The sequence below is a fragment of the Microbacterium azadirachtae genome (genome assembly GCF_000956505.1).
GTDB lineage: Bacteria > Actinomycetota > Actinomycetes > Actinomycetales > Microbacteriaceae > Microbacterium > Microbacterium azadirachtae_A.
Genome location: NZ_JYIX01000020.1, coordinates 1 through 53,064, shown reverse-complemented (window position 1 = coordinate 53,064; position 53,064 = coordinate 1). Strand labels below are relative to the sequence as shown.

Annotated in this window: 45 protein-coding genes and 1 pseudogene; 15 read left to right on the top strand and 31 right to left on the bottom strand. The window is 70.8% G+C overall.

Features of this window, described 5'->3' with window-relative positions; translation table 11 throughout:
• Positions 1-162: 162 nt before the first annotated feature.
• From RS86_RS01665 to RS86_RS01645, 5 genes are all read right to left on the bottom strand, one after another.
• Entirely contained in the window at positions 163-726 is a 564-nt protein-coding gene (locus RS86_RS01665; protein WP_052680005.1) for a PH domain-containing protein, read from the bottom strand.
• Between the two features lie 102 nt (positions 727-828).
• On the bottom strand, positions 829-1,497 hold the full coding sequence (locus RS86_RS01660; RefSeq protein WP_045270469.1) for an O-methyltransferase: 669 nt from the start codon (positions 1,495-1,497) through the stop codon (positions 829-831).
• A gap of 31 nt (positions 1,498-1,528) precedes the next feature.
• Positions 1,529-2,596, bottom strand: a complete 1,068-nt coding sequence (locus RS86_RS01655) for a CPBP family intramembrane glutamic endopeptidase (protein ID WP_082076487.1) — start codon at positions 2,594-2,596, stop codon at positions 1,529-1,531.
• Positions 2,596-3,684, bottom strand: a complete 1,089-nt coding sequence (locus RS86_RS01650; RefSeq protein ID WP_045270468.1) for a DUF1648 domain-containing protein — start codon at positions 3,682-3,684, stop codon at positions 2,596-2,598. The genes RS86_RS01655 and RS86_RS01650 overlap by 1 nt, the downstream gene beginning before the upstream one ends.
• A 14-nt stretch (positions 3,685-3,698) precedes the next feature.
• Positions 3,699-4,046, bottom strand: coding sequence for a GntR family transcriptional regulator (locus tag RS86_RS01645; RefSeq protein WP_045270467.1), 348 nt, complete (start codon positions 4,044-4,046; stop codon positions 3,699-3,701).
• 101 nt (positions 4,047-4,147) lie between these two features.
• On the opposite strand from RS86_RS01645, the gene RS86_RS01640 reads away from it, so the two are divergent.
• On the top strand, positions 4,148-4,618 hold the full coding sequence (locus tag RS86_RS01640; protein ID WP_045270466.1) for a DUF4442 domain-containing protein: 471 nt from the start codon (positions 4,148-4,150) through the stop codon (positions 4,616-4,618).
• Positions 4,619-4,690: 72 nt separating this feature from the next.
• Positions 4,691-5,941, top strand: a complete 1,251-nt coding sequence (locus tag RS86_RS01635) for an APC family permease (RefSeq protein WP_045270465.1) — start codon at positions 4,691-4,693, stop codon at positions 5,939-5,941.
• Here the strand turns inward: RS86_RS01635 and RS86_RS01630 are convergent.
• Complete coding sequence (locus tag RS86_RS01630) at positions 5,895-6,683, bottom strand: helix-turn-helix domain-containing protein (RefSeq protein ID WP_045270464.1); 789 nt, start codon at positions 6,681-6,683, stop codon at positions 5,895-5,897. The genes RS86_RS01635 and RS86_RS01630 overlap by 47 nt on opposite strands.
• A gap of 115 nt (positions 6,684-6,798) precedes the next feature.
• Here RS86_RS01630 and RS86_RS01625 point away from each other — a divergent pair, with 115 nt between their 5' ends.
• Entirely contained in the window at positions 6,799-7,323 is a 525-nt protein-coding gene (locus RS86_RS01625; RefSeq protein WP_045270463.1) for a VOC family protein, read from the top strand.
• On the opposite strand, the gene RS86_RS01620 is transcribed toward RS86_RS01625, so the two are convergent.
• The gene (locus RS86_RS01620) at positions 7,304-8,113 is read right to left on the bottom strand and encodes an SGNH/GDSL hydrolase family protein (protein WP_045270462.1); all 810 of its coding nucleotides are present in this window, start codon (positions 8,111-8,113) and stop codon (positions 7,304-7,306) included. The two genes, RS86_RS01625 and RS86_RS01620, sit on opposite strands and share 20 nt — an antisense overlap.
• 125 nt (positions 8,114-8,238) lie before the next feature.
• Positions 8,239-9,507 (bottom strand): histidine--tRNA ligase, encoded by a 1,269-nt coding sequence (locus tag RS86_RS01615; protein WP_045270461.1) that lies wholly within the window; start codon positions 9,505-9,507, stop codon positions 8,239-8,241.
• Positions 9,508-9,835: 328 nt separating this feature from the next.
• On the opposite strand from RS86_RS01615, the gene RS86_RS01610 reads away from it, so the two are divergent.
• Entirely contained in the window at positions 9,836-10,684 is an 849-nt protein-coding gene (locus RS86_RS01610; protein WP_052680004.1) for a histidine phosphatase family protein, read from the top strand.
• A 45-nt stretch (positions 10,685-10,729) separates the two neighbouring features.
• Here the strand turns inward: RS86_RS01610 and RS86_RS01605 are convergent, their stop codons facing one another.
• Positions 10,730-11,440 carry a MazG family protein gene (locus RS86_RS01605; RefSeq protein ID WP_045270460.1) on the bottom strand — a complete coding sequence of 237 codons (711 nt, stop codon included), beginning with the start codon at positions 11,438-11,440 and terminating at the stop codon, positions 10,730-10,732.
• Complete coding sequence (locus RS86_RS01600) at positions 11,430-12,647, bottom strand: Na+/H+ antiporter NhaA (RefSeq protein ID WP_045270459.1); 1,218 nt, start codon at positions 12,645-12,647, stop codon at positions 11,430-11,432. Before RS86_RS01600 ends, RS86_RS01605 begins: the two co-directional genes overlap by 11 nt.
• Positions 12,648-12,936: 289 nt before the next feature.
• Here RS86_RS01600 and RS86_RS01595 point away from each other — a divergent pair, with 289 nt between their 5' ends.
• Both RS86_RS01595 and gdhA read left to right on the top strand, forming a co-directional pair.
• Complete coding sequence (locus RS86_RS01595) at positions 12,937-15,531, top strand: phosphoenolpyruvate carboxylase (protein ID WP_235281565.1); 2,595 nt, start codon at positions 12,937-12,939, stop codon at positions 15,529-15,531.
• A 144-nt stretch (positions 15,532-15,675) separates the two neighbouring features.
• The gene (gdhA, locus tag RS86_RS01590; RefSeq protein WP_045270457.1) at positions 15,676-17,046 is read left to right on the top strand and encodes an NADP-specific glutamate dehydrogenase; all 1,371 of its coding nucleotides are present in this window, start codon (positions 15,676-15,678) and stop codon (positions 17,044-17,046) included.
• A 68-nt stretch (positions 17,047-17,114) separates the two neighbouring features.
• Here the strand turns inward: gdhA and RS86_RS01585 are convergent, their stop codons facing one another.
• Positions 17,115-18,002, bottom strand: a complete 888-nt coding sequence (locus tag RS86_RS01585; protein ID WP_045270456.1) for a helix-turn-helix transcriptional regulator — start codon at positions 18,000-18,002, stop codon at positions 17,115-17,117.
• Positions 18,003-18,102: 100 nt separating this feature from the next.
• Between RS86_RS01585 and RS86_RS01580 the strand changes: the two genes are divergently transcribed.
• The gene (locus RS86_RS01580) at positions 18,103-18,885 is read left to right on the top strand and encodes an SDR family oxidoreductase (RefSeq protein ID WP_045270455.1); all 783 of its coding nucleotides are present in this window, start codon (positions 18,103-18,105) and stop codon (positions 18,883-18,885) included.
• Between the two features lie 58 nt (positions 18,886-18,943).
• On the opposite strand, the gene RS86_RS01575 is transcribed toward RS86_RS01580, so the two are convergent.
• From RS86_RS01575 to RS86_RS01555, 5 genes are all read right to left on the bottom strand, one after another.
• On the bottom strand, positions 18,944-21,913 hold the full coding sequence (locus RS86_RS01575) for an aminotransferase (RefSeq protein WP_082076483.1): 2,970 nt from the start codon (positions 21,911-21,913) through the stop codon (positions 18,944-18,946).
• A gap of 64 nt (positions 21,914-21,977) precedes the next feature.
• Positions 21,978-22,574: a gamma carbonic anhydrase family protein gene (locus tag RS86_RS01570; RefSeq protein ID WP_045270454.1), complete on the bottom strand. Its 597-nt coding sequence runs from the start codon at positions 22,572-22,574 to the stop codon at positions 21,978-21,980.
• A 59-nt stretch (positions 22,575-22,633) separates the two neighbouring features.
• Positions 22,634-23,194, bottom strand: a complete 561-nt coding sequence (locus RS86_RS01565) for an NUDIX hydrolase (protein WP_045270453.1) — start codon at positions 23,192-23,194, stop codon at positions 22,634-22,636.
• Positions 23,191-26,778, bottom strand: coding sequence for a transcription-repair coupling factor (gene mfd, locus RS86_RS01560; protein ID WP_045270452.1), 3,588 nt, complete (start codon positions 26,776-26,778; stop codon positions 23,191-23,193). Before mfd ends, RS86_RS01565 begins: the two co-directional genes overlap by 4 nt.
• A gap of 89 nt (positions 26,779-26,867) precedes the next feature.
• Positions 26,868-28,400 carry an HNH endonuclease signature motif containing protein gene (locus tag RS86_RS01555; RefSeq protein WP_045270451.1) on the bottom strand — a complete coding sequence of 511 codons (1,533 nt, stop codon included), beginning with the start codon at positions 28,398-28,400 and terminating at the stop codon, positions 26,868-26,870.
• Positions 28,401-28,604: 204 nt separating this feature from the next.
• Here RS86_RS01555 and RS86_RS01550 point away from each other — a divergent pair, with 204 nt between their 5' ends.
• Positions 28,605-29,210: a hypothetical protein gene (locus RS86_RS01550; protein WP_045270450.1), complete on the top strand. Its 606-nt coding sequence runs from the start codon at positions 28,605-28,607 to the stop codon at positions 29,208-29,210.
• A 63-nt stretch (positions 29,211-29,273) separates the two neighbouring features.
• Here RS86_RS01550 and pth read toward each other — a convergent pair whose 3' ends face one another.
• A complete protein-coding gene (gene pth, locus RS86_RS01545; RefSeq protein ID WP_045270449.1) occupies positions 29,274-29,855 on the bottom strand; it encodes an aminoacyl-tRNA hydrolase in 582 nt (193 codons plus the stop codon).
• 104 nt (positions 29,856-29,959) lie between these two features.
• A complete protein-coding gene (locus RS86_RS01540; protein WP_045270448.1) occupies positions 29,960-30,559 on the bottom strand; it encodes a 50S ribosomal protein L25/general stress protein Ctc in 600 nt (199 codons plus the stop codon).
• A gap of 190 nt (positions 30,560-30,749) precedes the next feature.
• Here RS86_RS01540 and RS86_RS21065 point away from each other — a divergent pair, with 190 nt between their 5' ends.
• Positions 30,750-30,875 (top strand): hypothetical protein, encoded by a 126-nt coding sequence (locus RS86_RS21065; protein ID WP_258133241.1) that lies wholly within the window; start codon positions 30,750-30,752, stop codon positions 30,873-30,875.
• An 85-nt stretch (positions 30,876-30,960) separates the two neighbouring features.
• On the opposite strand, the gene RS86_RS01535 is transcribed toward RS86_RS21065, so the two are convergent.
• The 5 genes from RS86_RS01535 to RS86_RS01515 form a co-directional block, all read right to left on the bottom strand.
• Entirely contained in the window at positions 30,961-31,668 is a 708-nt protein-coding gene (locus RS86_RS01535) for an ABC transporter ATP-binding protein (RefSeq protein ID WP_419177690.1), read from the bottom strand.
• Entirely contained in the window at positions 31,661-32,611 is a 951-nt protein-coding gene (locus RS86_RS01530; RefSeq protein WP_082076482.1) for an ABC transporter ATP-binding protein, read from the bottom strand. Before RS86_RS01530 ends, RS86_RS01535 begins: the two co-directional genes overlap by 8 nt.
• Positions 32,608-33,813 (bottom strand): branched-chain amino acid ABC transporter permease, encoded by a 1,206-nt coding sequence (locus RS86_RS01525; RefSeq protein WP_082076481.1) that lies wholly within the window; start codon positions 33,811-33,813, stop codon positions 32,608-32,610. The genes RS86_RS01530 and RS86_RS01525 overlap by 4 nt, the downstream gene beginning before the upstream one ends.
• Entirely contained in the window at positions 33,810-34,826 is a 1,017-nt protein-coding gene (locus tag RS86_RS01520) for a branched-chain amino acid ABC transporter permease (RefSeq protein ID WP_045270446.1), read from the bottom strand. The genes RS86_RS01525 and RS86_RS01520 overlap by 4 nt, the downstream gene beginning before the upstream one ends.
• A gap of 103 nt (positions 34,827-34,929) precedes the next feature.
• Complete coding sequence (locus RS86_RS01515) at positions 34,930-36,150, bottom strand: branched-chain amino acid ABC transporter substrate-binding protein (RefSeq protein ID WP_045270445.1); 1,221 nt, start codon at positions 36,148-36,150, stop codon at positions 34,930-34,932.
• A gap of 383 nt (positions 36,151-36,533) precedes the next feature.
• Here RS86_RS01515 and gndA point away from each other — a divergent pair, with 383 nt between their 5' ends.
• The gene (gene gndA / locus RS86_RS01510; protein WP_152642031.1) at positions 36,534-37,988 is read left to right on the top strand and encodes an NADP-dependent phosphogluconate dehydrogenase; all 1,455 of its coding nucleotides are present in this window, start codon (positions 36,534-36,536) and stop codon (positions 37,986-37,988) included.
• Positions 37,989-38,088: 100 nt separating this feature from the next.
• Here the strand turns inward: gndA and RS86_RS01505 are convergent, their stop codons facing one another.
• Both RS86_RS01505 and RS86_RS01500 read right to left on the bottom strand, forming a co-directional pair.
• Positions 38,089-38,733 (bottom strand): bifunctional 4-hydroxy-2-oxoglutarate aldolase/2-dehydro-3-deoxy-phosphogluconate aldolase, encoded by a 645-nt coding sequence (locus RS86_RS01505; RefSeq protein WP_200892726.1) that lies wholly within the window; start codon positions 38,731-38,733, stop codon positions 38,089-38,091.
• On the bottom strand, positions 38,730-39,650 hold the full coding sequence (locus RS86_RS01500; RefSeq protein ID WP_045270443.1) for an SMP-30/gluconolactonase/LRE family protein: 921 nt from the start codon (positions 39,648-39,650) through the stop codon (positions 38,730-38,732). Before RS86_RS01500 ends, RS86_RS01505 begins: the two co-directional genes overlap by 4 nt.
• 109 nt (positions 39,651-39,759) lie before the next feature.
• On the opposite strand from RS86_RS01500, the gene RS86_RS01495 reads away from it, so the two are divergent.
• Both RS86_RS01495 and RS86_RS01490 read left to right on the top strand, forming a co-directional pair.
• Positions 39,760-40,677: a dihydrodipicolinate synthase family protein gene (locus RS86_RS01495; protein ID WP_045270442.1), complete on the top strand. Its 918-nt coding sequence runs from the start codon at positions 39,760-39,762 to the stop codon at positions 40,675-40,677.
• Positions 40,674-41,390, top strand: a complete 717-nt coding sequence (locus tag RS86_RS01490) for an SDR family NAD(P)-dependent oxidoreductase (RefSeq protein WP_045270441.1) — start codon at positions 40,674-40,676, stop codon at positions 41,388-41,390. The genes RS86_RS01495 and RS86_RS01490 overlap by 4 nt, the downstream gene beginning before the upstream one ends.
• 66 nt (positions 41,391-41,456) lie before the next feature.
• Here RS86_RS01490 and RS86_RS01485 read toward each other — a convergent pair whose 3' ends face one another.
• Genes RS86_RS01485 through RS86_RS01475 form a run of 3 tightly spaced genes read right to left on the bottom strand, consistent with a single transcriptional unit; the run spans position 41,457 to position 44,612 of the window.
• Entirely contained in the window at positions 41,457-42,764 is a 1,308-nt protein-coding gene (locus RS86_RS01485; protein ID WP_045270440.1) for an ABC transporter substrate-binding protein, read from the bottom strand.
• A gap of 55 nt (positions 42,765-42,819) precedes the next feature.
• Complete coding sequence (locus tag RS86_RS01480) at positions 42,820-43,680, bottom strand: carbohydrate ABC transporter permease (RefSeq protein WP_235281562.1); 861 nt, start codon at positions 43,678-43,680, stop codon at positions 42,820-42,822.
• Positions 43,677-44,612 (bottom strand): carbohydrate ABC transporter permease, encoded by a 936-nt coding sequence (locus RS86_RS01475; RefSeq protein WP_045270439.1) that lies wholly within the window; start codon positions 44,610-44,612, stop codon positions 43,677-43,679. Before RS86_RS01475 ends, RS86_RS01480 begins: the two co-directional genes overlap by 4 nt.
• A 215-nt stretch (positions 44,613-44,827) precedes the next feature.
• On the opposite strand from RS86_RS01475, the gene RS86_RS01470 reads away from it, so the two are divergent.
• Positions 44,828-45,631: an IclR family transcriptional regulator gene (locus RS86_RS01470; RefSeq protein WP_045270438.1), complete on the top strand. Its 804-nt coding sequence runs from the start codon at positions 44,828-44,830 to the stop codon at positions 45,629-45,631.
• Positions 45,632-45,724: 93 nt separating this feature from the next.
• Positions 45,725-46,885: a mandelate racemase/muconate lactonizing enzyme family protein gene (locus RS86_RS01465; protein WP_082076479.1), complete on the top strand. Its 1,161-nt coding sequence runs from the start codon at positions 45,725-45,727 to the stop codon at positions 46,883-46,885.
• A 59-nt stretch (positions 46,886-46,944) separates the two neighbouring features.
• Here RS86_RS01465 and RS86_RS01460 read toward each other — a convergent pair whose 3' ends face one another.
• The gene (locus RS86_RS01460; RefSeq protein WP_045270437.1) at positions 46,945-50,895 is read right to left on the bottom strand and encodes a hypothetical protein; all 3,951 of its coding nucleotides are present in this window, start codon (positions 50,893-50,895) and stop codon (positions 46,945-46,947) included.
• A 173-nt stretch (positions 50,896-51,068) separates the two neighbouring features.
• Here RS86_RS01460 and RS86_RS01455 point away from each other — a divergent pair, with 173 nt between their 5' ends.
• A complete protein-coding gene (locus RS86_RS01455; RefSeq protein WP_045270436.1) occupies positions 51,069-52,058 on the top strand; it encodes an acetylxylan esterase in 990 nt (329 codons plus the stop codon).
• Positions 52,059-52,136: 78 nt separating this feature from the next.
• Here the strand turns inward: RS86_RS01455 and RS86_RS01450 are convergent, their stop codons facing one another.
• Together RS86_RS01450 and RS86_RS01445 are read right to left on the bottom strand one after the other, a co-directional pair.
• Positions 52,137-52,832 carry an ABC transporter ATP-binding protein gene (locus RS86_RS01450; RefSeq protein WP_152642029.1) on the bottom strand — a complete coding sequence of 232 codons (696 nt, stop codon included), beginning with the start codon at positions 52,830-52,832 and terminating at the stop codon, positions 52,137-52,139.
• A gap of 30 nt (positions 52,833-52,862) precedes the next feature.
• Positions 52,863-53,064: pseudogene (locus RS86_RS01445) on the bottom strand (ABC transporter permease); the annotation flags it as partial.

Genomic DNA, 53,064 nt, shown 5'->3' with positions numbered 1-53,064 from the left:
GTCCCCACCAGCGGAGGCTATGGGGTCCGCTGGTGGGGACGACTCGAAGGTAGTGCGAGCGCAGGAGGGGGCGCGGGCACGAGGGCGGGCGATCTCGGCCCGGGGCGGGGCAGCCGCGCGGCCAGGCTCGGCCCCGACGCGAGGCGAGGCGAGGCGAGAAAGTCAGGCGGTGTAGGGGTTCTGGGCGGCCTGGGCGTCGCGGTGGGCGAGGATCTGCCCCACCTCGACCTGGTCCGCAAGGGTCTCCTGCACGAGGGCGACGTTCGGCACGTCGCGGATCCGCAGCGGCGCATCCACGCCGTTGGACAGCAGGACCGTTCCGGCGCCGACGAGGCGCTGCAGGGGACCGCGGCGCACCGAGATCGTGTAGCCGCGGGCGTGCGACATCTCGATGCTGTTGCGGGATCCGACGCCGTCGCGCACGATCACCCGGCGCGTCGTGATCGTGACGCGCCGCGACAGCCACACGATGAACGGCACCACGACGAGCAGCAGCACCAGCGCACCCGCCGCTGCCCACAGCATCCAGTCCTTGGCCCAGCCCGCGAGGGGGGCCGGGAGGTTGCTCGTGAGGTATCCGGTCGCGCCAGCCACGACGATGAGCACGAGCGCAGACCAGAATAGATGCCGCGCGTGGGGGTGGAACCGGGCGATGAGGCGCTCCTCCGCGGGCACGCCGGGCGGCGGCGTCATCGGCCGCCCGCCCAGACCCACTGGTTGCGTCACGCGTCCATTGTGACCCGTGCCGCCGGGATCCGCACGGCCCGGCGCGGGTGTGTCCGGATGCGGATCCGCGCGGACCCGCCGATCCCGCTCACGCGGGACGCGTCACACCACCACGGCGATCGCGACGCCGTCCCAGCCCTTCACGCCGACCGTCTGCAGCGCGGTCGCATCGAAGCGGGGATCGCGGCCGAGCATCTCCAGCGCCTCGCGCGTGCCGACCACCATGGAGTCGGCCGAGGCAGGATCGACGATGTCGCCGTCGCGGCCGATGTTGTCCAGCACGATCACGGATCCGGGACGTCCGAGCCGCGCGGCCCAGTCCAGGTAGATCGTGTTCGACTCCTTGTCGGCGTCGATGAAGATCAGATCGAACGGCGCGTCGTCCTCGAGCGCCGGCAGCACCTCCGCCGCGCGCCCCAGGCGGATCTCGACCCGCTCCCCCACGCCCGCGGCGTCGATGCTCGCGCGGGCGACCGCGGCATTGTCCGGTTCCGCCTCGATCGTCACGACGCGGCCGCCGTCGCCCACCGCCCGCGCCATCCAGATCGTGGAATAGCCGCCGAGCGTGCCGATCTCGAGCACCCGGCGCGCCCCCGCGATCCGGGCCAGCAGGTTCAGCAGCTTGCCGCTGACCGGCGCGACCTCGATCGCGGGCATCCCCGCCGCCTGCTGCGCGGCCAGAGCGGCCTCGAGCGCAGGGTCGTGTCCGACGAGGGTCTCGGACAGATAGTCGTCTGCGGCGCGCCAGTTCGCCAGGTTCGGTTGGGCCATGCGCCCAGCTTCGCCGCTCGCGCGGCAGCGATCAAGACCGCTCCGGCTCCGATCCGGGCGGCGCGGACGGCCCAGCCGCCGAACCAGCCCCCGAACCCGGGTCCTGCGGATTCTCGAGCGCCGGCTCGGGGAAAGGCGCAGGGAGCGTCCGCGGCCGGTCCGCGGCGAGCGCCGGCTGCCGCCGGAACTGCCCGGTGACGATCAGGACGAGGATCAGCACCGCGCCGACGATCCAGCCCGCCACGCCCAGAGGCAGGATGAGGGCCGGATCCGCCCTGGTGCCCGCGGCGAAGAACCACACGTACATCCCCGCCGAGGCGTTGAGCGCGCCGTGCGCGAAGACCGCGGGCCACATCGAGCCCGAGCGCAGCCGGAGCCAGCCGAGCAGCACGCCCCACACCACGCATCCCCCGGTCATGAGCAGCACTCCGGTGACGTCCGTACGCCCGAAGTTGTAGCCGAGAAGGATGATCGGCGCGTGCCACAGGCCCCAGACCACCCCGCTGATCAGCAGGGACGCCCAAGTGCCGTAGCGACGCAGCGCCGGCACGAGGAAGCCGCGCCAGCCGAGCTCCTCGCCGAACGCCGCGATCGCGTTGACCGTGGCGGCGGCGACGGGGATGCTCGCCGCCTGCGCCGCGATCAGCACGCCCGTCGGCGGAAGCGGCGTTCCTGCCGGGACCTTCGCCGCGATCAGTTCGGTGAACCCGGAGAATCCGGCGAGGTCGACCGTGAGCCAGCCGCACAGCGCCGCGACCGCGGTCGAGGCCAGCACGAGCAGCGGAGGAACCAGCAACCCGATCACGATCAGCCACAGGACGCGCTTCACGGGGCGCAGGGGCCACAGGCCCAGGAACCGCAGCCGCTGCCCCTTCGGGATCGGCCGGAGCACGAGCAGCACGAGCACGACGGCCACGGCCGGCATGTACATCATCACCGTCATGAGCGGCAGCGCATACGGCTCCCGCAGCCCGTCGCCGAGCCACAGCGGCAGAGCCACCAGCCACGCCAGCCCGCAGGCCAGCACGACGTAGGCGACGATCGCGCCGAGACCGATACTCCGATCACCGTCCGCTCGTGCCGTCTCCTGCGCGCTCATCATCGTGTGCTCCCGTCGTCGGGCGTGCCGCCATCGGTTCCTGCGACCCCCGGCGCCCCGGCGCGGTCGAGATACGCCTGCAGCACGCCGGCGCCGATCGCCGCGCCGTCGACCGTGACGACCAGAGGACGCTTGTCGCGGCGCTCGACCTCGATCGCGGGCCCGCGGCGGAGCACGATTCCGGTTCGGCCGTCGAGGCCTAGTCGCCAGCCGAAACCGCCGAACTCGCCGAACGGGTTGCACTCCACCGCGCGCACCGAGACGACCTCGTCGAGGGGCACGTGCACGCGGGGGAAGCCGATCTGCGATCGCACCGAGAGTCCGTCGGGACCGACACGCACCCGGAACGATGCGGAGGACGCGAACGCGCCGCCGATGAGCACAAGGGTGAGCACCGGCACCCACATCCGATCAGTGAACCGGATCGCCATGAACGCGGTGATGCCGACCACGACCACCACGAGCAGGGAGATGAGGATCATGGCGCGACGGGACAGCGATGCCGTCGCCAGCCAGACCACCCGTTCGCCGTTCGTGATCGCGGCGACATGGGCAGGCTGCAGCGGCGCGGCCGGAGCAGGACGGATGTGCGGCTGCAGCAGCCATCCGATCCCGATCAGCACGACGAAGGCGCCGAACCCCAGCAGCATGAGACCGCCGAGATCCTCCGCCTGCTTCGCGTCGGCGATCCCGCGCTGCGTGCCGACGGCGCCCAGGTTGATCACGGCGCTGAGCCCGGAGATCCCCAGCGCCATGCCGACGATGAGCCTCGCACCGCCACCCCAGTGGTCGCGCACCCCGACGACCGTCGTGATCGTGAGCACCGCGGGCAGCACGAAGCCGAGCAGGATCGACAGCCAGACGAACGTGACCGGCGGTCCGAAGCCGTCGACGCCCGAGGGGCCCCAGTGCGTGGCGGCGGGCGAGGGCACTTCAGGCAGCCAGGCGAGGACCAGTGCGAGCACGATAGCGGAGAGCACCAGCGGCACCACGGCGCCGAGGGTCAGAGCGATCAGCCGCGCCCGGCGGAGATCACGGGCCGGGATCGCGGTCACGTCGTGGGCGGCGGGAGTGGAACGGGCGTTCATGATGGGGATCCTCCTCATTCCTGGGCGGCGATCAACGCGGCGAGCGTTGCGGGGCTGACACCGAGTGCGGTGCCCCGACGGACGAGCGCTCCGATGTCCTCTGCGAGGTCGGCCAGCGGCGCGGCGGAGGCCGAGAGCACGGCGCCGCGCCCACGGCGCAGGTCCACGAGCCCCTCGTCGCGCAGCTCCTGATACGCGCGCAGCACGGTGTGCACGTTCACGTCGATGGCGTCGGACAGCTCGCGGGCGGCGGGGAGCCGGTCGCCGGGACGCAGGCGCCCTGCGAGCACCTCCGCGCGCACCGAGGCCGCGATCTGCGCGAACAGCGGCTGAGCGCTGTCGGCGTCGATACGGATCAGCATCCCGCTCACCTCCTATCTAGTTATTCTAGGTCAACTAGATCAATTGTGGAAGGGATCCAGTCGATTCATCTCGGAGGGCGCGCACCGGGGAGACTGGCCGCATGCGCATCACTCCCCGCCGGCTGGCCGTCGGCATGAGCCTGTGGATCCCGAACCTGTTCAGCGGCATCAGAGTGCGCGGGTTCAGCGCCGACTGGACGCAGGCCGCGGTCGAGCTGCACGTGAACGTCTTCACGCGCAACTACGTGAAGACGGCGTTCGGCGGATCCATGCAGGCGATGACGGATCCGTACTTCTTCATGCTGGTCATGCATCAACTGGGGCGCGACTACGTGGTGTGGGACACCCGCGGCGAGATCGAGTTCCTCAAGCCGGGCCGCGGGGTGCTCACCGCGCGCTTCCACGTGCCGGCGGAGCGGGTCGCCGACATCCGGGAGCGCGCCGTCGGCGGCGCGAAGGTGCTCGAATGGTTCGAGACGGAGATCACCGACGGTGCCGGCGAGGTCGTCGCGCGCGTGCGCCGCGAGGTGTACGTACGGGAGAAGAAGCGCGTCACGACGGCGAAGGCCTGACGCCGCGCGGCGGCTCGCGATTCGCCGCGGCCGCGGGACGCGCGAGGCCCTGCGGTCAGGGATGATGGAGGCATGCCTCTTGCGCGCCGCCTGACGCTCGGCGACGCCGTTGCGATCGGCCTCGGGTCCATGATCGGCGCGGGGGTCTTCACCGTCTGGGGCCCCGCCGTGGGCGCCGCCGGATCCGGTCTCCTGATCGCGCTGGTACTGGCGGGCTTCGTGGCGTTCTGCAACGCCACCTCGTCCGCGCAGCTCGCGGCCGCGCATCCGGTCTCCGGTGGCACATATGCGTACGGACGCGCCGAGCTCGGGCCCTGGTGGGGCTTCACCGCCGGCTGGAGCTTCGTGATCGGCAAGCTCGCGAGCTGCGCCGCCATGGCGATGACCGTCGCGGCGTACGTCGCCCCGGCGGGATGGCAGAAGCCCCTCGCGATCGCCGCGGTCGCCGCCCTCACCGCCGTCACCTGCGCCGGGGTGACCCGTACCGCGCGCGTCACCCAGGTGCTCGTCGGCGTGACGCTGCTGGGGCTGGTCGTGGTGCTCGCGGCGGCAGGTGCCGCCCTGCCGCAGGCCGCGCCCGCACCGATCCCGTCCGGATCCCTGTACGGGGTGCTCCAGGCCGCAGGACTGCTGTTCTTCGCCTTCGCGGGCTATGCGCGGATCGCGACCATGGGCGAGGAGGTGCGGGATCCGTCGCGCATCATCCCGCGGGCGATCGGCATCGCGCTCGGCGCCGCGCTCGTGGTCTACCTGCTCGTCGGCGGCGCCGTCGTGCTGACGCTCGGCGGCGCGGCGGAAGGCTCGTCCGCTCCCCTCGCCGATGTCGTCTCGGCCGCCGGCTGGACGGCCGCCGGGCCTGCGGTGCGGGTCGCCGCGGCGACGGCCGCGACCGGGGCGCTGCTCGCCCTGCTGTCCGGGATCGGGCGCACCTCCCTCGCGATGGCTCGGGAACGCGACCTCCCGGAGATCCTCGCCGTCGTGGATCCGCGGCACCGGGTGCCTCGGCGCGCGCAGCTGGCCGCGGGCGCCGTCGTCGTGGCCGTCGTGCTCGTCGCAGACCTGCGGGGCGCGATCGGGTTCTCCTCGTTCGGCGTCCTGCTGTACTACTTCGTGGCGAACGCCTCCGCGCTCCGGCAGGGCGGTGCCGCCCGCCGGTATCCGAGACCGCTGCAGGTGCTCGGCGCCCTCGGCTGCGTCGTCCTGGCCGCAACGCTGCCGCTGCCCTCGGTGCTGATCGGAGCGGCCGTGGTGCTCGTCGGCGTCGGCCTCCGCGCGATCAGGCTCCGCCGGGACCGGCGTGGGCACGATACGCCGACGCCGTGAAGCCGAGCACCGCGCGGAAATCGTTCGCGAGGTGCGACTGATCCGCATAGCCGAGATCGGCGGCGACGGTCGCCAGATCCGTGCCGGGATCGGAGCGGATCCGCTCCGCCGCCTCCTGCAGGCGCCGCCGGCGGATCATGGCGGCGGGAGAGAGTCCCACGTGGCGGTGCGCCATGCGCTGCAGAGTGCGCACCGAGACGGCCAGCCGCGCCGCCGCCTGCTCGGGCGTGCGGACGTCGGGATCCGACATGAGCAGCTCCGCCATCGCGTTCGCGTGCCGCGCCGGGGCCGTGACCTCGCCGACGCGCTCGCGCAACCAGTCGCACAGCGCCGCGACGGCCCGTTCCCGATGCCCGTCGCCCGAGGACATGGCGTGCGCGACCGCCTCGGGCAGTCCTGCTGCAGGGTACGCCTCCACGCGGTCGAGCAGGGCGGACGGCGCCTCGGTCAGCGCGGCCACGGCGGCCGGTCGCAGCAGTGCGCCGACGGCCCACCCCCTGCCCGTCAGCTCCCGCGCGCTGACGCGCGTCGTCGCGCCCGACAGCACGGCGCCCCCTTCCTCGACGACGAGGTTCAGCGCGGGGAACGACACCAGGTCCTGCCGCGACGAGCGGCCCGGTTCGATGTCCCACTCCGGGATCCAGCACCACTCCACGAGCTCGGCGGCATCGACGGGCGGCGGGAGCCGGTGGAACTGCGGCAGGCGCGCCGGATACAGCACACCGCGCGTCGGATCGACCATTCCTCGAGCCTAGAAGCCTCCGCCGACATCGGCCCGGCGCCGGGCGGCCGTCCTCGTCTCAACCTGGCGCGAATCTCCAAGAACCGCCTCCCTCTCGGCGCCTAGCCTCGGGGTCATGAGCGAAGACACCTCCACCACAGCAACCACCGGCGTCACCGGCGCGTACACGACGAACGGCCGCCCGAACTCGGCGACGTCCCTCACCCCGTTCCTGGCCGTTGCGGACTCCCGGTCCGCGATCGAGTTCTACCGCGAGATCTTCGGCGCCCGCGTCGTGGAGATCACCGAGTTCGGCGGCGTGGTCGCGCACGCCGACCTCGACTTCGGTCTCGGCGTGCTGCAGCTGGGCGACCCGAACCCCGAGTACGGGCTGATCGCCGCGCCCGGCGGCGACGCCGACTGCTATTCGATGGGCCTCTACGTGCCCGACGTCGACACGGTCGTCGAGCGCGCCGTCGCCGCGGGCGCCACGATCCGCGAAGCGCCGTCGACCTTCGTCTCGGGCGACCGCTATGCGAGCATCCGGGATCCGTTCGGCGTGCGCTGGTCGATCATGACGCGGGTCGAGGACCTCTCGGAGTCGGAGAGCACCGCCCGCATCGCCGAATGGGCCGCGTCGTTCACCGCATCAGAGAGCTGAGCGCTCCTCCGGCCGCACTCACCGAGGACTCCTCGGCCGCCGCCGTCACCGCGGGCAGCAGCGCCTCCGCGGTGCGCCGGTAGCCGAGGGCGCTCGGGTGGAACCGGTCGAGGCTGAACATCTCCTCCGGCTCGTCGAAGAACATCGGCCCCACCGCGCGGCGCAGGTCGACCGCGGTGGCTCCGTGCTCGATCGCGGCCTGTGCCTGCGCCGCTGCCAGCCGCCGCGACATCCGCGAGGCGATCGACCGCAGCGGTTGCGGAACGGCTCGCAGCGCCCCGAGGTCGGGGCAGGTGCCGACCACGACGCCGGCGCCGAGCGCGTGCAGCCAGCCGATCGCGTCCTCGAGGTGCTGCACCGACAACGAGACGGGGATCCGGTGGGTCACGTCGTTGCCGCCGACGACGATCACCGCGACGTGCGGCAGGTAGTCCGTCTCGAGCGACGCGAGCTGGGCGTCCAGATCCGGCGACTCGGATCCGACGATCGCGACCGTCCGCAGTCGCACCGGTCGCCGCGTGCGCCGGGCGACGCCCTTCGCGAGTCGTCCGCCCAGCGTGTCCTTGCGCCGCTCCGCGCCGAGACCGGCCGCGAGCGAGTCTCCGAGCAGGAGCAGTTCGATCGGCTCGCCCGACAGGCGCCGCCGCCACACGCGGTCGGCGTCGATCGCATCCTCCCCCAGCGGCTTGCCGATGCGGCGCCGGGCGATGCGCGCCTGGCGCCGCAGCGCCAGTGGCACGGCGACGGCGGATCCGGCGATCGCGAGCCCGGCGGCTCCGAGAAGCCCCACCGGGACGCCTCGGGTTCCGGCCCGACGGCGATCAGCAGCGTCCATACGCCGATCAGACCGCATCGACATGAACAGCGCGTGACCGGCCGTGGACGATCCGGCGCGCCCGGGAGGGCTCGCCGCTCTCAGGAGAGGGGCTTGACCTCGAGCGCGTCGGAGGCGTCGCCCGCGCGCACGCCCGCGAACGCCGTGTAGCCATCGGCCGCGGCGCGCTCGAGCAGCGCCTTGAGGTTCTTGGTGCGCCGCTCCAAGCGAACCCTGGCGCCGCCGGCGATGAGCGCCGCCTTGTGCGCGACGAGCTCCGAGACGGGCACGTCGCCGTCGTGCACGAGCACCACGGACTGGCCCGCCGCGTCATCGGCCGACTCGAGCAGATCCACGATCCGCTCGAAGCCGATCGAGAAGCCGACCGCCGGCACCTGCTGCCCGAGGAAGCGCCCGATCATGCCGTCGTAGCGTCCGCCGCCGCCCAGCGAGTACGACACCGAGGGGTGCGCGAGCTCCATGATCGTGCCCGTGTAGTAGCCCATGCCGCGCACGAGGAACGGGTCGAACTGCAGCGGGATCGGATCGATGCCCTCGGCGGCGGGACGGGCGGCCGCGACGGCCTCGCCGAGGCCGACCAGGTGCGCGACGAGGTCTTCCGGAGCGTTCTCCGGAAGCGCTTTGCGGATCTGCCGCTCGCCGTAGGGGTTGTACTCGAGGGTCTGCGGACGGCGCAGGAAGGCCGCGAACGCGTCGACCGCGGAGGCCGAGGCCCCGCGCTCGCGCAGCTCGGCGACGATGCCGTCCGCACCGATCTTGTCGAGCTTGTCGATCGTGATGAGCACCCCAGGACGCTCGTCCTCGGCGAAGCCGAACGAGTCGAGCATCCAGTCCAGGGCACGGCGGTCGTTCACCCGCACCATGCCGCCGGTGAGCCCGAGCGCATCGATCGTGTCGAGCGAGGCGACGATGAGCTCGGCCTCGGCGCGCGCCGAGTCGTCGCCGATGATGTCGATGTCGCACTGCACGAACTGGCGGTAGCGACCCTTCTGCGGCCGCTCGGCGCGCCAGACCGGCCCGATCTGGATCGAGCGGAACACCCCGGGCAGCTGTCCGCGGTTGGTCGCGTAGAAGCGCGCGAGCGGGACGGTCAGGTCGTAGCGCAGGCCCAGGTCGCTGAGCGCGGCGGGATCCTCCGCGGCCGCGCGGATGCCGTCCGCGTCGAGCCCCCGGCGCAGGATGTTGAAGGACAGCTTCTCGTTGTCGCCGCCGATCCCCGCGTGCAGGCGGTCGTACTCCTCGACCACGGGCGTCTCGATCTCGTCGAAGCCGTGCGCGCGGTAGCGCTCGCGGATGACGGAGAGCACACGCTCACGACGCGTCTTGTCGGCGGGGAGGAAGTCGCGCATCCCGCGCGGAGGATTGACCGTTGCCACGGATCCATTCTTCCAGGTCCGTCAGGTGGGCTCGGATCCCTCCGCCGCGCGGACCTCGTCCTCGACCGGCAACGCCCGCTTCCATCGGTTCCCGCGGAACGGCGGTCATCGTCACGTGGTTTTGTTTAGATCTATACCTGTTTACTCATAAACCAAAGGCTGATAGCTTCGGGACGCGGAATCTGGGGCCTTCGTTCCGCGCCTCCGGAAGCCGATGACGACTTCCGGAGGAAGAACTGCAGAAATCCGGCATCCGCATCCACGCGGCTGATCGATCACCCCTCTCACCAAGGAGACAATGATGTCCCTCTCGAATCCGCGCCGTGCGCGGGCCCACCGCCTCATCCGTTCCGCGCTGGCCGCGGGCGTCGCGACGGCAACGGCGATCTCGTTGGTCGCGTGCGCGCCATCGGCGACGCAGACCACACCGCCCGCGACCAAGAAGTCGGACGGCGTCGTGCAGATCTACCTGACCCGCCACGGGAAGACGATGCTCAATCTCACCGAACGCGTGCAGGGGTGGATCGACTCCCCCTTGATCTCCGCGGGCGAGCAGACCGCGACGGACCTCGGCGAAGGGCTCGCCGCCAAGGACGTCTCGTTCGCCTCGGCGTACTCGGGAGACATGCTGCGTCACTACGCCACGGCCACAGGAGCGCTGGCGGGGATGAAGTCGGATCTGACACCTGTGCGGATGCCCGGGCTCCGCGAGATGGCCTTCGGCTCATGGGAAGGGGAATTGGGCACCGTGCTGTGGCAGAACGTGGCTGAGCGCTCTGGTTTCGCGGACGAGGCTGCCCTCAAGGCATCGCCCGACTACGACTTCCTGAAGTCCCTGGACACGATCGCGACCATGAACGCGAAGCCCGAGCTGACCGCCGAGACCTGCGATCAGGTCGCCGAGCGCATGTTCGGCGCGTTGACCGAGATCGCCGAGAAGCAGAGCGCCGATGGCGGCGGCAACGTCCTCGTCGTGTCGAGCGGGATCTCGATCATGTGCGGGCTGTCCACGCTGACCGACGATCTGCCCGCCTTCATCGGCGGCATCAAGAACGGTTCGGTCAGTCAGCTCGAGTATCGCAAGGGGACCTGGACGGTGAAGAGCGTCAACGACCTCAGCTACGTCGAGACCGGCGCAGCGATCGGCTGACGAGACCAGGGGGCGGTGCGTGCGGATCCGCCGTGCCGCCCCCACTCACTCAGCGGTACGCACTTCGTCCTCGAGGAGCCTGATGCGCTCGCGCAGCGCGCGTTCGGCATCCCAGCCGTGAGTGCGAGCCGTGACGACGAGGGCGAGCAACTGATCGCCGAGCTCCGCCTCGGTGAGCGGGACGGACTCCGCGACGGGCGCCGGAGTGGGACCGACGATCGCCGGCAGCGCCTCCTCGCCGGCCTCGACGGCGGGATCCTCCGAGACCTCGACGCCCGCCTTCGCAGCGCGGCCCAGGATCTTCTGTGCGCGGGCGAGCGCGGGCATGCCCGGCGGGATGCCGTCCAGCACACTGCGGCGCTCGTGCTTCTCCGCCGCCTTCGCGGCGTTCCAGTGCACCAGCACCTCCTCCGGCGTGCGGGCGATCGCGTCGCCGAACACGTGCGGGTGGCGCCGGGTCATCTTCTCGGTCAGGGTACGGGCGACGTCGTCGATGTCGAACGGATCCTCCGGATCCTGCGCCGCGATCGCCGCATGGAACAGCACCTGCCAGAGCAGGTCGCCGAGCTCCTCGCGCAGTTCCGCACGGTCGTCGCGCTCGACGGCGTCGATGAGCTCGGCCGACTCCTCGACGAGGTACGGCACGAGCTCGCGGTGGGTCATCGCCTGCGACCACACGCACCGCTCCCGCACCTGCCGCATGACCTCCGCGGCCGCCCGGAGCGGGTCCGTCTCGGGATCCTGCTCAGCGTTCATGCCCGTACGTCTCCTCTTCGTCCGACTCGTCGGCCGGCTCGTCGTCCTCCGCATCGCCGAGGGCGCGATGCACCTTCGCCCGCCAGGAGACCAGCGCGGCCGCCACGATCAGCGCGATCACCGATCCGACCAGCACGGCGAGGATCGCCTGGTCCCGCACCGCGGCATCCCCGGCGAACGCCAGGTTCGCGAGCAGCAGCGAGACCGTGAATCCGATGCCGCCCAGGGCGCCGGCCGCGAGCACGTCGGGGAAGCGGATCGCCGGCGGCGCCCCCCGTGGGCGGATCATCTGCGCGAGGGCGCCGAACGCGCCGATGCCGACCAGCTTGCCGACTGGCAGCGCCACGAGGATCGCGAAGAACGCCGGCGACAGTTCCTCGAGCGGCACCTGCGGGATGACCACGAACGCCGCCACGAAGGCGAACAGGGGCAGCACCAGGCCGTTGACCCAGGGCTCCAGCGCGTGACGGGTCGGATCCGCCGCCCGCGGCGCCATCACCAGGCCCAGCATGACGCCCGCGATCGTGGCGTGCACGCCCGAGGCGGCGAACAGCCCCCAGGCGACGAGGCCGACGATCACCATCAGCACGGCGATGACCGGGGTCGCGCGCCCCCGCAGCTGCCGGCTCAGCACGGCGAAGACGATGACCGCGAGCACGCCCAGTCCGAGCAGCAGCAGGTTCAGTCCATGCGCGAACAGCACGGCGATGAACACGATCCCGACGATGTCGTCGAGGATCGCGAGCGCCAGCAGGAACGCGCGGACCGCGGAGGGCAGACCGCGCCCGAACACCGCGAGCACGCCGAGTGCGAAGGCGATGTCGGTCGCGGTCGGGATCGGCCAGCCGATCGAACTCGCATCGGAGCCGGCGATCCAGAGGTACAGGGCGATCGGCACGAGGATGCCGCCCGCGGCGGCGATCGCGGGCTGGATCGCCACGCGCACGCTGTTCAGCTCGCCGCGGGTGAGCTCGTACTGGAGTTCGAGCGCCACGACGAAGAAGAAGATCGCGAGCACCCCGTCCGAGACCCAGTGGGAGACCGAGAGGTCGAGGGCCGTGCCGGGAACCCCGAGATGCGCGCCGAGGAGGCCCGCGATCGCGTCGTGCGTGGGAAGGTTCGCGAGGAGCAGCCCCAGCCCCGCCGTCGCCAGCAGCAGGATCGCGGGGAACTGCGGTGATCTCAGAAGGCGACTCGTGCGGCTCATCCCCTCCACCGTATCGCGCCCCCTCACAAGCGCCCCCTACTTCCGCGAGACTCCAACTCCGCGACGAGACTGCGCGCCAGGACCGCAGTCTCGTCGCGGAGTTGGAGTCTCGCGGTCATGGGGCGAGGCGAGGACGAGGCGAGACGGACGGACGGACGGAGCGGGGCGTCACGCGGTCGTCGGGTGGGCCGGGTCGGTTTACGCTCGAACCGTGACCCCCGACACAACCCATACCGAAGCCATCCGCATCGTCGGCCGGTTCGAGGCAGGGCGCGAGCTGCCCGAGGCGATGCGCGCCGACGTGCGCATGCTCGGCGCGCTGCTCGGCCAGGTGCTGCGCGAATCCGGCGGCGACGACCTGTTCGACGACGTCGAGCGCCTGCGCCAGGCCACGATCGAGGCCTACACCGACGAGTCCGCCGAGGCCTTCGATCGCGCGACCCGCATCGCCGAGGAGTTCTCGGTGCAGCGCGCAGACGAGGTGGCCAAGGCCTTCACCGCCTACTTCCACCTCGTGAACCTCGCCGAGGAGCATCAGCGCGTGCGCGTTCTCCGCGAGCGCGGCGACGACCCCACCTCCACCGACACGGTCGCCGGAGCCTTCGCGCAGCTGAGCGCCGAGGTCGGCGAGGAGGAGGCCCGCCGCCGGCTGGGCGCTCTGCGGTTCCACCCGGTGTTCACGGCGCACCCCACCGAGGCGCGACGCCGCGCGGTGTCCTCGAGCATCCGGCGCCTCGCCGAGCTGCTGAGCGCGCACGACGCCGCGGCCGAGGGCGCCCCCGAGGCCCACCGCGCCCGCCGGCGCATGCTGGAAGAGGTCGACACCCTCTGGCGCACCGCTCCGCTGCGCGCGCAGAAGCCGGCTCCGACCGACGAGGTGCGCACCGTCATGAGCGTCTTCGACGAGACGCTGTTCACGACCGTGCCGCACGTGTACCGCCGCATCGACGACGTGCTGCGCGGCGAGGACTCCGGATCCTCCGCCCCCATCGTGCCCGCCTTCGTGCGCGTCGGCACCTGGGTCGGCGGCGACCGCGACGGCAACCCGTTCGTGACCGCCGCGGTGACCCGCGAAGCCGCGGCGATCGCGGCCGACCACGTCCTGCGCGGACTCGAGCGGGCGCTGGAGCGGATCGGACGCACCCTCACCCTCGACGCCGAGGGCACGCCGCCCTCGGCCGAGGCGACCGCGCTGTGGGAAGAGCTGCAGGCCGCCCACCCCGACGTCGCCCACGAGGTCGCCACCCGCTCCCCCTCGGAGCCGCACCGGCGGATCCTGCTGCTGCTCGCCCACCGGGTCGGGGTCACCCGTCGCGGCGACGACGGCGGCTACACGGATCCCGAGCAGCTGCTCGGGGACCTCCGCACCGTGCAGTCGTCGCTCGAGGCCGCCGGGGCGCACCGGCACGCGTTCGGCGGCGTGCAGCACCTCATCTGGCAGGTGCAGACCTACGGCTTCCACCTCGCCGAGCTCGAGGTGCGCCAGCACTCGCAGGTGCACGCCCGCGCGCTGGCGGAGCTGGACGCGGCCGAGAGCGGATCCGGATCCCTCAGCGCCGAGACCGAGGAAGTGCTCGCGGTCTTCCGCGCCGTCCGGGAGATCCAGCGCACCTACGGCCCGCGCGCGGCGGGGCGCTACGTCGTCTCGTTCACGCAGTCCGCCCAGGACCTCGCGAACGTGCACCGGCTCGCGCAGTACGCGTGCGCCGACGACGGGCCCGTGCTCGACGTGGTGCCGCTGTTCGAGACGTTCGCCGATCTGCAGGCGGCGGCGGGGATCCTCGCCGAGATCGTCACGCACCCGGCCTTCGCAGCACGCCTCGCCGCGACCGGCCGGCGCCTCGAGGTCATGCTCGGCTACTCGGACTCCTCGAAGGACGTCGGCCCCGTCGCCGCGAACCTCGCCCTGTACGAGGCGCAGGCCGAGATCGCCGCCTGGGCGCAGCGCGAGGGCATCGAGCTCACCCTGTTCCACGGCCGCGGCGGCGCCCTCGGGCGCGGCGGCGGACCTGCGAACTCGGCGATCCTCGCCCAGCCGCCGCACTCCGTGGACGGCCGGTTCAAGCTCACCGAGCAGGGCGAGGTCATCTTCGCGCGCTACGGCGAGCCCGCGATCGCGATGCGGCACATCGACCAGGTGACGGCGGCGACCCTGCTCGCCTCCTCCCCCGGGGTCGAGCAGCGCAACAGCGCCGCCGCGGCGCGGTTCGCCGAGGTCGCCTCGACCATGGATCGCGCCTCCCGCGATCGCTTCTTCTCGCTCGTGAAGGCGGACGGCTTCGCGCCCTGGTTCGCCACCGTCACGCCCATGGAGGAGGTCGGTCTGCTGGCCCTCGGCTCGCGACCCGCCCGCCGCGGGCTCTCGGTCGAGTCCCTCGAGGACCTCAGAGCGATCCCGTGGGTGTTCGCGTGGACGCAGGCCAGGATCAACCTCGCCGGCTGGTTCGGTCTCGGCACGGCGCTCGAAGCCGTCGGCGACGAGGAGCTGCTGCGCACCGCGTACCGGGAATGGCCGCTGCTGCGCACGATGGTCGACAACGTGGCGATGAGCCTCGCGAAGACGGATCCGCGCATCGCACGGCGCTACCTCGGCCTCGGCGACCGCGACGACCTCGCCGGGCTCGTGCTCGAGGAGATGGACCTCACCCGCTCCTGGGTGATCCGCCTCACCGGAGGCGAGCGGCTGCTGGAGAACAAGCCGATCCTGCAGCGCGCGGTCGCGATGCGGAGCCCCTACGTGGATGCGCTCTCGCTGCTCCAGCTGCGGGCTCTGCGCGGCCTCCGCGACGCCGACGAGTCCGCTCCGGCGCCGGATCCCGAGCTGCAGCGCCTGCTGCTGCTCTCCGTCAGCGGGGTGGCCGCCGGCCTGCAGAACACGGGCTGACCTGCCCTTCTCGCTGCCACCGTCGCACAGCGCGGGGCGCGCCGTGGTGCGGGTTAGAGTGAGAACTCCGCCGCATCCGGCTCGTCGCGCCCGACACGATCGACAGCGCTCGCCCTTGTCTCTTCGTCAGAAAGCATCCCCCGCGTGACTGAAACCACCCTTGTCGACTTCCATCCGCTCTCCGCTCTCGCCCAGCCCGTCTTCGACGGCGTCCGGGCGCTGAACCCGAATGAGCCCGAGTTCCACCAGGCCGTGCACGAGGTGCTGCACTCGATCGGCCCGGTGCTCGAGCGCCACCCCGAGTTCGTCGACGCGGGAGTGCTGGAGCGCCTCGTCGAGCCGGAGCGCCAGGTGATCTTCCGGGTGCCGTGGGTCGCCGACAACGGCAAGCTGCAGGTCAACCGCGGCTACCGCGTGCAGTACTCCTCGGTGCTCGGTCCGTACAAGGGCGGCCTGCGCTTCCACCCGTCGGTGAACATCTCGATCATCAAGTTCCTCGGCTTCGAGCAGATCTTCAAGAACGCGCTCACCGGCCAGGGCATCGGAGGCGGCAAGGGCGGCTCGAACTTCGACCCGCACGGTCGCAGCGATGCCGAGATCATGCGGTTCTGTCAGTCCTTCATGAACGAGCTGTACCGCCACCTCGGCGAGCACACCGACGTCCCCGCGGGAGACATCGGCGTGGGCGGCCGCGAGATCGGCTACCTGTTCGGGCAGTACCGCAAGATCACCAACAGGCACGAGTCCGGTATGTTCACGGGCAAGGGCATCGGCTGGGGCGGGGCCCAGGTGCGCACAGAGGCCACCGGCTACGGCGCGGTCTTCTTCGCGCAGGAGATGCTGGCCGTGCACGGCGACTCCCTGGACGGAAAGCGCGTGGGGGTCTCCGGATCCGGCAACGTCGCGATCTATGCGATCCAGAAGGCCGCGCAGCTGGGCGCCGTGGCCGTGACCGCCTCCGATTCCTCCGGGTACGTCGTCGACGACGCCGGCATCGACGTGGATCTGCTGCGCCAGATCAAGGAGGTCGAGCGCGGCCGCATCGTCGAGTACGCGAAGCGCCGGCCGAGCGCCCGCTTCGTCGAGGGCGGATCCGTCTGGGAGGTGCCCGTGGACATCGCGGTCCCCTCCGCCACGCAGAACGAGCTGGACGGCGCGAGCGCCGAGGCTCTGATCGCGAACGGCGTGCGCGCCGTCTCCGAGGGCGCCAACATGCCGAGCACCCCCGAGGCCGTCGTGGCGTTCCAGAACGCGGGCGTGCTGTTCGCGCCGGGCAAGGCCGCGAACGCCGGCGGCGTGGCGACCTCCGCGCTGGAGATGAGCCAGAACGCGGCGCGGCAGCGCTGGGGCTTCGACGACAGCGAGCAGAAGCTGCGCGACATCATGGCCGACATCCACCACGCCGCGTTCGACGCCGCGGAGCGCTACGGCGTCCCGGGCGACTACGTCGCGGGCGCGAACATCGCCGGCTTCGAGCGCGTGGCCCACGCGATGCTCGCGCAGGGCGTGATCTGAGGCGCACCGCCGCAACAGGAAGCGCCGGTCCCGCCTCGTGCGGGCCGGCGCTTCGCATTTCGGTGCGGTCAGCGCTCGGCCGCAGAGGCGCGGTCAGCACCCAGAGTGCGCGACGAGCGATCGACGGCGCCCGCGGCCGCACCGCTCGCGGCCCAGGATCCCAGCGTGCGCAACGCATCGGCGGTCTTCTCGTCCGCGGCCGTGTAGGTCACGAGCATGAGCGCCGGCTCGTCGGGAAGGGCGAGCGTCTCGTAATCGAGCGAGAGCCGCCCGATCTCGGGGTGATCGACGAGCTTGTGGCCGTGGGTCTTCACGACGACCTCCTGCCGCGCCCACGCGCGCACGAACTCGTCGCTGCCGATGGTGAGCTCGCCGATCAGCGAGGCGATCTCCGGGGCGTCCGGGAGCAGCGCCGCCATCCGACGCAGATGGGCCGCGGTCTCGCGGGCGACCTTCTCCCATTCGGGGTAGTAGGCGGATGAAGTCGGATCCAGGAACACATGACGGGCCATGTTGCGCGGCCCGTCGGGGAGCGCGATGAGGGCGTCGCCGAGCAGGTTCACGGCGAGCACGTCCATGGCCGGCCCCAGCACGAACGCGGGGACCTGAGGCATCGCGTCCAGCAGCGCCCTCACACCGGGACGAGCACCGGGGGTGGCGGACGGCCGGGGCGCCCGGAGCGGGGCCGCGGGCCGGGCGAGCACGCGGAGGTGGTCGCGCTCGACGTCGTCCAGGCTCAGCACCCGGGAGATCGCGTCGAGCACCTGGTCCGACGCAGCCCGCGCCCTCCCCTGCTCCAGACGCACGTAGTAGTCGGGGCTGATGCCCGCCAGCAGCGCGACCTCTTCGCGTCGGAGGCCCGGCACGCGTCGCCCGCCGCCTGCGGGCAGACCGCGTTCCTCGGGTGCGACCCGTTCGCGCTTCGCGCGGAGGAACTCGCCGATCTCCGATGTCATCGTCTCAGTATCGCCGCTGCGCCCCGCACGAGGGTGGTCCTGGCAGACCCAGGTTCATCGGGACGTTCCCGCCGAGGAGTCCTCCTCGGAGGCTGGTGCCATGAACACTTCTTCTTCCACTCCCTCCCTTCCCCTGTCCGGACGCATCGCTCTCGTCACGGGAGCCGGCAGCGGCATGGGTGCGGCGATCGCCGCGCATCTCGCCGCACTCGGCGCCTCAGTCGCAGCGCTCGGCCGCCGGGAGGACCGCCTCACGGCCCTTGCGGCCTCCGCCGCCGGATCCGATGCCGCAGGGCGGATCCTGGCCGTTCCCGCGGACATCACCTCCGAGTCCGAGATCGACGCCGCCGTCGCGCGGATCCACCGCGAGTTCGGCGTGGTCGACATCCTCGTCAACTCCGCCGGCGTGATGCTGCCCAATCCGCTCGCCGACGGCCGCGCCGACGAGTGGGGCCGCATGATCGACACGAACCTCACCGGGCTGCTCCGCATCACGCGCGCGGTGCTGCCCGACCTGCTGCAAGGCGCCGGTGGCGGGCCGCGGGACATCGTCAACATCTCGTCGATCGCCGCGCACGTGACCTTCCCGGACTATGCGGTCTATGCCGCGACGAAGGCGGCGGTGACCACGCTGTCGGCCATGCAGCGCACCGAGGTCGCGCGCCTCGGCGTGCGCGTCACGAACATCGAACCGGGGCTCACGCAGACGGAGCTCGGCACGCACATCGGCAACGAGCGCCTGAGCGCGGAGCTCACCTCGATGTTCGACGCGATCGAGGCGATCTCGGCGGACGACATCGCGGATCTCGTGGACTTCGTCGTGACCCGTCCGGCGAACGTCAACCTGCGCCAGGTCGTGGTGCTGCCCACCCAGCAGGCGTGACACGCGGTCGGGGCTCGCTGGAGCGAGGTGACCGGACGCCCCCGCGGAGGGGGTCCGGTCACCAGCCCTCGGTGAGCACCCGGTCGACCGCCGCGACGACCAGGTCGGCACTCCGCGCGGTCAAGCACAGCGGGGGCTTGATCTTCAGCACATTGGAGCGTTCCGAGGTGGTCTGCACGATCACGCCCAGCTCGCGGAGCCGTTCGCAGATCGCGGCGGCCTCGGCGGCTGCCGGTTCCATGCTCTCCCGATCCCGGACGAGCTCCACGCCGAGATACAGGCCCTCGCCGTGGACCGGGCCGATCAGCCGATGGCGCTCGGCGAGCGCACGGAAGCCCTCGGCCAGGCGCGCCCCCACGACGCGGGCGTTCTCCTGCAGGCCCTCCTCGGCCATCGCGTCGAGCACCGCGATGCCGACCCGGCAGCTGAGCGGGTTCCCGCCCGCGGACGAGAAGAACTGCCCCTGGGCGGCGAGTGCGTCGGCCACGCGCTTCGACGTGATCACGCCGCCGATCGGGTAGCCGTTGCCCATCGGCTTCGCGATCGTGATGATGTCCGGTGAGACGGCGGACTGCTCGAACCCCCAGAACGAGGATCCCATCCGCCCGAATCCGACCTGCACCTCGTCGGCGATGCAGAGGCCGCCAGCGCCGCGCACGCGCGCGTAGGCTTCCGCCAGGTATCCCTCGGGCAGCATCACGCCGCCGGCGTTGCCGAGCACCGATTCACAGATGAAGCCCGCGACGGGGCGTCCCTCCGCGGCGAGGCGATCGAGATCCGCCCCCAGATCCGCGGCGTACCGCGCTCCCGTCTCCTCGCCGCGGTACGTGCCGCGGAATCTGTTGGGCACATCGGCCACGTGCACCCAGTCCGGGCGCGTGGCCAGGGCATCGGGATTGTCGTAGGCGCTCGTGGTGACCGCATCGCTGGCCATCGTCCAGCCGTGGTAAGCCTCACGGAGCGACACGATGGTCTTGCGCCCGGTGGCCGCCTGCGCGAGCCTGAGCGCGAGATCGACCGCCTCGGATCCGCTGTTCACGAGCAGCACCGTGTCCAGCCGGTCGCCCGGTGCGTCGGAGGGCCTCTCCGGCACCAGCGCGAGGAGCCGCTCGCTGTACTCCGCGAGTTCGCGGTACAGGAATCGGGAGTTCGTGTTCAGGATCCGGATCTGCCGGTTCACCGCGTCGGCGACGCGCGGATGTCCGTGCCCGAGCCCGGTCACGTTGTTCACCATGTCGACGTACGCGCGGCCCGTGGTGTCGACCAGGTGGTGCCGCCAGCCCCGTTCGATCTGCGGAGGGCGCTCGTAGTACCGTTCCTGGGCGCTCGCGAAGATGCGCGCCCGCCGCGCGAGCTCGCCCGCCGCATCATCGGACTGGCTCATCGCAGGCAGGCCCAGGATCGCCGCGGGATCGGTCGAGAGCCGACGCCACGCCGGAACGCGGTCGGGCTCCACGAGGGGCGCATCGTCGGTCCCGCCCACGGGCGCCTCCGCACCCTCTGCGACGACCGTGACGACGAGGGTGCGCGGCCCTGCGGATTCGGGGACCCGTCCGATGCCGTCCCCCTGCGCCACCTCCGCGCCGTCCTCCGACGATGACTGCGCGCCGCGGATCTCGCACCGCCAGCCGTTCGCCGACGTGATGCGCATGACCTCGTCCGCCGACGTGACGATCCTCCCGGAGACGGGGGCCACGAGCGGCAGCGGTGGTCCCGCGGGCAGATGGATAGAGGTGCCGATCGGCCAGGTCGCGGCCGCGTCGGTCGAGTCGAGCATGGTGCGGGTGAGCCGATACACGCCGTAGGGCATGACGGCGGCCGCCGCTCCCTGAGCGAGGGCGCTGCGGATCAGCACACCCTCCGCGTCGGGCGCGAGCCAGGCGCCCGACGCGAGGCCTTCCGACTCCGTCCCGGGATCCAGGACGACGACCTCGCCGGCGAGCTCGGGCAGGAGGGGCGCGAGCGGAGCGGCACCCTGCACCGAAGAGGGCTGGGCCGCCGCGGCAGGGAAGCCCAGCGCCGCGAGCACCTGCTCGACCGCCTCGACGAGCGGCACCGCGGTCGCGGCGTCGAATATCGCCTGCTCCCCCGCGATCCGCTCCCTGGCGTAGGCGTTGTCGCCGTCGATCTCCAGCTGTCGCCAGCCGCTCGCGACGAGCAGCGCGGCGCGCAGCGCGATGAGCGGCCAGACCGCCTTGGCTTCGGCCTCACTCAACCGCGCTTCGGCGTGGAAGGCGGCGATGGTCTCGAGCACCCGCAGCGGACGCTCCGGCTCGTGATGCAGCATCGACGACGCGCACACGGCGAGCTCCGCCACGCGCCAGCCCAGGGCGAGGTCGCCGAGGTCGAGCACCGTGCGAGGGTGCAGCCGAGAGTCGGCGCCGCGCACACCCATGACGTTGTCGTCCGTGAGATCGCCGTGGATCGGCTGCACCGGGAGCTCCGCGGCGACGGACCGCAGGACCTCCTCGGCCGCTGCGATCACGGGCGACACCCGGTCACGCAGCGCCGGGTCCGCGATCGACGGCAGCAGGTTCCTCGCCTCCTCCGCGGCCACCCGCATGTCCCACATCTGCGGACGGTCGAGACCCGGGTGCTCCAGCGCGGCGAGCGCGTTCACCGAGGCGGCGGCGAGGGATCCGAACTCCCGCAGCACGACCGGCGCGAAGTAGCCGGCGTCGACCATCGCCTCGCCTTCGGCGAAGGCGCTGCGCCGCACCGCGAAGCCGCGCCAGCGCTGCGTGAGCGCGCCGTCGCCGCCCGGCAGCGCCGCGGGCACCGGCACGCCGGCGGCGCGGTAGGCGTCGAGCGCGGCGTGCTGGGCGTCCCTCGCGCTGTCGGGGAAGGCCGGATTGTCGATCCGGAGCACGCTGCGGGATCCGTCGGGCTCGGTCAGCAGGAAGTTGCGATCCTGGTTGCTGCCGAGCTCGGATGCCGTGACGACGATGCCCCAGAGCTCGCGCGCGATCGCGATGGCGTCGGAGGCGGTGACGTCGGGGCGCACGAGTCCCCCGGTCTGTTCTTGCACGTCGATTCCTTCGTTCGGAGCGGGAGACGTTCGGAGCGGGCTTCGTTCGGAGAGAGGGATCCGGTCAGAGCGCGTGGTCCTCGAGGTGCCGCGCGAGCGAGCGGGCGTAGCGCTCGGTGAGCTGGACCATGAGGTCGGGCGTCGAGCGGTCGACGCCGAAGACGTAGCCGGGGAAGTCCAGCTCGTGCTGCGCCTCCCAGATCTCCTCATGCCGCTCGGGCGAGAGGATGCGCACCGGGTCGCCGACCGCGACCCACCCGATGGGCACGACGGTCTCGGGCGGCAGGGTCGTGCGCAGATGGACGACGGCGTTGATGCGCACCTCGCTGCGCTCCCCGATCACGGCGCCGTTGAAGATCCTGGTGCCCGTGGCGAGGAAGACCTCCTCCGCGATCGTCGCGCCGGAGATGCTCGCCATCGGCCCGACCAGCACGTGGTCGCCGATGTGCACGGGGTTCGCCGCGGTGGCACGGATGAGGGCGTTCTCCATCACGATCACGTGCTCGCCGAGCGTGATCGGTCCGCCCTCCGCCGTGATCACGGCGCCGTGCAGCACCTGGCAGTTCTCCCCGATCGTGACATCGCCGGAGATCACGGCGGACGGCGCCACGACCGCGGTGTCGTGGATGCGGGGCCGAGCCCCGAGGTGCTCGTAGATCATGTGACGAGCGTAGTCGCCACGGCGGACCGGGCGACTCGGAATCGGCGACGCCGGAGCGCTCAGATCCCGACGGGAGGCAGAAGGCCTTTCGCCGCGGCCATCGTGCGCGCCACGAGCAGCGCGGAATCCAGGATCTCGCCCTCGGCGATGAGGCGGTCGAGCTCGGCGAGCGGCAAGCGCACGCTGCGCACCTGCTCCGCCGGATCATCGGTCGCGGCGTGCCCGCGCCGCACGGCCGTGGCGAGGAACACGTGCGTCTTCCAGACGCTGCGCCCCGGATTCATCGCGAAGACGTGCAGGGGCGTGAGCTCGTCGGCGACGAGTCCGAGCTCCTCCTCGAGCTCGCGCCGGGCGGCATCCGCAGGAGCCTCACCGGGATCCCCTGCGCCACCGGGCAGGTCGAGGATCCAGCGGTCGATCGGGTAGCGGTACTGCCGGGCCAGCACGACATCACCGCCGAGCACCACGAGCGTGGACACCGAGAACGGCGCGCTGCGATCGACCTCGTAGACCGTGCGTGCGCCGCCGGGGAGCTCGACCTCGTCGGCGTCGATCCGCACCCGCCCTCGGTGCACCTCGCGCGTGGACAGCCAGCGCCACCGGGGCTCGTCGGCGCTCATCCTGCGGCGCCCGCCTGTGCGACCGCGGCGACCGGCTCCGCCGGAGCGGGCTCGGGGAACAGCGCCGTCAGCAGCTGGCCCGTCCATTCGACCGGGTCGACCCGATCGGCGCCGGGCATCGGCACGACCAGAGCCTCTCCCCCGCCCACGAGCTTGGCCTGGGGGTACAGGCGCTGCACGCGCACCTTCATCGAGTCCTCGAAACGAGCGGGAGCGACCCGGAGGTTCGATCCCATGGCCACCACGTCCGTGAGGCCCGCCCGCGCGGCGCGGCGCCGCAGCCGGGCGATCGCGACGAGACCCTCGACCTCGGCCGGCGGCGCCCCGTACCGGTCCGCGAGCTCCTCGACGACGTGGCCGATCGCGTCGTCCGCCGCGGTCGCGGTCGCCGCGCTGGAGAGCTTCTGGTACGCCTCGAGCCGCAGTCGCTCGCTGTCAATGTACGAGTCGGGGATCCGCGCGTCCACCGGCAGCTCCAGGCGCAGCTCGGCGCCGGTCTCGGTCTCCTCGCCGCGGAACGTCGCGACGGCCTCGCCGATCATGCGCAGGTACAGGTCGAAGCCGACCCCCGCGATGTGCCCGGCCTGCTCGGCGCCCAGCAGGTTGCCAGCGCCGCGCAGTTCGAGGTCCTTGAGCGCGACCTGCATGCCGGATCCCAGGTCGTTGTTCACCGCGATCGTCTGCAGCCGGTCGGCCGCGGTCTCGCTCAGCGGCTTCATCTCGTCGTAGAGGAAGTACGCATAGGCGCGCTCACGGCCACGGCCCACCCGCCCGCGCAGCTGGTGCAGCTGGCTCAGACCGTAGCGGTCGGCACGGTCGATGATGATCGTGTTGGCGTTCGAGATGTCCAGGCCGGTCTCGATGATGGTCGTGGAGACCAGCACATCGAACTTGCGCTCCCAGAAGTCGTCGACGACCTGCTCCAGCTGATGCTCGCCCATCTGCCCGTGCGCGACGGCGATCCGCGCCTCCGGCACGAGCTCGGCGAGCTCGGACGCTGTGCGCTGGATCGACTGCACGCGGTTGTGCACGTAGAAGATCTGCCCCTCACGGAGGATCTCGCGGCGGATCGCCGCAGCGACCTGCTTGTCGCTCTTCGGCCCGACGAAGGAGAGGATCGGATGCCGGTCCTCCGGCGGGGTCTGCAGGGTCGACATCTCGCGGATCCCGGTGACCGCCATCTCGAGCGTGCGCGGGATCGGGGTGGCGCTCATGGCGAGGATGTCGACGTTGGTCTTCATCTTCTTGAGCGCGTCCTTGTGCTCGACGCCGAAGCGCTGCTCCTCATCGACGATCATGAGGCCGAGGTCCTTGAACATCACCTGATCGGTCAGGATCCGGTGCGTGCCGATCACCATGTCGACGGATCCCTCCAGCAGACCGTCGAGCGTGAGCCGCGCCTCCTTGTCGGTCTGGAAGCGCGACAGCGGGCGCACCTTGACCGGGAATCCCGCGAAGCGCTCGGTGAACGTCTCGAGGTGCTGCTTGACGAGCAGCGTCGTCGGAACGAGCATGGCGACCTGCTTGCCGTCCTGGATCGCCTTGAACGCGGCGCGCACGGCGACCTCGGTCTTGCCGAAGCCGACGTCGCCGGACAGCAGCCGGTCCATCGGGATGGGCCGCTCCATGTCGGCCTTGATCTCGTCGATGGTCTGCAGCTGATCGGGGGTCTCCGCGAACGGGAACGCCTCCTCCAGCTCGCGCTGCCAGGGCGTGTCCTTGCCGAACGCGTAGCCCTTGGCCGCCATCCGCGCCGAGTACAGCTTCACGAGCTCGACCGCGATGTCGCGCACGGCCTTGCGCGCCTTGCCCTTCGCGGCGGCCCAGTCGTTGCCGCCCATCTTGGACAGCGTCGGGGCCTCGCCGCCGACGTACTTCGACAGAAGGTCGAGCTGGTCGGTGGGCACGTAGAGCTTGTCGCCCGGGTAGCCGCGCTTGGTCGGCGCGTACTCGAGCATGAGATAGTCGCGCGTCGTCTTCACGGCGTTGCGCCCGCCCGAGGAGACCTCGCGCTGGGTCATCTCGACGAAGCGCGCGATGCCGTGCGTCTGATGCACCACGAAGTCCCCGGCCTTCAGCTGCATCGGATCCACGACGTTCTTGCGCCGCGAGGCGAGCTTCTTCACGACGCGTGTGTCGCCGCCGATCGTGCGCCCGTAGAACTCGTTCTCGGTCAGGACCGCGATCTTCGCGCTCGCGACCTGGAAGCCCGATTCGATGGCGCCCGTGACGAGCGTCGCGACGCCGGCGTGGGGGATGCCCGGAAGCCCGTCGACCACGCGAGCCGCGACACCGCGGTCGGCGAGCACGTCGCGAGCGCGATCCACGAGGCCGGGTCCCGACGCGACGAGCACGACCCGCCACCCGTCGGCGACGCGGCCGGCGGTGAAGTCGATCGCCCCGTCGACGTTGCCGTGGAACGACGGGATCGGAGCGGCGCTCACGCCGTCGGCGCCCTGGTCGAAGTTCGCGTCGTCGGAGCCGGCGTCGAAGGCGCTCAGCCGCCACCACACGCCGCCGCGGTCGTGGAGGGCCGCCCGCAGCTCTGCGACCGACAGGAAGTCGCCCGTCCGCAGGTCGATCGGCGCCGAGGCGCCGGCAGTCGCCGCACTCCAGGCCGCATCGAGGAATTCCCGGTTCGTCTCGCCGAGGCTCGCCGCGCGTGCGCCGGAGCGCTCCGGGTCCACGAGCGCGACAGCGGCGTTCACGGGGAGGTAGTCCGTCAGCGGTACGACGGGCCCCGCGACAACGGGCAGGAGCGACTCCATGCCCTCGACCGGGATCCCCTCCGCCATCTTCTGCAGCATCCCCGCGATCCCGGGGAAGGCATCGACGAGAGCGCCGGCGCGCTCGCGGACCTCGGCCGTCAGCAGCAGCTCGCGGCTGGCCGGCAGTGAGACCCCGGAGGGCGCGACAGGAAGAGAGCGCTGATCCGCGACGGAGAAGAGCCGGATCTGATCGACCTCATCGCCGAAGAACTCGACCCGGGACGGGTGCTCTGCCGTGGGCGGGAAGACATCGAGGATGCCGCCGCGCACGGCGAACTCACCACGGCGGGAGACCATGTCGACCCGCGAGTACGCGCGTTCGACGAGGGAGGCCGCCACGGTGTCGAGGTCGTACCCGCGACCCCCGACCGTGAGCTCGAGCGGCTCGACGTCTCCGAGCCCGGCGGCGACGGGCTGCAGCGCCGCGCGCACCGAGGCGACGACGACCAGCGGCCGCTCCCCCGACCAGATCCGCATCCGGCGCAGCACCTCGAGGCGCCGCCCGACGGTGTCGGGGCTGGGGCTGAGCCGCTCGTGCGGGAGCGTCTCCCACGCGGGGAAGGACAGGATCTCCGCATCGGGGCGGTAGGAGCCGAGGGCGGCGGCGAGCGACTCGGCGCGCCGTCCGGTCGGAGCGACCACGAGCAGTACCGCGGGCTTCCCCGCCGCGGACCGGCGCTCGAGGAGCCCGGCGAGCATCGGCGCGTCCATGCCGGCACTCGCCAGCAGGTCGGCGTCGGTCTGCGCCCAGCTCAGGGCGTCCCTGAATCCGGACGCCTCCTCTTCCAGAGCGCGGATGATCCCCTGCACAGTCACCGGAAGAGTCTATGCGCCGCCGCCGACACGACGCCCGGGCGGAGTCGAGCCTGCGGGTGTATCAGCAGGTCGCGCGGCCCCTGCGGGTGTCATCCGGGTGGTGCGAGGGCGTGGGTGGGGGTGCGGATGTTTCGGGGCGTGCCGTGGCGGGTGCGGGGCCGGTGCCAGCCACGGTAGGGGTCCCACCAGTGCGGGCCTCGGATCTCAGGGACGCCGTGCCGCATGCGGATCTGCCAACCCGACACATCGAGCGTGCGGTGGTGGTGCCAGCACAGGGCGACACCGTTACTCGTGTGCGTGGGACCCCCGGTGGCGTGCTCCTGGACGTGGTGGATCTCGCACCAGGTCGCGGGCACGTGGCAGCCGGGGATCACGCACTCCCGGTCGCGGAGGGCGATCGCACGACGCTGCACCGCGGTGAAGATCCGCGCGGTCGTGCCGATCGAGACGATCTGGCCCCGCTCGTCGAACAGCACCCGCTGGATCCCACCCGCACACGCCGTATGCCGGGCGACAGAGACCGGGACATCCCAGCCGGTGCCCTCCAGGCGTGCCCGCCCGGTCCCATTGACGTAGTCCTCCGCAGTCACCGAGACGACCAGGGTCGGGGCAGCACCACCGAGCTGGGGCATGCCTGCGGACGCGGCGGCCGCGTGCAGGATCATCGCGAGGTTGTCATGGTTCCGCTGCGCGGGAGTGCGGGCCTCGTCCGGAACGGGAAGCCCGCCTACTGTGTCGGGACCCTCGTCCGGGTCGTCACCAAGCCCGTCTGACACGGTGTCGTCGGCACGGAAGCCGACCGGCCCATGCCCCGATCCCGACGATGGTGCCGCCAGCGACGGCGATCCGGTCGCGGCCGGATTGTTGAGCGCATCGTTCAGGCGCTGCAACTGTGCCGCGACCTCGGGCAGCAGCCCACCCGAGACCGGGTGCACCCCATCCCGGAGCGCACCGACCCGCAACGCCCTGTTCCGCTCCCCCGCCCGATCCTCAGGCTCCGCCCCATCCGGATCCAACCGCAGCATCAACACCCGCGAGAAGTCCGCCAACTCCTCCGTCGACGGACAAGGCCCAGGACGCCCCCGCTCATCCGGCAGATCCTCACCCCGCGCCGTACGCGCGAGCAACCCGTCCACCACCTCCCGCTCCTCGACGCTGATCCGGTTCCCCACCCGCTCCACCGGACCGACCGCCGCCAGCAACCCCGCCACCGACACCACCCCGTCCCGCAACACCTCCGCCATCGCCGGGAACACCGCCGGACCCAACCCCCCACTGGACAGGAACACCTCCCGGTGCGTGAAACCGGCCGCGCGCACGAACCCCCGCGCCGTGCCCACATCGGTCCGCAACGCCCGCCGCAACAACTCCGTCACATCCCGGCACCCCGCCACCGCCGACACCCGCTCCTCCACGACCCGCCGATCCCGATCCGCGACCTGCCCCACCAACCCGGTCAGCACCGCATCCACCCGCCGCCGCACCGACCCGGCCACCACCAACGCCGACACCAACCCCGCCGCGTCCACCCCGTCGAACCCCGCACCCATCTCCACCGACGCGCACAACCCCGCCAACAGGTCATCCACCTGCTGCAGAACCTCCGCCGGACTCGATGTCATACCCCCATCCAACACGGGGCCACCGACATTCGAACCCCCAGATCAACCCATATTTCCGAACTGTGCAGAACTCCCCCGCAACCACCCCTGTGGAGGACGAAACGACGATCGCGTTGCACGCCGCACACCGGCCACCACTGCGCGCACGCCCGCCGCCGCACGCGGCAGCCACCGCACGTCGGCCACCGACCCTAGGATGAACGCGTGACCGATCCGCAGCAGTCCAGCCCCGTTCCGCCGCCCGCCGCGCCGGGATATCCGGCGCCGCCGGTCGCCCCGCCCGCCTACCAGCAGCAGCCGGTCGCGCCCGCGTACCCGCAGCAGCCGGTGGCACCCGTCTATCAGGCGCCGCCCGGAGCCTTCTCCGGACCCGCCGGCGGCTACGCAGACCCGTACGCTCCGGCGGCCCGCCCGGCAGGCGGCTCCGGCCTCGGCCGCGTGGCCCTGCTGCTCGCGCTCCTCGCCACCGTGGTGCTCACGATCGTGGGCGCCGTGCTCGCCTGGCAGGTCGGGCACGGCATCGGCTCCTCGACCGACCTCACGGCCCTCGAGAACAGGGTGTCCTCAGACGACCTCTCCTTCCTCACCCCCGTACGCGATCTCATCCTGTGGGTCGAGATCACGACCTGGACGGCGACCGCGCTGGGGATCTGGGCGCTCGTGCAGGGCATCGTCGCGATCGCCAAGCGGCGCGGACGTGGGCCCGGCATCGCCGCGGTCATCATCGCCGCGCTCGGACCGTTCGTGTACGGCCTCGTGGGCTACATCGTCTTCATCGTCGCGCTCGGCGTCGCGGCGACGCAGCGCTGACGCGCGAAGACATCCGCGTCTGTCCCGTCGGGGACGGAGCGCGACGCCGGAGACGCAGGCGGATCAGCGCGGCGCGTGATGCTTCTGCTGCGCCGCGAGCAGCCCGTCCTCGACCAGCAGCTCCACGGCATCCGCCGCATCGGAGATGAGGATCGGGAGGTTCGGACGCTCCGCCGCGCCGAACGGCGCGAGCACCCAGTCGGCCGGATCCTGTCGCCCCGGAGGCCGGCCGATCCCCACCCGCACCCGCGGGAAGTCGGGCGTCGTCAGCACTCGCGCGACATCGCGGATGCCGTTGTGCCCGCCGTGCCCCCCGCCGACCTTGAGCTTGATCGTGTCGAAGGGGATGTCGAGCTCATCGTGCACGAGCACGATCCGGTCCGGATCCACCGAATAGAACCGGGCGAGCGCGCCGACCGGGGCGCCCGAGACGTTCATGAAGCTGTTCGGCTTGGCGAGCACGAGCTTGTCGCCGCCCGGGCGCACCCATGTCTCCACGACCCTGGCCCCGCTCTTGTGCTCGCGGAAGGTCTCGCCGCGACGGGCCGCGAGCTCGTCGACGACCATCTGCCCGACGTTGTGCCGGGTCGTCGCGTACTTAGGCCCGGGATTGCCGAGCCCGACGACCAGCCATGTCTGCGCCATGGATCCATCCTCCCTGAATTCGCGGGGTGCCAGGAGACCGTCCTGGGACGACGAAGGGGGCGCGATCCGATCGCGCCCCCTTCGCCAGAAGTTCTAACCGCGGATCACTCCGCAGCGGCGCCCTCGGACGGCGCGGCCGCTGCGGCCTCGTCCTCGGACTCGGCGGCTGCCTGCGCCGAGACGGCGACGATGAGCAGCTCGGGATCGGCGGCCAGGGTGACGCCCTTGGGCAGCTTGACGTCGGCGGCGGTGATGTGCGCGCCCTCCTCGAGCCCCTCGACCGAGACCTCGACGTTCTCCGGGATGTGCGTGGCCTCGGCCTCGACGGCGAGGTGGGTGTTCTCCAACTGCACGATGGTGCCTGCGAACGCCTCGCCCACCACGACGACGGGGAGTTCGATCGAGACCTTCTCACCCTTCTTCACGACGAGCAGGTCGATGTGCTCGATGATCTGGTGCACCGGGTCCTTCTGGACGTCCTTGACCAGGGTCAGCTCGGCGCGACCGTCGATGTCGAGCTCGAGCAGCGCGTTGGCACGACGGATCAGCAGGCCGACCTGGTGGCCGGGAAGGGCGACGTGCACCGGGTCGGTGCCGTGGCCGTAGATGACGGCGGGGATCTGGCCGGCGGCGCGCAGACGGCGGGCGAAGCCCTTGCCGAAGCTGGTGCGGAGCTCCGCGACGACCTTGTTGTCTTCAGACATGCTGTTCTCCTTGTTCACGCGCGGCGCAGGGGCTGCGCGGTGGTCTGGGTGCGTCGTCTCGACATGACGGAAGGAGAGCCAGAGCTCGCCGCGTCGATCACGGATGTGCGCGCACGCGCGTCATCCCTCGCCGAGGACCCCACCATGTTACCCGAGTTCGGCGCGCGCCACTGACGATAGGCTGTACGGCATGACCGATGGTGTATTCCTCTCCGAAGCGCTGGCTTGGCTGATCGGCCTGATGGCGGTCGGTGCGACGGTGCTCTGCTTCGGCGCGCTGTTCTCGCTCGGCCGCTCCGGCTACCGCAAGGACTGACGTACCGCACACGAAGAACCGCGCCGCCCCGAGGGACGACGCGGTTCTTCTCGTGTGTGCGGCCTTCGACAGGCGCAGGGATCGCTCACCCCACGCCGAGGTAGGCCTCCTTGACGGCCGGATCGGCAAGCAGCTCCTTGCCGGTTCCGGTGCGCGTGATCGCCCCGGTCTCGAGCACGAACGCGCGATGCGCCCTGGCCAGGGCCTGGTTCGCGTTCTGCTCCACCAGCAGCACGGTCGTACCCTGCGCGTTGATCTCGGTGATGATCTTGAAGATCTGCCGGATGAACTGCGGAGCGAGCCCCATCGACGGCTCGTCCAGCAGCAGCACGCGCGGCTGCGACATCAGCGCGCGGCCGATCGCGAGCATCTGCTGCTCACCGCCGGACATCGTGCCGCCGAGCTGCTTCTTGCGCTCGTCGAGCCGCGGGAACAGCGAGAACACGCGCTCGTAGGACTCCGAGACGCCCGACTTGTTCTTCAGGCCGAACGTGCCCATGTCGAGGTTCTCCAGCACCGTCATGCCGGGGAAGATCCCCCGACCCTCCGGCGACTGCGAGATGCCCTTGACCACCCGCAGGTGCGCCTTCATCTTGGTGATGTCCTGGCCGTCGAACGTGATGGATCCGCTCGACGGCTGGAGCAGCCCGGAGATCGTGCGCATCGTCGTCGTCTTGCCCGCGCCGTTCGCACCGATCAGCGTGACGATCTCGCCCTCGTCGACCGAGAAGGAGATGTCGTGGATCGCCTTGATCCTGCCGTAGTGGACCGCGACGTCCTTGAGCTCAAGCAGCGTCATCTTCGGGCACTCCCAGGTAGGCGGCGATCACGCGCGGATCGTTGCGGATGGTGGCGGGCAGGTCGTCGGCGATCTTGCGGCCGAACTCCAGCACCACGATGCGGTCGGTGACGCCCATCACGAGCTTCATGTCGTGCTCGATGAGCAGCACCGTGTAGCCCTCGTCCCTGATGGACCGGATGAGCGCCATCAGATCCTCCTTCTCGGCCGGGTTGAAGCCGGCGGCCGGCTCGTCCAAGCAGAGCAGCTTCGGATCCGTCGCCAGCGCGCGGGCGATCTCGAGGCGCCGCTGGGATCCGTAGGACAGATCCCTCGAGCGCTTCTGCGCGTGCTGGGCGATGCCGACGAAGTCCAGTAGCGCCATCGCCCTGTCCACAGAGCTCCTCTCCTCGCGGATGTGCCGCGGGGAGCGGATCAGCGCGCCGGGCACCGAGGTGCGGTGCCGGGCGTCGAGGCCCACCACCACGTTCTCGAGTGCCGTCATCTCGCCGAACAACCGGATGTTCTGGAACGTGCGCGCCAGGCCCATCCGCGTGATCTGGTGCTGCTTGCGACCCTTCACCGACGTCCCCTCCAGCAGCACGTCGCCGCTGGTCGGCCGGTACACGCCGGTCATCGCGTTGAAGCACGTCGTCTTGCCGGCGCCGTTCGGACCGATGAGACCGAGGATCTCGCCGCGCCTGATGTCGAAGGAGACGTCGTCGAGCGCGGTGAGGCCGCCGAACTTGATCGTGAGGTTCTTCACCTCGACGAGCTTCTCGCCGACCGCGACCTCGATCTCGCGCTCGGACTCCGCGCCTTCGACGAGCGGCGGGGCCTCGCCCGGCACGATGTCGGGCTCCGCGCCGTCGTCGAGCGTCGGCTCCGCGGCCGACACGGCGTCGGTCACGGGCTCCTCCGGAGTCGCGTCGACCCTGTTGTCGTTCTCGTCGGTCATGACGCTCCTCCCTCCGTGCGCGGCGTGGGTGCTCCCGGCGGTTCCGCGCCTCTCGGCGTCTTCGGTGGCGCGACCCATTCGATCGCCTTGCGCGAATACGCCATGAGCCGCATCTTCGCCGGGATGAGGCCCTGCGAGCGGTAGATCATCAGGATCACCAGGGCGACGCCGAAGATCAGGTACTTGTAGTCGGCGACGGCCGTGAACCGCAGCGGGATGTACGCGACGATCGCGCCACCCAGGATCGCGCCGACCTTGTTGCCCGTGCCGCCGAGGACGACGGCCGCGAGGAACAGGATCGAGGTCTGCACGTCGAACTTCTGGTTGTTCACGAAGCCGACCTGACCGGCGAACAGCGCGCCGGAGAGCCCCCCGACGCTCGCACCGATCGCGAACGCCCACACCTTGTACTTGAACGTCGGGACGCCCATGGTCTCCGCGGCGTCCTCGTCCTCGCGGATCGCGATCCAGGCGCGCCCGACGCGCGAGCGCTCCAGGTTGCCCGCGAGCAGCAGGATGATGATGAGGATCGTCACGGTCAGCCAGTACCACGGGGTGCCGTTCGAGTTCGCGAAGATCGGGATCCCGTTCGGTCCGTCCCCCGGCGGGCGGCCGACGTTCTGGAAGCCGACCTGGCCCTTCATCGCCGGGATGATGGTCGCCAGGATGCGCACGATCTCACCGAAGCCGAGGGTCACGATCGCCAGATAGTCGCCGCGCAGCCGCAGCGTGGGCACGCCCAGCACGACGCCGAAGATCATCGCGATCACCATCGCCAGTGGAAGCGTCCACAGGTAGGGGATCTTCAGGTACGGCGAGTCGGGGCTGGTGAACATCGCCGCCGTGTAGGAGCCCACCGCGAAGAAGGCCACGTACCCGAGGTCGAGCAGGCCGGCGTAGCCGACCACGACGTTCAGGCCCACGGCGACGAGCGCGTACACGGCCATCGCGAACAGGGCGAGGGGCCAGTCGTTGCCTGGCGCCGTGCTGAGCGGGAAGAAGTTCAGATACGGCATCGCATAGGCGATCGCGACGACGATCAGCATCCACCCCCACTGCGCGGGGCGGGACAGCTCGTTCCAGCGCTCGCGAAGTCCGCGGAACGGTCCGCGGCGCAGGGTGGCGATGGACTCGGTCTCGATCGTCTCTCGGGCCGCTTCTGCCGTGGGCAGCGGGCGGGGCCCGTCGGATGAGGTGCTCATGCCCTGCTCCTTCCGAGAGTGGTGCCCAGGATGCCGGTCGGTCGGACCAGCAGCACGAGGACGAGGATCACGAAGGCCACGACGTCGGCCCACTGGGCGTCTCCGAGCAGGATCTGCCCGTAGTTGCCGACGATGCCCAGCAGGATGCCGCCGAGCAGCGCGCCGCGGACGTTGCCGATGCCGCCGAGCACGGCCGCCGCGAACGCCTTGACGCCGAGGATGAACCCGCCGTTGTAGATGACGCCCGAAGGCACCAGCATCACGTAGAACAGCGCGGCGGCTCCGGCCAGCAGACCGCCGATGATGAACGTGATCACGATGGTGCGCTCCTTCGAGACGCCCATCAGGGTCGCGGTGTCTGGATCCTGCGCCACGGCGCGGATCCCGCGTCCGGTGCGGCTGCGCCGGATGAACATGTCCGTGCCGATCATCAGCAGCAAGGCCGAGACGACGATGATGATCTGCTGGTTGGTGATGATCGTGCCGAACACGTCGAACACCGGCGCCGGGATGAACATCGTCACGGCCGGCTGCGCGTTCGCCCCGCCGATGAACGGCAGGAAGATCAGGTACTGGATCGCGAAGGAGACGCCGATCGCGGTGATCAGGAACGCCAGTCTCGGGGCGTTCCGTTTGCGTAGCGGTCTATAGGCGACCCGTTCGACGATGAACGCGGTGCCCGCGGAGAACACCATGCCGACCACGAGCGCGAGCAGCAGATCCATGATGATCGCCAGCGGCCCGATCGTCGGGGCACTGGGGCCGAAGCCGAGCATCGTCAGGGTGATCACGACGCCGTAGGCGCCGACGATGAAGACTTCCGAATGGGCGAAGTTGATCAGGCTCAGGACGCCGTAGACGAGGGTGTAGCCGACGGCGATCAGGCCGTAGACGGCGCCGAAGGTGAGGCCGTCGAAGGTGGCGCTCCAGAAGTTCTGGAGCAGAGAGTTGATATCGAAATTGATCCAGGACGAGTCCATGTGCACCACGGACTGGGCGACGAGATCGAGCATTCAGTTTTCACTTCCACAGAGGGCGCGACGTTGCGCCGGGAAAGAGCAGGGGCAGGGGATCCCGCGGCACGGAGGAAGCCTCCGTGCCGCGGGATCCTTTCGGTCACTGACCGATCGGACCGATGTAGGCGATCTTGCCGCTGTCGACCTTGTAGCCGTACACGGCGGGCGCCTGCAGCTCTCCCGTGGAGTCCCACTTGTAGTGCTTGCTCAGACCGTCCTTGTCGTAGGTCTTGACCCAGTCCTTGAGGTCGGCGCGGCTGACCTTGCCCGCGTCGATGCCGCTCAGCAGCACGGTGGCCGCGTCGTAGCCCTCGATGGAGTACGTGCCGGGCTCCGCGTTGGAGGCCGCCTTGTACTGGCTCTCGAAGTCCTTCAGCAGCTCGCCCGGGATGCAGGGGCAGGTGAAGAAGGCGTTCTTCGACGCGTCGCCGGCCAGCTTGATGAACTGGTCGTCCTTCACACCGTCGGGGCCGACGAAGGCGCCGGTGTAGCCCTTGGCGACCAGCTGCTGGTCGAACGGGGCGGCTTCGGCGTAGTAGCCGGCGTAGTACACCGCGTCGGGCTTCGCGTTCATGATCTTGGAGATCACGGCCGAGAAGTCCTTCTGGCCGGTGGTGACCTTGTCGCTGCCGGTCTTGGCGGAGCCGAGAGCATCGCTGGTCGCGGTGGCCAGGCCGATGCCGTAGTCGGAGTCGTCCTGCACCAGGTAGACCTTCTTGGCCTTCAGCGTGTCGGTCACGAACTTCGCGGCGGCCGGGCCTTGCTGCGAGTCGTTGCCGAGGCCGCGGAAGAACGTCGTCCAGCCGTTCTTGGTCAGGCCGGGGTTCGTGGCGGACGGGGTGATGTGCACCAGGCCCTGCTGCTCGAAGATGTTCCCCGTGGCCTTCGACTCGCCGGAGAACGGCAGGCCGATGACGCCGACGATGTCCGCCTCGCTGACGGCCTGAGTGACCGGGCCGGTCGCCTTGTTCGGGTCGCCCTCGGTGTCGAACTCCTTGAGTCCGACCTGGCAGCCCGGGTTCGCCTTGTTGTGCTGGTCGATCGCGAGCTTCACGCCGTTGACGATGTTGATGCCGAGCTGGGCGTTCGGACCGGTCTCGGCGCCGATGTAGCCGAGGTTGAGGTTCGAGCACGTCGCCTTGCCGTCACCGGCGGGCAGGACCGCGTCCTTCGGCGTGTCGACCGACGACACGGTCGGGACATCGATCTTGCTGCTGCTGCCGGTCGTCGATGACGTGCCCCCGGCCTGATTCGCGCAACCCGCGAGCAGCAGCAGTGCGGCTGCGGCTGCGACCCCCGCGACGACTTTCTTTCGGATCATTTTGTGATTGCCTTCCGACTCGGGTCATCGACCGCCCCTTGCGAACGTCGATGTCTTCAAGGTGTGGCGAGCGTACCTCCATGTACGCGTCCCGCGCACGACATTAGTCCGACGGCGTCCAGTTTTCGCCTGCTAACGCGGAACGGTTGCTCGGATCGTTACATGCCCCCGCGTGCGTCCGTCGCTGGCGCGGACCCGCGACGGTCCCGCGCCGCTTCATCCCGGAACGCGGGACGCCGTCGCCGACGCGCCCGCAGAGGCGACGCGGATCCGATCGAGAGCACCGGCACCGGCGCGCGCGGCAGCCGGACGCACAGCCCTGACCCCTGCCGCAACAGCGATACCCTGAATCCATCCCCCATCGGACACACGAGGAGATCACCGTGCCCACTGCCGCTGCCAACATCGGAGTCGTCGGACTCGCCGTCATGGGTTCGAATCTCGCCCGCAACCTCGCCAGCCGCGAGGGCAACACCGTGGCGATCTTCAACCGCAGCTACGAGAAGACGCAGGGCGTGCTGGACGCGCACCCCGAGGCCGGATTCATCCCCGCCGCGACCTACCAGGAGTTCGCCGACGCGCTGCAGAAGCCGCGCACCGCGATCATCATGGTCAAGGCCGGCGCGGGCACCGACGCCGTGATCGACGAGCTCGTCAAGGTGTTCGAGCCGGGCGACATCATCGTCGACGGCGGCAACGCGTACTTCCCCGACACCATCCGCCGCGAGAAGGCCGTGCGCGCCACCGGGATCAACTTCGTCGGCGCCGGCATCTCCGGCGGCGAGGAGGGCGCGCTCACCGGTCCTTCGATCATGCCGGGCGGATCCGACGAGTCCTGGGTGACGCTGGGCCCGATCCTGCGCTCGATCGCCGCGATCGCCGAGGGCGAGCCGTGCGTGACGCACGTGGGCCACGACGGCGCCGGACACTTCGTGAAGATGGTGCACAACGGCATCGAGTACGCGGACATGCAGCTCATCGCCGAGGCCTACGACCTGATCCGCCGCGGCACGGGCAAGAACCCGGCCGAGATCGCCGAGATCTTCGCCGAGTGGAACAAGGGCGAGCTGGAGTCGTACCTCATCGAGATCACCGCCGAGGTGCTCCGTCAGGTCGACGCCTCCACCGGCGCGCCGCTCGTGGACGTCATCCTCGACCAGGCCGGCGCCAAGGGCACCGGCGCGTGGACCGTGCAGACCGCGCTCTCCCTCGGCGTCCCCGTCTCCGGCATCGCCGAGGCCACCTTCGCCCGCTCGCTGAGCTCGCACCCCGAGCAGCGCGTCGTCGCCGGCGCGCTCCCCGGTCCTGGCGAGGAGTTCACCGTCCCGGCCGACCAGGTCGACGCGTTCATCGAGGACGTGCGCCTGGCGCTGTATGCGTCGAAGATCGTCGCGTACTCGCAGGGCTTCGACGAGATCCGTGCCGGCGCCGCGGAGTACGGCTGGAACATCGAACTCGGCGCGATCTCGAAGATCTGGCGCGGCGGCTGCATCATCCGCGCGCAGTTCCTGAACCGCATCGCCGACGCCTACGCCGAGACCCCTGACCTGCCGGTCCTGATGGCCGCGTCGTACTTCGCCGAGGCGATCGGCCGCGCCCAGGCCGCGTGGCGCCGCGTCGTCGTGGCCGCCGCGCAGGCCGGGATCCCCGCCCCCGCGTTCTCCTCGTCGCTGTCCTACTACGACGGGATCCGCGCCGACCGCCTCCCCGCCGCGCTCGTGCAGGGCCAGCGCGACTTCTTCGGCGCGCACACCTACAAGCGCATCGACAAGCCCGGCACCTTCCACACCCAGTGGTCCGGCGATCGCACCGAGATCGAGGCCGTCGACACGCACTGACGCAGCCCCGCCGACGAGTCGTCCCCGTCAGCGCACCCTATGGAGTGCGCTGACGGGGACGACTCGTCGGTGGAGGGGCTTGCGTCGGGGGCGGGTGCCCTCAGGGGCGCGCTACGGCCCGACGGAAGGCCGCGGCGCGCGAGGCGAGGGCCGCGAGGTCTCCGGAGGGCGTCGCCGCATCGCCGAGGAGCGGCCCTCCGACGCCGACCGCGAACGCGCCGGCCTCGAGGTACTCCCCCACCGACCCGACGGACACGCCGCCGACCGGGATGATCCGCGCGTGCGGCAGGGGCTCCCTGACGGCACGGATGAATCCGGGGCCGAGACCGGATGCAGGGAACAGCTTCACGGCCGCGGCGCCGAGGTCCAGACCGCGCTGGATCTCCGTGGGCGAGTAGACGCCGGGAAGCACGCCGATGCCCTCCCTGACCGCGTACCCGACGGACTGGCTGAGCGTCGGCGTCACCATGAACTGCGCACCGGCCGATACGGCCCTGTCGACATCCGCCGGGGTGAGGGCCGTGCCGGCGCCGATCATCGCGCCGGCCGGAGCATCCTGGACGACCTGCGCGATCGCCTCCTCCGCCCCGTCCAGGGTGAGCGCGATCTCCAGCGTCAGGACGCCGGCGTCCAGCAGCGTCCGCGCCGCCGCGACCGTGGCATCGACGTCGCTGCCGCGGAGGATCGCGATGAGCCTGCTCTCGCCGAGCCGCTCCTGCAGGCGGCCGTTGTCCACGACGCTCACGAGTCGCTCCCACCGGCCGACGCGTCGCGGTGACCGCCGAGGGGCATCGCGCCGCCCCACGGCAGCGCGGGCGCACCGCCGACCTCGACCCGCACGCCCAGGATCGCACCGTCCGCCGCGGAGGGGCGCGGCAGCCCGATGCTCGCGGTCGTGATCACCAGCAGGTCGTCGACGAGGGCGACCGCGGTCGGCCTCGTCGCGGGGAGCGCGATCGTCTCATCGAGCGTCCCGTCCGGCGAGTAGCGGCGCACCTCCCCCGCATCCCACACCGCGACCCAGAGCATCCCCTCCCTGTCGATCGTCATGCCGTCGGGGTTCCCTCCGCCGACGGCGCACACCGTGCGGCGACGAGACAGAGTGCCGTCCGGCGCCACGTCGAACGCCTCGATGCTGCGGTGCGGCAGCGTGTCGATGTAGTACATCGTGGATCCGGTGCCGTCGAAGACGAGGCCGTTGGATACCGTGACCCCGCCGAGGCGTTCGACCGCGACCCCGTGCTCGTCGATGCTCCAGAGGGAGCTGTGCGGATCCCGCGGCATCGACTGGCTGCCCACCCAGAAGCGCCCGGAGGGATCGCAGGCCCCGTCGTTCATGTAGTCCTCCGGTGCGGCGAGATCCACGACGACGGACGTGATGCCGCCCTCATCCGCCACGTGGACCACCCCGCGCTCCGTCGCGACGATCCATCCCGCCCCCGCCTCGATGAGGGGCGCCGGCGCGCCGATCTTCGCCCCGACGAGCACGGATCCGCCCTGCAGCAGTCGTCCGCCCTCGATGCGCCCCCGGTGAAAGCGCCCTGTCGCCATGTCGATCCAAGCCAGACCGCCGTCCCTGCCGTCCCAGCGCGGCGACTCGGCCTGTACGTATCGTTCGTCGGAGATGATCTCGACGGTTCGGGAGCGGGGTGAACGCGACATCCTTGCCCTCTTTCACTGGTAGGCGATAACCGTTATGTGGCAGACTATCTCACAATATGCATACCTCTTGCGCGAATAGCGATCCGATGATGAAGCGGGGAACCTGCCGATGACTTCCACCCTCCACGGCTTGATGCCGATCCTGGCCACGCCGTTCGATGAGGCGGGCGCGCTCGATCGCGCCGGCCTCCGGCGACTGGTCGACTTCGAACTCGCCTCCGGCGTCGACGGCGTGGCCGTGTTCGGGATGGCGAGCGAGGGCTTCGCGCTGACGACGGAGGAGCGACGCGCGATCCTCGACGATGTCGTCTCGGTCGTCGGCGGACGCGTCCCCGTCATCGCCGGCGTCAACGGCACCTCGACCGCGACGTCGATCGAGCAGGCCCTCCTCGCGGAGGAGGGCGGCGCCGACGCGCTCATGGTGCTTCCGCCGTTCATGGTGAAGCCGGCCGCGGCCACGCTCGTCGACTTCTACGGAGAGGTCGCGGGATCCACCTCCTTGTCCGTCATGGTGCAGGACGCCCCCGGTGTCACCGGCGTCGCCATGACGCCGGGACTCATCGCCGAGCTCGCCCGTCTCGACGGCGTCGACTCCGTCAAGGTCGAGGCGCCGCCCACCGCCCCCAAGGTCGGGGCCGTCGTCGATGCGCTCGGCGGGACGGACTTCGCCGTGCTCGGCGGCCAGAACGCCCAGTTCTGCCTGGAGGAGTACGCGCGCGGCGCCGTCGGCACGATGCCGGCCTGCGAGTTCCCCGACCTGCTCGGCCCCGTGCTGGCCGACTTCGTCGCGGGGCGCGTCGAAGAGGCGCGCGCGGGCTTCCGTCGTATGCTCCCTCTCGTGCTGATCGGACTGCAGGGCGGCATCGCGTGGGCGGTGCACAAGGAGGTGCTGGTGGCGCGCGGGATCATCGAGCACGCCACCGTGCGCTACCCGGCGGCCCGCCTCGACGCCGGCAGCCGTGCCGCCGTGCACCTCGTCCTCGAGGAGCTCGCCCTTCCTCCGCTGCCGACCGCGGTGCGCGTGTGAGCAGTCGTGTGCTGCTGATCGGCGGCGGATCCGACATCGGCATCGCGATCGCGCGCGCGTTCGCGGAGCGCGGCGACGCCGTCGTCGGCGTGGGACTGGAGCCGACCGTCGATCCGGCCTTCGCACGCTTCCTCGTCGCCGACTGCAGCCGCCCGGAAGGCGCGGAAACGGCTGTCTCCGACGCGGCGGCCGCTCTCGGAGGAATCGACGTGGTCGTTCTCGCGGCGGCGCGGATGCCGATCGGCCGTGCGGAGGCGACGAGCGACGAGGACTGGCGCGGGGCGCTCGGGGCGACCCTCGACTCGGCGTTCTTCGTCGCCCGCGCGGCGCTGCCGCTGCTCGCGCCGGGCTCGTCGATCGTGGCGGTCACCTCGGTCAATGCCACGCTCGCGGCTCCTTCCCTGCCCGCGTACGCCGCGGCCAAGGCCGGCGTCGAGGCGCTCATGCGGCAGCTCGCGCTGGACTACGGGCCCCGCGGGATCCGCGTCAACTCGGTGCAGCCGGGGAGCATCTCCGCCGCCGACACCGGCGAGACCGAAGGCTACCCGCTGGGCCGGATCGGGCGCCCGGAGGAGGTCGCATCGGTCGTCGCCTTCCTCGCGTCGGAGGGCGCGTCGTTCATCACCGGAGCGACGATCCCGGTCGACGGGGGGCTCTCCATGTCCTCCCCGGCCTCGTGGCTGAAGCCGGTGCTGCGTGACCGCTGGCTCTGACCACCGTTCCGAACGAACACGAATGCCGCGCCGGAGATCCTCCGGCGCGGCATTCGTGTTCGAGGCTCAGGAGTTGGAGTCGAGCAGCCCCTGCACTTCCTTCTTCAGGGCGTTGAGACCGGCCTGGACATCCACCTGGCCGGCGAGGATGGTCGCGACACCGCCGCCGATCGCGGCGTCGATCTGCGCCGTCACCGCGACGCGATCCCAGGCCGCGGCCCGCGCGTGCTCCGACACCTGGGTGCGGAACGTCCCCTGGAACTTGTCCGCCGCGAGCGCGGGGATCTTGTCCGCGACGCTCTTCGCCGCGGGCGCCACGGCGGACCGCTCGTACAGCGCCGTCGCCGCCGCGACATCGGTCGCCGCGTACTTGATGAACTCGCGGCTCGTGACCTCGCCCTCACCGGCCGTCGCGAACAGGCCGCTGCCCCAGGCGCGGTTGTACGACTTCTTGCCGTCGACCGTGGGGCGCGAGATCGCGCTGACGTTGTCGACGATGTTCTGCGCCGCGCCGTTCTTCTTGAGGAAGGTCGGGACGAGCGGCGCATCGTCGTAGAGCGCCGCCCGCCCGCTCGCGAACAGGATCCGGGCGTCGCTGCGGGCGACGTTGGTCTGCGTGAGTCCCGCATCCATGAGGGACTTGTACCAGGTGATGGCCTTGACGCTCGCCGCGTCGCCGATCGTGCACTTCAGATCATCCGTGACGACCTCGCTCCCGAAGCCCCACATCCAGTGCACGGCGTCCTTCAGGTCAGGGTTCTTCGTCACGGCCGCGTACGGGATCAGCGAGGAGTCCTGCGCCTTGATCTTCTCGAGCGCCGTCGCGAACTGCTCGACGGTCATGCCGGACTTGATCCCGACGCTCTTGGCGATCTCGCCGTTCGTGGCGATGCCGATGCCCGAAGCGGTCAGCGGCAGCACGAGCAGCTTGCCGTCCTTGGTGTAGGAGTCGAGGACGCCCTGGGGGATCCCGAGGCCCTTGGCCAGCTCGGTCAGATCGGCGAGCAGGTCCATGGGAGTGAGCACCTGCCACCCGCCCGACTGGCCGACGCCGAGGAGCTTGCCGGAGCGGCCCGTGAGCGCGAGCTGGGTGGCGGCCTGGTCGTACGGGTAGATCACCGGCGCGACGGTCACCCCTGCGTCCTTGGAGAACCCGTCGATGATCCCCTGCCAGGCCGGCTTCAGCGCTTCCTCGCCCAGCGAGTTGCCGTAGAAGTTGATGGTCTTGGCCTTGGTCGCGGCATTCGCCGTGGCGCCGGGGGGCGTCGCGGCCGGGGTCGCGCAGCCGGCGAGCGCGAGGACGCCGAAAGCGGCCAGGGCGGTGCCGCCGCCGAGGAAGGCGCGACGACTCAACTGCGAGTTCGGGATGTTCATGGGCACAGCTCCTTCAGGGACAGATCGGGAATCAGGGTGTTTCGGGGACAAGCGGCTAGCCCTTCACCGCTCCGGCGGCCAGGCCGGAGACGAAGTAGCGCTGGAGGACGACGAAGATGATGACGAGTGGGAGCGAGGTGATCAGGGAGGCCGCCATGAGCGCCGGCCAGTCCGCTGTGCCCTCGTGGATGAACGCCTGCGTGAGGCCGGCCGGCAGCGTCTGCTTGTCGGGACCTGCGAGCGTGAGCGCGAAGAGGAGGTCGCTCCACCCGCGCATGAAGGCGAACATCGCGGCGGTGATGAGCCCTGGCACGACCAGCGGGAAGACGATCCGGAACACGGTGGCGGTCCGGGAGAGCCCGTCGACCTTCGCGGCCTCGAGGATGTCGTCCGGAAGGCCGTCCATGATCCCCTTGAGCAGGAAGACGGTGAGCGGCAGCGTGAAGGTCGTGAACGAGAGGATCAGGGCCGCATACGTGTACAGCAGGCCGGCGGAGCTCAGCATCAGATACAGCGAGATGAGCAGCAGCGCACCGGGGATCAGCTGACCGATGAGGAACATGAACATGATCGCGTTGCGTCCGCGATAGCGGAACTTCGAGAGCGAGTAGGCCATCAGCCCGCCGACGAGCACGGCCAGCAGCGCGGTTCCGCTCGACACGATGATGCTGTTGCCGAGGTTCTTCAGAAGGGCGTCGTTCTGGAAGAAGCCGACGAAGTTCTCGATCGTCGGATCCACGGGGAAGAACGGCCGGTTCTGGGCGAACACGTCCTCCTTCTTCGTGAACGCCGTCGCCGTGAGCCAGTACACCGGAAGCAGGCCGAACAGGGCGAGCACGATGAGGCCCACGCGCCCGGGGACGGACAGATGAGGGCGGATGATCCCCTCGCCGACGTCGCGGTTGCGGCGCATCATTTCTCCAGTCGTCGGTTGAGGAGCAGGTATCCGCTCGAGATGATCGCGAGCAGGACGAGCCAGAGCGCCCCCATCGCGGAGGCCTTGCCGAGCTCGTAGCTGCCGAAGGCGAGGTGGTAGAGACTCACGGCGAGGGTCGTGGTCGAGTTGCCTGGCCCCCCGCCGGTCATGACGAAGATCGTGTCGAAGTTGCCGAAGTTGTAGATGAACTCGAGCACGGCGACGAGCGTGACGGGGCCCGCGATGTGCGGCAGCGAGATGTAGCGGAAGCGCTGAGCGCGGGTCGCGCCGTCGATCGTCGCGGCCTCGATCTGCTCGCTGGGCAGCGTCTGCAGCACGGCGAGCGCGACCACCATGATCCAGGGGAAGGAGTGCCAGGTCTTCGCGATGATCACGGCGGCCATCGCTCCGACGGGATTCCCGAGCATGCTGATCTCGGGCAGGCCGAGCAGCGTCAGGATGTGGTTCACGACGCCGTAGCTGTCGTTGAAGATCCACGCCCAGAGGAACGACACGACCACGCCCGGCAGCAGCCAGGGCAGCATCAGCGCGCCGCGAAGGACGGTGCGGCCGCGCATCCGGGAGTTCAGCAGCATCGCAAGGGCGACGCCGAGGAACAGCGGGAAGACCGTGGACAGCGAGGCGAACACGAGCGTCGTACCGAGTCTCGCCACGAACTCGTCCCAGATCAGCGCGTAGTTGTCGAAGCCGACGAACGTGCGCTCCGGACGCAGCAGGGACTGGTCGTAGAGGCTGGTGCCGATGCTCGAGACGAGCGGGAAGATCGCGATCACGAGGAACAGCAGGACCGCAGGAAGTGCGATCATGAAACCGAAGGTGCGGTCCTTCGCGCCCAGCGTGGAGCGGCGTCCCGAGCGCGGCGGCGGGACCTGCTCGCGGATCTCTGGCCGCTCGAGGGTGGCTTGTGGCATGGCATTCACTTTCCGGGTGGGGTGGACCCTGCGGTCCCCTGCACGTCGTCGTCGCAGTCGTCGACGATGACGTGCAGTCAGTCAACCACAATGCGGATGCGAAATCCACAAAATGCATAAGACACCCACATTTGCCTTGCCTGGCATCAACAGTCTCATTAGGATGACTGGCAACGGCTTCGCAGATGCGGTGGCCGCTGGGAGGAGAAGTCGCGATGGCATCGGAATCGGTGGGGGGCACCCAGACCGTGGAGCGGGCGATGTCCCTGCTCGCCTGCTTCACCGAGGAGTCGGGTGAGCTGCGGGTCTCCGAGCTCTGCACGCTGACGGGCCTCGGGCAGTCCACCGTCTCCCGCATGATGTCGGCCCTCGACCGGATGAAGTTCGTCGTCCAGGACGGCCGGACCGGTCTGTACCGGCTCGGGCCGGCGGCGGTCGCCCTCGGGACGATCGCGCTCAACGGCTCGCCGATCTTCCGCGCGTCGCGGCAGATCGCGCAGAACCTGGCCCGCCGGATCGAGATCGGCGTGAACGTCGCCGAGCTCAGCGGCTTCACCTTCACCTACCTCTGCAACTTCGAGGGCGCGCTCGCCCCGAAGTCGTTCGCGATGGCCGGACGCACGGGCCCCCTGCATGCCACGGGCCTCGGCAAGGCCCTGCTGTCCGGAATGACGTCCGAGAAGGTCGACGAATACTTCGAGCACTCCCCTCAGCGCTTCACCCCGCACACGATCGTCGACCGCGACGCCATGCAGGTCGCGCTCGACGAGAGCCGCAGCCGTGGATACGCGACCGAGATCGAGGAGCTCGCCTTCGGGCGCGCCTGCATCGCGGCGCCGATCCACAACAGGGCGGGCGAGATCGTCGCGGCGCTCTCGGCGAGCGGACCTCTCTCCGTGCTCGACCTGCACGCCCCGCACCAGGAGCTCGCACTGCAGCTCATCGAGGCGGCGGACGAGATCTCGGTCGCCCTCGGCTACAGCCCCTCCCGCTCCGCGAGCGCCTTCGCGGCGCTCTGACCTGCCGCCGCGATCCGATCGCGGCGCCCTGAAGCTCATCGCCGCGGCAGACGCCGTCGGCCTCCTCCCCCACGACTGTCTTCGGAGACCCTTGTGAAGATCACGCGCGTCCAGACGTTCCCCCTCTTCCTGTCGAGGGAGGATGCAGATGACTCCTATGCGGGCGACACGGGCGTGGCCCATCGCGGCTACGTCATCCGGCCGCCGTGGCGGAGCCTGTACTCCCCCGGCTACGAGACGCTCCTCGTCAAGATCGAGACCGACGAGGGGCTCGTCGGGTGGGGCGAAGCACTCGCCCCCGTCGCCCCCGAGGTGGTCGCTGCGGTGGTCGATCACCTGCTCGCCCCGCTCATCCTCGGCGAGGATCCGCGATCCGTGCGGACGCTCTGGCACAGGATGACCGAGTCCATGCGCGAGCGCGGGCATCTCACCGGGCACCAGGCGGATGCCATGGCGGCGGTCGACATCGCGCTCTGGGACCTCTGGGGGCATGCGACGGGCCTCTCCGTCTCCGAGCTCGCGGGCGGCCGCTTCGCGGAGATCCTGCCGACCTACGTCTCCGGGATCCGCGGGAACGACGATGCCGAGCGCGTCGACAAGGCGACGGCGTTCGTCGAGTCCGGCGTGCGGCGGATCAAGCTGCATCTCGGCACCGACATCCGCACCGATCTCGCCACCTATGACGCGATCCGTGCGGTGCACCCGGATCTCGACCTCGCGCTCGACGCGCACTGGACCTACCGGCTCGGCGAGGCGAAAGCCCTGGGGCGCGAGCTGGACGACCGCAGGGCCTGGTTCTTCGAGGCGCCGCTGGCGCCGGAGGACGTCGAGGGCCACCGCGATCTCGCCGCGTCGCTCGCGACGCCGATCGCGATCGGCGAGGCGATGCGCAGCCGTTTCGAGTTCACCGACTGGCTCGCCCGCAGGGCTGTCGGCCTGACGCAGCCCGACATCGGCCGTACGGGCATCACCGAGGGCCTCGCGATCGCCGCGGTCGCGGACGCGTTCCACGCGCAGGTCGCACCTCACCATTCCGCCGCCTTCGGCCTCGCCATGGCCGCGGGGGTGCACGTCGCGGCGAGCGCCACCTCGCTGCTCGCCTTCGAGTACCAGCCGTTCACGCTGCCCGTCGCCAACCTCATCCTGACCACCCCGCTCGAGGTGCGACCGGATGGAGGGTTCATCGTCCCCACCGGCCCGGGGCTCGGCGTCACGGTGGACGAGGCGGCCGTCGCGCAGTTCGTCCGGCGCTGACCGCACAGCACCCGAAAGAGGGGTGGACCGGAGCCGCGCTCCGGTCCACCCCTCTTTCGTCAATCCCCGACCCGCACGAACTGCGCGGCGCTGACCCGGTGGATGCTCGTGCTGCGGACCTCCAGCCGCACGACGCCGGGAGCGCCGGCGTCGTAGCGGAAGGTGCCCAGCACACGCCAGGCGGCCGCGCCCTGGGTCTGGTCCACGATCACCTCGCTGCTGCCGCCCTGGTGCTCGACGACGTAGGCCGCCGACGTGGTCGTCGTCGGATTGGTCGGGTACCAGACCGAGACGCGGTAGAGACCCGGCTGCGGAAGGTCCGCCTTCCAGGTCACCGTGCTGCCGACGGAATCGGTGTCGCTGTACCGCGTGCGCGTCCCGTTCCAGCCGGAGAGACCGCTCGGATACCACCGTCCGGTCTCGAGGTACCCGGGCCAGGGCGACTGCGTGTGCACGATCACGCCTTCGTCGGCCATCCGCACCAGGACCCCTCGGCGCAGGGTCTGATCCAGCCTCGCCTCGAATCGCGTGCTCGATCCCGGAGCGACGCCCACCCCTGCCGTCACGGTCCAGGTGTGCGTCAGATCGGAGCGCGGCGGCACGACGACGGCCGCGTCCCGCTGATCGATGGTCCAGCCGGTGGCGCCGTAGAGGGCGAGCGTGCCCTGGAGCGGCGTCACGCCGGTGTTGATCACCAGGGCGGTCAGCTTCACCGTCGCCCCTGGGCCGCTGGCGACCTCGGTGTCCGATGCGAGCGAGACGAGCCGGCGCCGATCGATCACCTCGATCGACGCGGGCCTCAGCGTGACGGGCGTCGCCCCCGGCACCGACAGGGATCCGGCGACCTGAACCTCCCCGAGCGCGGCGGATGACGCGATCACGACCGCGGCCTCCACGCGGACCGTCGCGTGCGCGGGAGCCGTGATCGCCGGCACCGTGCCGTCGAGCTGCCACCCGCTCGGCAGGGTCAGCCCGACGCTGCCGGCGATCGGCTGCGCCGTCCCGTTGCGCACCTCGATGATCAGCGGGACCCGGTCGCCTGCCGTGCCCGTGGCCTGGGCGACCACGTCGCCCGAGACCTCCGTGCCGGGGCCGGCGAGCCGGGCCGGCAGGCGCAGCGTGACCTCGGCCGTGGTCGCCCCGCTGGCCGAGACCGTATAGGCGAACGTCTTCGCCGGGTCGTCCACCGGGATCGTCCACTCGTAGGGATACCCCTTGGCGGGCGCCTGCTGCGCGGCCTGTCCGCCGATCCGGTAGGAGAGCGTCGCCTGCTGCTCCGTGTCGATCTGGACGTACGCGTCGTACCCCTGCCCGCCGGGGCGCACCAGCAGCATCCCGCGGACCAGTCCGTAGTCGGTCGCCGGATCCGAATCGACCTCGCGGAAGCTGTCAGGACCGTGGTCGGCGATGTCGTCGAACGGCAGCCCCGGCCGCTGCACCGCCACATCCCGGACGATCAGAGCGAGCAGTCCGTGCCCCGGCACGGTGACCGTGACCCGGCCGTCGACCGCGGCCTGGGAGGAGCGGGTGCCGTCCGCGGCGACCACCTCGACCGCCGGCGCTGCGGTGCGCGGCAGTCCGGTCAGCTCGCCGGCGAGGTCGACGACGACCTGCTGGGCGTCGGACGCAGAGTTCGTGAGGCTGAGGTAGAGCGCGCCGTTGCCCACGCCGGCGATCCAGTTGATCAGCGGGTTGTCCAGCCCGATCAGGCCCGCCGGGAAATACGGCCACACCCCGGTCTCGCCGAAGAACGAGCCGGGCGCGTGGCCGTAGGCGAAGAACTTGAAGTAGGCGAAGTCCGCCTCGAAGACGTGCGGGAACTCGATGCTGCCGGAGCTGCGGTAGAAGCTCTCGCTGATCAGATAGTCCATGGCGAGACCCAGCTGCGCCGGCGCGTGATGGAAGTAGTACCCGGTGATCCCGACGGGACCGCTCGTGGCGAAGTCCGGCTTCATGTGCGCGACCTGGAACTGCCGGCCGTAGTAGCCGGGGTACGTCGTGAATCTGCCGATCACCATGTTGTGCGCGACGTCGGCCAGCAGCGAGTCCCCGGTGTGGTGGGCGAGGCGCAGCAGCGCGCCGGCCCAGCACGGATTGAAGACGTACCCTCCGCCGGGATCCGTCACGGCGCTCACCCCGAGCTTGAACGACGAGAGCGCCTCGAAGGTGAGACCCGAGGGAGAGACGTACCAGGCCGGGACGGTCTCGGTCGCCACACCCGTGACCGGATACGGCGGCAGCGATGAGCGGGACTCCCAGTCGTACTGCTGCGTGATCACGTGGCCCACCGGAACCGTGACGGTCTGGTCCGGCACCGGCCGCACCGCGGTCTGCGTGATGAATCGCTGCACCTCGCGATGCGCTCCCTCCAGGAACACCGCCTCCCCGGTCACCTCGAACAGCTCGAGCAGGTCGACCCAGTACTTGGAGAAGCTGTAGGCGAAGCCGCCCGGCGGCTGGCCGTTGCCGCGATAGGGCGTGAGGATCTGCTCCTGCACGTAGCGGCGGCCGATCAGGCTCGCCTCCGCCAGATAGGCGGGATCCCCGGTGGCCCGATAGGTCGCGAGAGGGACGGCGAAGGGCGCACGGCTCTGCCCCACGACGCCGGACTTCGTGGCCTGCACCGCGAGTCGCTGGATCCCCGCGTTCCGCCCGTGGGTGAGCTGGTAGAGGGCCGTCAGGTTCACCGCATCCGTGGGGATGCGGCCGAGCCGGTACTGCGTCTTGTCGTTGTAGACCGGGCTGCCGATGACCGGCGAGTGCCCGATCCCCTTGCGCGACACCTGGTACTCGATCAGCGGGCGAGCGCGCCGGTCGTACAGGGTGCCGCCGGTCTTGCCCGTGAGATAGTGCGCGGAGAGCACCACCCCGCTCGCAGCAGTGCGGACGGCGTCCTCGTTCTCCACGTCGACGAAGCCCTTGGCGCGGTTCCACCAGCCGGAGAAGGACGGGATGTAGTCCGTCGAGTCGTCCCCGGCAGGCTCGACGGCGATCAGGTCCGCCATCGCATGCACGGCGTCGGTCAGCGATCGCTCGTAGACGTTGCGCCGATATGCCGTGAGCCCGTACTCGCCGCGGCACAGCGCGGTGTACGCGTCGTAGAGGGCGCCCGCCTGGGCGGCCACGCCGAACGCGAAGCCGCGCTCCTCCCCTGCCGCCATCGCCGTGCGGAGCCCGGGCTGCGGCGAGTACATGCAGGGCACGAGGTCGAGGCTGTCGTTGCGCAGGCTCATGCCGTAGGGCTGTCGGTCCGACATGAGCTGCCGCTCGTGCACGAACTCCGCGACCTCGGAGGGCAGGTAGACGCCGGAGGTGATCGGGATCCCTGCAACGGCGTACTGCGTGAGCGCCATCGGGGCGAACAGCTCCCATGCCCCGAGCGGAGCCGAGCCGTCGAGGACCGACAGCGCGTGCTGGTACGAACCGCACAGCACCTCGTCGAGATCGTCGAGCGACCGGGCGTCCTGGCTCTGATAGCCGACGATGTAGTCCCCGGCGTTCTTCGCGGTCAGCACGTGGTGGGCTTCCGGATTGTCGCCTTCCAGCCGCCAGCGCACGACAAGCTCGATGTCGTCCGTGCTGGTGCGCAGCTCGATCGCCTGCGGGCCGAGCACCTGGAAGGAGGTGAATCCCAGCCAGCTCGGCGCCAGCGGGCCGTAGAGCTCCGGCGCGCTGCCGGACGGCAGCGCCCCCTTCAACACCACCCACTGCTCGTCGAAGCGGTGCGCGGAGTCCGTCACGGGGAGCCATCCGCCGTCGTGCGCGATCTCGAGATCGCGGACGATGGTCGCCCCTCCGTCCCACGTGGCCTGGAAGAAGGTCATCCGGTGGTTCGTCCCGACCAGCTGCGCGACCTGGGTCACCGCCAGGTTCGGCTTGTCCAGCCGCCGCAGCGCGTCCGCGTAGGCGCCGGTCGCCGTGGGGAGCTCGGTGGCCGCGGCCGACGAGCCGCCGGCCTGCGCGCCGAGGACCGGCGGGAGCACGCCCGCGATCACCAGCATGCGCAGCACGGATCGCCGACTCCACTGCAGGGAGCCCTCGTCATCTCTCGCACTCTTCCTTGCAATCATGATGCATATATTGCAATCCATATGCGATGATGTCAATGGATCCTCTCGCAAGGACGCGAATGCCGGCTGCGCGGCAGTATCGAGGAGGAACGCAACAGGTGAGGAGTCAGCCGGTGCCCGGCGGAACACCCGAAGAACTGACCGAGTATTCACTCGGAGCACTGCTCGTGCCGACGCCGGAGCAGCCGGAACCGGACGACTTCGACCGGTTCTGGCAGTCGACCTTCGAGGAGTTCGGCACCGGCGCCGTCGCGTGGCGGACCGTGCGGGAGGGGGACGCGACGCCGACCCATCGCGTGAGCGAGATCCGCTTCGACTCCTCCGCGAACGAGCCCGCCACCGCGTTCGTCATGGTGCCGCACGCGGCGTCCGCCATTCGGCGCGGCCTCGTGGTCGGGCACGGCTACGGGGGCCGCACGGGCCCCGACGTCGAGCGCGTGCCCGCGGACACGGCCGCGATCTTCCCCTGCGCGCCGGGGACCCACCCCGATGCCCCCAGCCGCTTCCCCGCGCTTCCCGCCGAGCACGTGCTGGCGGGCATCGCGCACCGGGACACCTATTCGCTCCGCTTCGCCGCGGCGGACGTCTGGCGCGCGGCGACCGTGCTGCTGGACCTGGCTGCTCCCACCGCGGGCGCCCTCGACTTCAGCGGCAGCAGCTTCGGCGGCGGTATAGGGGCCATGGCGCTTCCGTGGGACGCGCGCTTCCGCCGCGCGGCACTGGACGTCCCCAGCTTCGGCGCGCACGCGATCCGGCTCACCCGGCGCTGCACCGGGAGCGGAGAGGCCGTCCGGACGCATCTCCGCACGCATCCCGAGGCACGTTCCACGCTCGACTACCACGACGCGGCGACCGCGGCCCGCCGCCTCCGCCTGCCGGTGCACGTCGGGGCCGCCGTGCTCGATCCCGCGGTCGATCCGCGCGGACAGTTCGCGGTCTACCACGCGCTCACCGGGCCGCGGCGGCTGACGGTGCGGGCCAACGGGCACATCGACGGCCCGGAGGGCCGGCTCGCCGACGCGCTGGCCCTGCAGGCCTCGATCGACTTCCTGGCGCTGCCCGACGACCGGCTGCTGGGCGAGACGAGCACCGGCCCGCTCTGAGCGCCTCTCCATATCCGAGTCGTCCCTGTCAGCGCGCCCCAGAGGGTCCGCTGACAGGGACGACTCGCCGGTGGAGGGTCACACCTCGGTCAGGCGGCCGTTCTTGAGCCGCAGCCGACGGTGCGCGCGCTTCGCCACCGCCGAGTCGTGCGTGACCACGATGAGGGTCAGCCCCTCTGCGCAGAGCGACTCGAGCAGCACCAGGATCTCGTCGCGCATCTCCTCGTCGAGGTTGCCGGTGGGCTCGTCGGCGAGCAGCACGCGCGGCTTCTTCACGATCGCCCTGGCGATCGCGACCCGCTGCTGCTGGCCGCCGCTCAGCTCGCCCGGCAGATGATCGCCGCGGTCGGCGAGGCCCACATGCGCGAGAGACTCGTCCACGCGGGCGCGGCGCTCCTCGGCCGGGATCTTGAGCGGCACGAGCGCCATCGCCACGTTCTCCCTCGCCGTCAGCGTGGGGATGAGGTTGAAGCCCTGGAACACGAATCCGATCTCCTCGGCGCGCAAGCGGCCGAGTTCGCGGTTCGACGCGGTGGACAGCTCGGTGCCCCCGAGCGCGAGCGATCCGCCGGAGGGGCGATCCAGGGCGCCGAGCAGCTGCAGCAGCGTGGACTTCCCCCCGCCCGTCGGGCCCTGGATGGTGACGAACTCGCCCGCCCTGATCTCGGCGGTCGCGCCGGCCAGCGCCGTGACCGTGCGTCCCTTCGTCCGGTAGGTGCGGGTGACGTCGGTCAGCCGGTACAGCGCCTGCGGCTCGGTCTCGATGATGCTCATGTTGTCGTCTCCAGTTCGGGTGAATGGGTGTCAGGCGGCGGACCGCAGTGCTTCGGCGGGGCTCAGCCTGGCCGCCCGCCATCCGCCGATCGCGCCGGCGACGAGACCGCCGAGGATCGCGAGGCCCACGGCCGCGACGAGGATCCCCACACTGAGGGGCGCGTGCAGCACGACCGCCTGCGCGGCCTCGCCGAGGCCTCGGAAGGCGCCCCCGCCTCCCCCGCCCTGGAAC

Coding starts and splice junctions, on each gene's coding strand:
- RS86_RS01660 (WP_045270469.1), bottom strand. CDS start 1,497: ATGGCCCAACCGAACCTGGCGAACTGGCGCGCCGCAGACGACTATCTG.
- RS86_RS01655 (WP_082076487.1), bottom strand. CDS start 2,596: ATGAGCGCGCAGGAGACGGCACGAGCGGACGGTGATCGGAGTATCGGT.
- RS86_RS01650 (WP_045270468.1), bottom strand. CDS start 3,684: ATGAACGCCCGTTCCACTCCCGCCGCCCACGACGTGACCGCGATCCCG.
- RS86_RS01645 (WP_045270467.1), bottom strand. CDS start 4,046: ATGCTGATCCGTATCGACGCCGACAGCGCTCAGCCGCTGTTCGCGCAG.
- RS86_RS01640 (WP_045270466.1), top strand. CDS start 4,148: ATGCGCATCACTCCCCGCCGGCTGGCCGTCGGCATGAGCCTGTGGATC.
- RS86_RS01635 (WP_045270465.1), top strand. CDS start 4,691: ATGCCTCTTGCGCGCCGCCTGACGCTCGGCGACGCCGTTGCGATCGGC.
- RS86_RS01630 (WP_045270464.1), bottom strand. CDS start 6,683: ATGGTCGATCCGACGCGCGGTGTGCTGTATCCGGCGCGCCTGCCGCAG.
- RS86_RS01625 (WP_045270463.1), top strand. CDS start 6,799: ATGAGCGAAGACACCTCCACCACAGCAACCACCGGCGTCACCGGCGCG.
- RS86_RS01615 (WP_045270461.1), bottom strand. CDS start 9,507: ATGCGCGACTTCCTCCCCGCCGACAAGACGCGTCGTGAGCGTGTGCTC.
- RS86_RS01610 (WP_052680004.1), top strand. CDS start 9,836: ATGTCCCTCTCGAATCCGCGCCGTGCGCGGGCCCACCGCCTCATCCGT.
- RS86_RS01605 (WP_045270460.1), bottom strand. CDS start 11,440: ATGAACGCTGAGCAGGATCCCGAGACGGACCCGCTCCGGGCGGCCGCG.
- RS86_RS01600 (WP_045270459.1), bottom strand. CDS start 12,647: ATGAGCCGCACGAGTCGCCTTCTGAGATCACCGCAGTTCCCCGCGATC.
- RS86_RS01595 (WP_235281565.1), top strand. CDS start 12,937: ATGCGCGCCGACGTGCGCATGCTCGGCGCGCTGCTCGGCCAGGTGCTG.
- RS86_RS01585 (WP_045270456.1), bottom strand. CDS start 18,002: ATGACATCGGAGATCGGCGAGTTCCTCCGCGCGAAGCGCGAACGGGTC.
- RS86_RS01580 (WP_045270455.1), top strand. CDS start 18,103: ATGAACACTTCTTCTTCCACTCCCTCCCTTCCCCTGTCCGGACGCATC.
- RS86_RS01570 (WP_045270454.1), bottom strand. CDS start 22,574: ATGATCTACGAGCACCTCGGGGCTCGGCCCCGCATCCACGACACCGCG.
- RS86_RS01565 (WP_045270453.1), bottom strand. CDS start 23,194: ATGAGCGCCGACGAGCCCCGGTGGCGCTGGCTGTCCACGCGCGAGGTG.
- RS86_RS01555 (WP_045270451.1), bottom strand. CDS start 28,400: ATGACATCGAGTCCGGCGGAGGTTCTGCAGCAGGTGGATGACCTGTTG.
- pth (WP_045270449.1), bottom strand. CDS start 29,855: ATGGCGCAGACATGGCTGGTCGTCGGGCTCGGCAATCCCGGGCCTAAG.
- RS86_RS01540 (WP_045270448.1), bottom strand. CDS start 30,559: ATGTCTGAAGACAACAAGGTCGTCGCGGAGCTCCGCACCAGCTTCGGC.
- RS86_RS21065 (WP_258133241.1), top strand. CDS start 30,750: ATGACCGATGGTGTATTCCTCTCCGAAGCGCTGGCTTGGCTGATCGGC.
- RS86_RS01530 (WP_082076482.1), bottom strand. CDS start 32,611: ATGACCGACGAGAACGACAACAGGGTCGACGCGACTCCGGAGGAGCCC.
- RS86_RS01525 (WP_082076481.1), bottom strand. CDS start 33,813: ATGAGCACCTCATCCGACGGGCCCCGCCCGCTGCCCACGGCAGAAGCG.
- RS86_RS01520 (WP_045270446.1), bottom strand. CDS start 34,826: ATGCTCGATCTCGTCGCCCAGTCCGTGGTGCACATGGACTCGTCCTGG.
- RS86_RS01515 (WP_045270445.1), bottom strand. CDS start 36,150: ATGATCCGAAAGAAAGTCGTCGCGGGGGTCGCAGCCGCAGCCGCACTG.
- RS86_RS01500 (WP_045270443.1), bottom strand. CDS start 39,650: ATGTCGCGTTCACCCCGCTCCCGAACCGTCGAGATCATCTCCGACGAA.
- RS86_RS01495 (WP_045270442.1), top strand. CDS start 39,760: ATGACTTCCACCCTCCACGGCTTGATGCCGATCCTGGCCACGCCGTTC.
- RS86_RS01485 (WP_045270440.1), bottom strand. CDS start 42,764: ATGAACATCCCGAACTCGCAGTTGAGTCGTCGCGCCTTCCTCGGCGGC.
- RS86_RS01480 (WP_235281562.1), bottom strand. CDS start 43,680: ATGATGCGCCGCAACCGCGACGTCGGCGAGGGGATCATCCGCCCTCAT.
- RS86_RS01475 (WP_045270439.1), bottom strand. CDS start 44,612: ATGCCACAAGCCACCCTCGAGCGGCCAGAGATCCGCGAGCAGGTCCCG.
- RS86_RS01470 (WP_045270438.1), top strand. CDS start 44,828: ATGGCATCGGAATCGGTGGGGGGCACCCAGACCGTGGAGCGGGCGATG.
- RS86_RS01450 (WP_152642029.1), bottom strand. CDS start 52,832: ATGAGCATCATCGAGACCGAGCCGCAGGCGCTGTACCGGCTGACCGAC.